The following is a 57,671-nucleotide window of genomic DNA, read 5'->3' on the forward strand; positions in this document are numbered from 1 at the left end:
AAACAATATTAATAATCAATCTAGATGTCTGTTGTTTTGAGCGAAGAATTGGAAAATTCTTACGATAGGCAATCTCTGATAACACTCCAGGACATTCATGATCCTTTGAGATAATTAACAGAGGAGTTTCATCACCAGTCAAGAATTCAAAACTTCTATATTTCTCTTCTTGTGTCATTGTTTTGATGTATTCAACTTCTTTATCTCCCAAAACAACAATTCGTTTTGGTTGTGAATAATCAAAGAATCCTGCAAGTTCCAGACCTGCACGATTGGTATCGGCAATCTGAATTTTACGCTTTAATGATTCTTTATTCCCATGAACAATTTCGAAATTAAAATGTTCAACAAATTCTTTCACTGTGATTGCTCTCATATTATGCCTCCTCTAATACCTTTTTTAAATATTGTCCAGTAAATGATTCTTTGATTGCAGCGATTTCTTCAGGAGTACCAGCTCCCATGATATAACCACCTTCATCTCCACCTTCTGGTCCAATGTCAATTACGTAATCTGCACACTTGATAACATCAAGGTTATGCTCAATAACAACTACTGTATCACCATTGTTTACAATTCTTTGTAGTACCTTCAACAAGGTGTTTACATCACTACTATGTAATCCTGTTGTTGGTTCATCAAGGACAAACATTGTTTTACCAGTTGCCTTACGTTGTAATTCACTAGCAAGTTTTACCCTTTGTGCTTCCCCACCACTTAGTGTAGTCGCACTTTGTCCAAGTTTAATATAACCCAGACCTACATCATATAATGTTTGTAATTTGTGTTTAATCTTATGCACATTCTTAAAGAATTCGATTGCATCTTCTACACTCATCTCTAATACATCATAGATATTCTTACCTTTGTAAGTTACCTGTAATGTTTCTTCATTGTATCGTTTACCACCACATTCTTCACATGGTACATAAACATCTGGCAAGAAGTGCATTGAAATCCTTAAAATTCCATCTCCCTGACAAGCCTCACAACGTCCACCTTTCACATTAAAAGAGAAACGTCCTTTCTCATAACCACGCATTTTAGCTTCTGGTGTTTGCGTAAATAAATCACGAATATCATCAAATACACCTGTATAAGTAGCTGGATTACTTCTTGGAGTACGTCCAATCGGATCTTGAGAAATATTAATAATCTTATCAATATTTTTGATTCCTTTAATCTTCTTACATTTACCAGGTTTAATTCTTACTCTACCTAATTCATGAGAGATTCCTTTTGATAAAATTTCATTTACCAAACTACTCTTACCACTACCACTCACTCCAGTTACAACTGTTAAGGTTCCCAGAGGGAACTTCACATTTACATTTTTCAGGTTGTTTTCACTACCTTCAACAACTTCAACAAATTTCTTGTTACCTTTTTTACGTTCTGTTGGTACATCAATTTTTAAACGACCACTTAAGTAATTAGCAGTCACACTATCTTTGTTGTTGATAATTTCATCATACGTACCATGAGCAACTACTTCACCACCGTGAACCCCTGCTCCTGGTCCAATATCTACAATGTAATCACTTTGACGCATTGTTTCTTCATCATGCTCAACTACAACTAATGTATTACCTAAATCACGCATCTTCTTAAGCGAATCAATCAGGCGATCATTATCTCTTTGGTGAAGTCCAATACTAGGCTCATCCAGTACATAAAGAACTCCTGTTAAGTGAGAACCAATTTGTGTAGCTAAACGAATACGTTGTGCTTCTCCACCACTTAGTGTTCCTGCTAGACGATCCAGTGTCAGATAGTTCAATCCAACATCGCTCAAGAACTGAAGTCTATTTTCAATTTCCTGCAGAATTAATTTCGCAATAGAACGTTGTGTTTCAGTTAAATCCATATTACGAATAAATTGAATTTCCTGTTTAATGCTCATTGTTGTCCATTCATAAATATTAAGACCATTTACTCTAACACTAAGAGCAACTTCATTTAATCTTGTACCATGACATGTTGGACAAGTATCTTCCATCATAAATGATGCATACCATTCTCTTGAGAATGATGACGTTGTTTCCATGTAACGACGTTCAATCAGGGTTACTACACCTTCAATATATTCTTTTTTACTAGTCACATTTCCTGACTTTGAATACATATTGTAAGAGATTGGATCTTTACTTCCATAAAGAACCATATCTAATTCTTTCTTCGTAAAATCTTTGATTGGTTTATCAATATCAATATTATAATAATCACAAAGTGCTTTAAAACGTTGCCACTCCAGATTATCTTTCTTTAAAATATTCTTATAATATACAATACCACCCTTACGAATAGAAAGCTTGCGATCTGGCATTAAAACATCCAAGTCCACACGTTGTGTAAATCCTAAACCTTTACAAGTATCACACGCACCAAAAGGAGCGTTAAACGAAAATAATCTAGGTTCTAACTTTGGAACACTAAATCCACAGTACTTACATGAGTAATTTGAAGAGAATAACAGCTCTTGGTTATCACTACCATAAGTAACAATAACCAATCCATCACTTAGCTTTACTGCACTCTCAAGTGAATCATGAATTCTTCCACGATCATCACCTTTTACAATTCTATCAACTACCACATCAATATCATGGCGTTTGTTTTTTTCCAATGCTTCTACTTCTTCCAGTAGTTTATTTTCACCATCAATACGTGCACGCACATATCCTTCTTTCATAAGTTTTTCTAAAAGATCCTTATGTGTACCTTTTTTATTATGTACAACTGGTGCTAAAATCTGTAGTCTCACCTTATCAGGAAGTTCCATTACTTGATCAACCATCTGTTTGATTGTCTGTGAAGTAATTGGTTCATTATGATTCGGACAATATGGAACCCCAATACGCGCATATAAAAGACGCAAGTAATCATAGATTTCAGTAGCAGTTGCAACTGTTGATCTAGGGTTATTACTTGTTGTCTTCTGGTCGATTGAAATTGCTGGTGAAAGTCCTTCAATACTATCTACATCTGGCTTCTCACTATTTCCTAAAAACTGACGTGCATATGCACTTAATGATTCCATGTAGCGTCGTTGTCCTTCCGCATAAATGGTATCAAATGCAAGTGACGTTTTCCCAGAACCTGAGACTCCAGTCATTATTACTATTTTGTCACGAGGAATATCCAAACTTACGTTCTTTAAGTTATTCTCTCGTGCTCCTTTAATCGATATTATGTCATTTTTCATTTTTTCACCTTACCCTGCACTCTATTATACCATTTTTCAAATGAAATTTTGGTATATATTGTACAATATTTTCTAAACTAAATAACGAAAAGAATAGAGAAATTTCTCTATTCTTCCCAGTTTACTCAGTTGAAATTAATAATACCATCTTTTCATATTTTTTCAACGATTTTGACCAGTTAATCATGTATTGCTTCTGATTTCTTTATTTTATAGTATAATTCTAGAAAAAGGGGATTTACTATGAAACATGTTAACGTATATCAAATCGATGCATTCACTAAAACTCCTGGATTAGGAAATCCTGCAGGAGTTATTCCAAATGGAGATTTGTACACAAGTGAAGAAATGCAGACCATAACAAAAGCAGTAGGATTTAATGAATGTGTATTCATCTGTTCGTCGGATTCTGCTGATGCTTATTTACGATATTTCACTCCAGGATATGAGACACCATTGTGTGGACATGCAACAATTGCTGCTATCTATTATTTAGCTCAAGATTTAAAGTCGGATAAAACTTTTGTAATCAAAACGAATGCAGGTATCCTAACAATGAATTACCGATATGATTCTCAAGAAATAGAAATGCAACAGGCAAAACCTAAAGCCATTGCTTTTGAAGGAGATGTTGAAAAGTTGTGTGCAAGTATTGGTATATCTACAGATGACTTATACCCTAATTTACCAATTACTTATGGAAATACTGGATCTTGGACTCTGCTAGTCCCAGTGAAAGATGAAACAATTTTAGATAAAATGAATGCAGATAACAATCTTTTTCCAGATATACTAACTGAAGTACCCAAAAGTTCTATTCATCCTTTTTCGATTGATGATAAGGAACATATGATATTTCATGCACGTCATTTTTCTTCACCATACTCACAAACCAAAGAAGATTCTGTAACTGGAACGGCTTCTGGGGTAATGGGTGTATATGCATTGGACCATATTTATCCTAACTTAGATAAAATTTTACTCCACATTCACCAAGGAAAACAAATGAATAAAGAAGGTAATCTAAATGTATCAGCTATTCGTAATAATGAAGGTCATGATATTAAGATATACGGAACTGCTGTTTTCAATAAAAAATTATCAATTTCATATTAAATGCCAGCATTTGCTGGCATTTACTTTAATAATAACACTTAATAGACGAATGACTTACTAAACCGGTTTATGTTATAATATTAATATATAAAATGAGGTAAAATATGAAATTTGGAAGTTATAAATATCAAAATAAAGACTATATAGGTGTTCTATCTAAAGATGAACAATCAATGATTGATGTAAGTAAAATTCTACATTGTGATTATGATGCAAATATGAATACTTTCATTCAACAAACAACTGATGCTGAATTACAAGTAATTAAAAATAAGATTGAAACTAGTAATATCGCTGGCCATCCAATTGATTCTATTTCTTTGTATTCACCAATCCGTAAACCAATTCATGATATTTTATGTGTAGGTGTAAACTATGAAGATCACAAAAAAGAAGCAGTGAGTTCACTCAATGATAATACACTTCAAAAACCTAAAAGACCGGTATTGTTTACAAAACGTGCAAATTCAATTATTGGACCAAATGCTTCTTTACATGCATGTTTTGATCTTGATAATGAAGTTGACTATGAGGCAGAACTTGCAATCATTCTTAGAAAAAATGGCAAAAATATTGATTCTAAAAATGCTATTGATTGTATCTTTGGTTATTCAGTATTTAATGACTTCTCGTCTAGAACACTACAACGTGAACATACACAATGGTTAAAAGGAAAAAGTCTTGACGAGTACTCATCAATGGGGCCATTTATTGTTACTGTTGATGAGTTTAATATTAATAATAATTATAAAATTCAATCAACAGTAAATGACGAACTTCGGCAAAATTCTTCACTTGATTACATGATTTATAAAATACCTGAACTTATTTCTGTAATATCTGCAGGTATGACATTAGAAGCTGCAGATATTATTGCAACCGGTACACCAGCTGGAGTTGGTATGGGATTTCAACCTCCTCGATACCTAAAGGAAAATGATTTTGTATCTTGTACAATTGAAGGAATAGGTACATTAACTAATAAGATTGTAAAATAAAACAACATTCGCATGTTGTTTTATTTTGTTGATTCATTCCAATTTACATGACAATTTAATACTTGTTGATGTGGAACATCATTATTTTCTTCGATTTGGTCAATTAGAATAGCTGCTGCTTGTTGACCTTCTTCATAAGCAGGTTGCACTATTGTAGATACCGTTGGTGAAGAAAAGTTTGTCCACTCTGTATTATCAAATCCAAGTAATCCAATATTATCTAAAGAATCTGAATAGTTATTCTTTAGTACCATAAACACTTCTGGTAATGCCCAGCAATTTGGAACAAAAATTAAGTTTTTCTCATTAATATTAATATGTTTTTTTATAAAATCATGAATAACTTTGTAATCTGTTTTATAATCATCAATAACAAGTTTATCCAGTTCTAAATCATGATCTGTTAATGCATCAATAAATCCTTTTGCACGTTCCATTCTTGTTGATAATAAACTTGTATCCGCAGTAATTAAAATATAGTTATCATAGCCTTTATTAATACATTCTTTTGTTGCATCATATGTTGCATCATAATTATTCGTTTTTACCCAACTTGTTTTCAAGTCATAAATTTCACTATCAAAGAAGACTAATGATTTCTTTGCATCCTTTAACTTATTGGTTTGTTTTCTAAATTGAGAAGTGGGCTGAACAATAAATCCATCTACTCCCATTGATAACATGCGATCTATATAAACTTCTTCACGATTAAAATCATAATTACTATTACCCACAATTATTTGATAGCCTTTTTTACTGGCTACATCTTCAATCCCTTTAACAATCTGATTAGAGAAAGTATTAGTAATATCACCAATTACAACACCCAGTAACTTTGAGTTCTTTGAATTGAGACTTCTAGCAACAATACTTGGCTGGTATCCAGTTTCTTCAATTGCCTTTTCTATACGGTCTTTTGTTTTCTTAGACATTTTACCGTTTTTGCCATTTAGATAAAAAGAAACTGTTGTTTTCGACGTACCTGCCATCTGAGCAATTTCTTTAATTGTAACTTTTGATTTATTCACCATATCAGACTCCCTTTACCATTAAATTATATAGAATAATTCTTAATTAGTAAACAGTTTACTAATTTTTCTATCCCTTTCCCCAAACTTCTATCTGACTTAATGCTGGATACTGTGATTCATCATTTGATTTCACTAGATTTTCTAGTATTATCCATTCTATTTTCTTCTCTGAAAATTGAAACATTTGTGCTAATCCTGTTTTATGAAGAGACAACTCCATAGTATCGCCATTAGAGAACGTAAGTGAACACTGTTGCCAATAACTATCATGTGGAAAGTCTGCTCGTAGATATAATTTTATTTTATCGATTGTTACTATTCGTTTAAAATCAATTTTCAAATATGCATCATTTTGTTTATTGATTCCCCAAGAGCCATGAGGCCAACTACCATGATTTACAGTACTAAATGTTCCATTGATTACATTGCATGCATAGAATTGAGGGTTATCAGTTTCTACATTACTACTCGCATGTGGAAATATCGCATCATTATCTATAAAATCATGAGTATTAAGAGCAAGATTACGATAATTCTTCAATTCCTTAAAATTGCAAATTCTAGCACTTCCTAAATGACGGACCCCTTTAAATGACTGTTCTTGATATCTTTTTCTCTCTAGATTTTCGGGAATACAAAACTTTACTTCCTTAGTTAACCACACTATGCATGGATGCAGACAAGAATCTAGACATATCTCAACTAGTTGTGGATAAATACTACTCATTAAGGATATTTGATCTTCTGAACAGTATTCTCCTCGATAGGCTATCTTCACCTCATCTTCTCCACTAGCTTCTTTTTTAACTTTACCTTCCTTATTAATTATTTTCATCACTAACATAGAAATCTAAACCTTTGCTTACCATAATAAAATATCTTTGTCCATAAGCCTAAGTATCGCTTCTATAAAGAAGTAATCTCCATAGATAATTGGCACATGGCGATCATCCTCAGTAAAGTAAGATCCACTTCCCATCTGTACAATAGAATCAAATGTCGGATCCCAATTACAGAATTTTTCATCTATGGCCTTTAATATTTTTAGTGCTAAATCTATATAAAATTTTCTTTCGTCTGCTTCAACATGATTTGATATTTCTAAAAATCCACAGGCAGCACATACACCTGCAGTTGAGTCCCAATATTGTGGACTTTTTGGAGATCGGAAATCAATTACAGTAAGGTAATCATATTGCTCAATTTCTGACAAAAAATAATTCGCTATTTTCTTTGATGTTTCTAAATATTCCATTTTCCCTGTATATTTATAACTTAAAGCAAACCCATAGATTGCCCATGCTTGTCCTCTTGACCAAGATGAACCTGATGCATATCCCTGACCAGCTGGTGTATCTAATAAGTTTCCATTAGTAGGGTCTAATGCAATGATATGATTACATGATCCATCTTTTCTTACGGTTTTATTCATTACCGTATCTGCATGATCCATTGCAATATATTCAAAACGTGGGTCACCAATTTCATCTCTTGCCCAATATAACAATGGAAGGTTCATCATACTATCAACAATCACCCATCCAGCTCGATCGCGGTTCCAAGAACGAATAAATTTTCCTCTTGGATTATATCTGCCTGCCAACAAATGAGCGGCATGTAAGGCACGTGCTTTTGAACGTTCATTTTTTGTCATTCGATAATTTGCTACTGAAGTGTGTAGCCACATAAAACCAACATCATGATGTAATCCAGTATATACCTCTAACGCTCGATCCAATTTATCCTCGATTTCTTCTGCTGTAGTTTTATAGAATTCATTTTTTGTAGCATGATACATTTGCCACAAAATTCCTGGCCAGAATCCATTTGTCCACCAAACAATATCCTGATCACTATCACTCATATCTTTTTTATATTTGCCATTTTCTGCAATATATGGAATATGATTTTTAATTCGATGACACTCGGCTTCTATTTTAGTTTCTATTTTTTTATAAGTATCACTTAACCAAATACTGTCATTCTTACTCAATTTATATTTCATATTAATCTCCTGCACTTTTCAATTTATATTTCCAAAATAAGCGAAAAAGCATCATATTAAAGATGCTTTATTTGCTAAGGTTGTTTTCCAATATATGCTAAAATACCACCATCTACATAAAGAATATGTCCATTTACAAAATTACTTGCATCACTTGCCAAAAAGACTGCTGGTCCCATTAGATCTTCTGGTACCCCCCATCTTGCTGCAGGTGTCTTAGAGATAATGAATTGATCAAATGGATGTCTTGTTCCATCCTCTTGTTTCTCTCTTAATGGTGCAGTTTGTGGTGTTGCTATATATCCTGGACCTATTCCATTACACTGAATATTTGCTTCTCCATACTCACTACAAATATTTTTAGTAAGCATCTTTAATCCACCTTTTGCAGCTGCATAAGCACTAACTGTTTCGCGTCCAAGTTCAGACATCATAGAACAAATATTAATTATTTTTCCACTCCCCTTTTTTATCATAGACGGTAGTACAGCCTTTGATACGATAAAGGGTGCATTCAAATCAACATCAACTACTTGACGGAAATCTTCAACACTCATCTCAAGCATTGGAATCCGTTTGATAATCCCTGCATTGTTCACTAGAATATCAATCGCTCCAATTTCTTTTTCTACTTTTTCAATGAGTTCATTAACAGAATTTTCATCAGTCACATCGCACACATATCCATGTGCAGGAATTTCTTCCTTGTGATAGTTTTCTTTTCCTTGTTGAAGTGTTTCTTCGCTTAGTGTATTATAAACAATCGTACATCCTGCCTCATGAAATGCTTTTGCAATAGCAAAACCAATACCATGAGTCGCACCTGTTATCAAAGCAATTTTTCCATCTAAGCGAAAGCTACTCATACTAAATTCATTCATTTGATTTCCTCCTTAACCTTCTATTACTTCACTTAAATATTCTGATATTTCGTTATCCTTACTATTTTTAAAGAAAAGTTCCTTAAACTCTGGATAATCAATTGTTTCTTTTAAAAACGTCTGATCCATTTCCTTTAATATTTCTAAAAGTGGTTTATAAGTTACTTTTTTTATTTCATCCAATATTTTTTTATTTCTTTGTTCAGGAACAACTCTATCTTTTGGATATCCACCACCAAATTTTTCTGAAAATAGTTTTTCAAAAGTATATCTTAAGTTAATTTCTGCTCCCCATCCAAAGTTTTGAGCAAATGGCATTGCAATGGCATTTCCATCATTTACTTGACCAAATATATATGCATCTACCGCATCCGTCACATGACCACATAAAACATTAGGAAATGAATTACACGCCAACATAGCACCTTGCCCAGTACCACAACCTGTAATTACAAAATCAACTGCCTTAGTAGTTAATAATATCGATGCTAATAGACCACATTTAACATAAGTTAACTGATGTTCTTGTGATGCACAATACATACCATAATTATCTACTGTATGTCCTACCTTTTTCGCTTCACTTTCTAACTCATTAAAAATAAGTTTATTTTTATCTGCTTGTGAATTTTCATTAATTAATGCAATTTTCATAATATTTACCTAGCATATTCTTTATGACTACTTTTGTCCTCAATATGCATTTCCTCTCTTTTAATATAAATTAACGTTGTACCCTTCCTGAACCATCACCTTTTACTAATTGTGATATCTCTTCTATACTTACATGATTAAAGTCTCCCTCAATGGAGTGCTTTAATGCACTTGCTGCTACTGCATACTCAATTGTTTCTTGTGCATCAAATTTATTTAATAATGCATAAATAAGTCCAGCACCAAAGCTATCACCACCACCTACACGATCAACAATTCTAAGTTTATATTGCTTCGAATGATATGCTTTTCTACCATCAAACAAAATTGCGGACCAATTATTATCAGAAGCGCTAATACTTTCACGCAAAGTGATCGCAACCCCACTAAATGAAAATTGATTATGTAGTTGTTTTGCTACATCGATATAACTTTCATGATGAATTTCTCCACTTGTAACATTTGTATAATCTGCGTGAATACCAAATACATCTGCAGCATCCTCTTCATTAGCGATACATACATCTACATATTGGCATAACTTAGACATAGTTTTATTCGCTTCTTCCTTACTCCATAATTTTTTTCGGTAATTAAGATCGCATGAAATCTTAATTCCTTTCTCTTTTGCCTTCTTACAAGCAATTTCACAGATATCTGCTAGTTCACAGCTAAGTGCGGGTGTAATTCCTGTAAAGTGAAACCAATCAACTTCATTAAATATAGAATCCCAATCAAAGTCAGAAATGGTTGCTTCAGCTATAGCTGAATGGGCTCTGTCATAAATAACTTTGCTAGCTCTTTGTGATGCACCTTTTTCTAAATAATAGATTCCAATTCTTTCTCCACCACGAACAATATTACTTGTATCTACTCCATATCTTCTTAGGTTATTTAACGCACATTGTCCAAGTTCATGTTTTGGTAATTTAGAAACAAAAACTGACTCGATTCCATAATTTGCTAAAGATACTGCAACATTTGCTTCACCTCCACCAAAGGTTGCTTCATAATGATCTGCTTGCAGGAATTTTAAATAACCTTCTGGAGCTAGACGCAACATGATTTCTCCAAATGATACTACTTTCATACTAATTCCTTTCTTGGTCTACTGACACTTTTTTTAATGCAGAAACAACAAGTTCTGTAATTTTTTCATACTCTTCAGCATCTACTAATGCTTCTTTCACCATCCAACTACCACCACATGCAATTACTTTCCTATTCTTTAAATACATATTGATGTTGTTTTCATTTATTCCTCCAGTAGGAATAAACTTTAAATTTGGAAATGGTGCTGAAATTGCTTGGATTGCTTCTATGCCTCCACTTGTCTTTGCAGGAAAGAATTTAACTATATCAATGCCTAATGATACTGCTAGCTGTGCTTCTGAAGCAGTCGATATTCCTGGAATAATTACATACTTCTTTTTTTCACAGTAACGTATTAATTCTTCTGAAATACCAGGTGATATCAAGAAGTCTGCTCCTGCCTGTATTGCTTCATCTGCTTGTTTTGTATTAATGATGGTTCCGGCAGCAACCACCATTTCTGGATAAGCCTGCTTTATTTTATATATAGCTGAAGCAGCATACTCACTTCGAAATGTAATTTCTGCTACCTCTAGATTTCCAGCAATTAAGGCATTTGCTAGTGAAACCGCTTTGTTATCATCGTTAATTTTTATTACTGGAAGTATTTTTATATCTTCCAATTTTTTTATCACATCATTAAGATTCATCATATCCTCCTTCTTTATACTCAACTATCTATCTAATAGATAAGCTAATTGTCTGTTATGTATAGTATTTAAATAACTCACTATATTGATTAAAAAATTCATCATCTAAGTCATCTTTTTTCTTTATTTTTTTATATGTATCTATATTTATTTCAATTTCATTTATATTATTATCAAAAAATATCCCATGGAAAAATATAGCTATCTGTCTAGCAACATTCATCATTGATAAATCTCCATTAATCATAAAGTGGTCAGCATCTTTTACTTTTAGAAAAATCGATTTTGGTATTGCATCATGTAATCGTTGAGAATGCTTAATTGGTACAAACAAATCATCCTCACCATGAACAATCATTGTTGGAGGCATAGATGATGTAACATAGTGTAATGGATTGGCTAAATCTACCAAGTCCTTTATCTCATCTATTGTCTCAATTTCTTTTCCAAATAGTCTTGCTGCTGCACCATCACCATCTTTAATTGCTTCATATAAATCAATCGCACCTGCAACAGATGCACAAGCCTGGACAATGCTTGAAGTTTCATTCTCCCATTTTGAATGATTACCACTTAACGCTGCTAACATTGCTAAATGAGCACCTGAACTATGACCCCAAATCGCTATCTTATCCCCATCTATTCCATATTGTTTTCCATTTGTTCGTAAAAATCGAATAGCTTCTTTTATATCGATAATTTGTTGAGGAAAAATTGCTTCTCTTTTTAATGTATAGTTAATACTTACTGCAACCATGCCTAAATCCGCCATAGCCAGATTCCAAACATGACCACCATAGTTGTCTTTACTACCATTCCCCCATCCTCCACCATGAAGATAGATTACAGCGGGACGTAGTTCATTACAGTCTACTGATGAAATAATATCCATCAGTAATGGTTTAACAGACCTTGAGTATTCTACATTCATATAAGAAATATAGTTCTCTTTTATTATTTTCTCGTTCATAGAACCTCCTTAAACACATCTAATAATGCATATCCAACTCCATCTTCATTATTACTTAAACATATCTTATCAGAATGTTTCTTTGTTGATTCAGATGCATTTGCCATCGCTATTCCTAATCCAACTGATTTCAACATCCTGTTGTCATTTTCACCATCTCCAAATGCAATTATATTTTCCATGTTTACTTTGGATAATTCAGATATTCTACTTAATGCAATTTCTTTTCCAATACCTTTCGCCATAATTTCAACCCAATTATCTTTTGTGTGAAACACTTGATAATCTATTAATTGTTCTTTGAGTTCTGATAAAACTTCTTGGAAAACTCTTTTATGATGAAGATAAGCTACCTTATATGCAGTCATTTGACTTAAAGAATCTATTTTCAACTCATGAAGTTCAGAGAGAAATTCCTCTATATCTTCAATTTTATCTTTTGTATAATATGTATTTTCTACATAATTATTTTCTCCTGTGAAAAACACCATTTTCATTCCTTGAGATTTACCAACATCATAAATCTTACATAATTCATTAGCACATAACATTCTCCCTGTATATAGTAATTGCTTTTTTCCACTATATATCTGCAAGCCATTATATGTGATAACATAATTTCCATCATAATCTTGTAATTTCAATTTTCTGATTGCATCAGATGCTCCTTCGTAGTTTCGTCCAGTTGCAATCGCAAAGCGAATTCCTTTTCTTAATAATTCTTGAATTATAGATTTTGTATACTCTGTGATTTCATTGAAGTCATTGTATAATGTACCATCTAAATCCAAAACAACCATCTTATAGTAACTATTGATCATGAAACAAAATCTCTTGATTTGACACAACAATAGAATGTTCTCTTAGTTCTATACCTATACTTTTAAATGAATCAATGTTCTCTGTTTTAATATAAGTTCCAAAAATCTTTGTGTCATTAACTTTTATCCTTGCACACGGTATTAGTGTTTTTTCTGGTGTTAATAAGTTTGCATTTGGTGGATTTTTCACTAATTCTATCTCTGTGTTTTTTAATAAATCATAAATCCCACAAAATCCATTATCCCCCTCCAGCAAAGCTTTATCTGTATCATTTTGAATTTTAATATTATCATTATCAATAATTGGAAATCCGCCATCATATAATGTAAGTGATTTATTTGTAATCACCTTATGAATTCGCATATGTCCATCCTCTTTTGGAATTAGAATACTATATATAGCAGTACCTTCGTATGGCTTCCACACTGATACCATATAATAATCATTTAGATATAAAAGTTTTGGTTTTCTTCGTAATATAAAATTTCCATTTTCATCTTCTATACTTAAGGTAGAATCTAATGCCATTCGTTCTTTTACATAATAATCTCTTGATAAATTGAATGCATACTTTGATGAATATGCAAATTTGCAATACTTATCTGCAACACCACCAGGTTCGAATGATACATATTGCTCTCCAGAAAATGCAATAGCTTCATTTGTTAGTGATTGAACTAACATATATGCATGTGGTAATGCCTTCGATAGAGAACCTTTTGGAAGTGGTTCTTCCTTTACAGTCCAAAACAAGTGATCTTTTGGTAATGCTAAAATCAATAAAGACTTAAATGCCCAATAAGGCGATCCTGGACCGTTATAGTCTTCTGCTAAAACAAGATTTTCATAACCATATCCAATTGTCAGAATCCCTGATTTATCATAGATTTCTTGTTGGAACCACCATCTCAAATTTCTTAAAACAATACCTTTTATTACACCTATTGGATATGGGTATACTTCTGCAAAAGCACAAGCGCTCCAAAATGCACATTGTGCAAAACGATATGTCATACTTCTACCAAATGGAATTGCTCTTCCTTCTCTGTCAAAAAAATTAATAAAGTCTTTTCCAAAAATTAATGCTCGTTGTTTCCACTTTTCACATCGTTTGGGATCTTCTTTATCCATTGTTTTCACATATATTAAGGAATAGAAATGAAATGCGAATGAAATATAGTAATCCCTTTGCTTTGTTTTACCATCTTGATACCATCCATCACCAATATAAAATGATTCAATATAATCTAAACTCTCATTCATTATTTCTATTGGATAACTATGATTATTCTTTAATAGTGCTACACAAATAAGCACACGGAAAAACTGCCAGTTATTTTTTGGATAATCATATTTAATTCCATGTTCCAGCCATCGTAAAAGTTGTTCCTTTTCAGTAGAATCAAAATAATTATCTATTTTATCAGAAGCTAATATGAGCACGCATGCGAGAGCTGCCATTTCTACTAATTTTTGTGATCTATTGCACGATTCACCCCAATATTCTGCATCAGAGATAGTTGTTCCATGTTTAATTCCATCAAGAAAGTGATGTAAATGTTTAACATCTCCATTGCCAGCAAGACAGGGAGCAATCCCCCAAAATAGTCTTGCAAATCCTTCAAATTCTTGAATTTCTCTACTATATTTAGTTCGTGTGTTCCCTATATTTAATCTAGCATTATTAATTGATAAATAAGGATAAACACAGTCCAACATTTCATTTAGTTTATTTTCTAGGTCTTTTCTTGTACTAATCATAGGCACCTCAACTAATAGAGAACGATATTTCAGTTTCTACATTTTTCTTTATCATCACTTTACATCTTCTTGCATACACTCCTGGTACAGGATTATAGATGGTATTTTTATCTATAGACATAACACCATTAGTTTCAGCAACTAAAGTTACTCCATTTCTTTCTATAAACAAATGATTTTCTTTTTGAGATATAGAATCATTAATCTGAACAAATGGAAAAATAAAATCCATATCCTCTTCGCTAAGAATGGATATTTTCAGTTTATCTTCAAAGATAAATCTGATTATTGCACTAGGACCTTTTTCCTGATTTATTGATGTAAGTACTGTTTTTACTGTTATTATTGATTCTTTCTTACTAATCAGCGCATTATAATCATATATTTGTGAATAAACGTTTTGTTTATTAGTAATCTCTAATCTTGGAGTCATACATGTATTGCTACTTTCTCTTAGAGCATACATATTGTTTGATTCTATTGGCTTATAGATGTTCATTGATGATACAAATATAAGTCCGAATGTTTTATGCTTCAGCAGTGATAAACAGCCTCCACTAGTATGACCTTCTTTTACATATTCATAATCATAGCTTGTTAATGTTGCTCTCCAATTACAATAATTAATAATCATTGTATTTAGCGTTTGAAAATAAGAAGTTGTATTGTGTTTATGAATATTTGTAGTTATATTTTTTGCTGAGAGATTCATAACCAATAAATCAGCTAATCCCATCGCTTGAGTAAATGTCATATGAATACATGTTTGATCATATCCATCAGAAAATCCTTCTTGTAGCAATCCATTTACTGTTGCATTCTTCAATAACTTTAAATTTCTCAAAACAAATATTTCATATTCAGGTCTTGTATATTGTCTTGCAATCTTTAACAAAACTGCATTGCATCCTTTAGCAGTTTTACTTCCCCAATAAGTCCATTTATAATTTCTAGATCCAAAACTGTTATCAATACCTCCATCATCTAATAGAAAATATTTGTGATGATTAAACAATTTAACAATCTCTTCTTTCATGTTCTCATCTTCTAAAAGCTCTGCACACATAAATAATGCTGGCAGTGATTCTTCTAAATTGTATCCAATGTCAATTGCATTACAGCCTCTGCTTGTTTGTACTCTTCTTGGGCTTCCTTCTCCAATGATTAATCCTTCTTGATTCACATAAGACATTGCCTCATTATACAAGGACTTGGATTTGTCATAATATTTTTGAGTATGAAATAACTTCCATCCCCATGCCAATGCTTCACTTGCAGTTATTGTGTAATTTACATTACCACCAAGTGTATCTATATTCATATATAGATACTCTAATGCTTTTTCTAATCTTTTCTTCCATTGCTTTTTATATTCTTCTAATATGCTACTTGAGCAATAATGAATAATATGAGCATATCGAATTATTGTAAATACGGTAATTCCTTTCCACATTTTGTCACGGTCATTAAAGTAACTTCCATCTTCATTGGATAGCATTCGCTCTTCCCACTTAGACAAAGCAATTGCTTTATCTAAATACCCTTCATTTGGAAATGATTGTTGCAGTACGAGTAATGGATACATTAAATCAGCAATCCGTCCATGTACTTTTGTACAACAGGGACATAATATTGCACCATCAAAACTTAACATCTTTTCACTATTGTACTGATAGACTAATAAACTATCGCACCATTCTTTTAACAAACAAATCATTTCTTCATGTTTCATAAATTACCTCATTTACATCGAAAATAAGCTTGCTAGTAAGCAAGCTTATAAGATTTTATCCTGCGAATCCTAAGAAACCTACAACTACTGAAAATAGAATAACAAACATTAACGCGAATGATGTACTTTTTCCTTTTTTCATCATCCACAATAAAAGCATTGTAAATGCTAGTGGAACAAAGCCTTTTAATATTGTATCTAAAGTCGATTGAAGATCAATGAATGAACCTTCTAATTCTCCAGATATATTAAAGCGTAAACCTACCGTTTGAAATGTCATCGCTCCAACCATAAACAGTCCTAAGATTGAAAATCCTTTTGTTACACTTTGCAAGATTCCGCTCTCTGTTGCTTTTTGAATAAATGATGCACCTGTAGTCCATCCAATTCTTCCACCATACCAACGAATAATGAACCATGGAACATATAACGTTAATAGGAATAATAACGCTCCAATAGGGCTTCCATCTAAGGCAAATCCCATACCAATACCGGCTGCAATTACACGTAATGTCCCAGTGAATAACGAATCACCAAGTCCAGCTAAAGGACCCATTAATCCAACTTTTATACCTTGAACAGCCTCTTCAATGTTTTCTACCTTGTGCTCAGCATTTTCTTTTTCCATTTGTAAAACAATACTTGAAATAAATGGAGCAAATGCTGGATTTGTATTAAAGTATGTCACATGTCTTTCTAATGCAGCATAGTATTCGTCATCATCTTTATAAAACTCTCGTAAGAACGGCATAATTGACCATCCAAACCCTGGTCCTTGTAAACGAACAAATGTCATTTCACTCATGAATGTCATTTGTCTCCAAAACATTCTATTTAATAGTTTCTTATCACTTTTACTTATTTCCATCTTTTTCATGCTAAGAAATCCTCCGCTTCATCCTCAATTTCTGGTTTCTTGCTTTTATTTTCACTTTTTGCTTTCTTCAGATCTGAGAAAACCGCAAGAATTCCAAGACATGCACCAATAAACGCTATACTCATTGTATCTAACCCTATACTTCCTAGTACTTCTCCAGTTTCTGGCATAGTAATTGTTGTAGTTCCTAAATACGCCATTAGGATAAATCCTAAAAAGTAATAAGGAATAATTTTTGAATCCCACATATTCTTAACTAAAATTGCCATTCCTAATGCTGGCATAGTTGCTGCCATTACATTTAATATTCTATTCACTTGTTCAGGAAGATTTGCCATAAATGACTCTACTGCACCTGATCCAACTGAAATAACTACAAATGCCATTACACCATAAACAAATGGTTTAAAGAACATTGCAAAGTAATGCCAGAATGTAAATGCTTTATCATTACGATTTGCAATTGCCCGATCTTGAAAGTCAATTACAAAGTTAAATACTAATACTACAAGATTAAATAATAAAACTGATAATAATCCTACAGGTATCGCTAATGCAACAGCATTTTCTAAATTACTTGTCGATAAAATACCAAAAGCGACTCCAAATACTGATGCTGAAACCATATCCGTTGGTTGTGATCCTCCTATTGAGAATGTCCCCATAAATACAGCTTCAATCATTCCTCCTAAAATACATCCAGTAGGCAAATCTCCTAAAACTAAACCTACCAATGGACCAATCCAGATTGGTCTAGGTTGTATATGACCAAATCCCCAATCAAGAAAATTTGCAAACGCCATAATTAACGCTACTAATAATCCTTCAACTACCATAATTTTTCTCCTTTTCTAATAAGTTGTTAAATCCACTTCTTCATTATCTGGTAATAATTGAGAAAACACATAAACACCAGCTGCAGCAATTTCATGAATTTGTTTTTTATCAACATCATCAAGAAAAATGTTATTTGTTACTTTCTCTTTTCCTTCCATATTAGAAGTCTTACCATAATTACCAAAATTAACTCTATCAATAAACCCAACACGATTTACTAATTCTAGTGCATCACTTGGATTATCAACCACTACAAATACATTTAAATCCTTACATCTAGGATCATTCAGTGTTTCAATTCCCTTTTCAACAGTTAATACAGCACATTTTATACTACCTGGACATGCCATTTTCAATGTTGCTTTTAGCGTTTCATTATTTGCACTTCTGTCATTAATTACCATTATTCTGTTAATCCCTAAATGTTTAGACCAAACAAGTGCAACCTGTCCATGAATTAATCGATCATCTATTCTTACTAGCTTTATCATAATTTCCTCCTATATTTAAAACTAAATCTTATACTTTTAAAAAAATGATTCATCTTCCTCTTTAATAATTTCAATAACTTTCATTCCTTCTTTAGCTTCCGCAATCATTCGATGAGTATCTTCGGTGCTAATTTCACCACTACTCATTAGAACATTAATAACTAGTAACATATTCATTCCAGCTATCACTTTCACATTAGGATATTCTAGAAGAGTCGTTGCGCCATTACACACACTACCACCAAATATATCCCCAATAATAATTACTTGTCCATCAGTATTAAGAATCAAGTTTTTAAGTTCATTGATTATGTCATCACATACCATTCCTGGTTGTAATCCAAAACTATATAAATTATCTTTTTCTCCAATAATCATCTCAACAGAGTTTTTCATTCCTGCAGCAAGTCCTCCGTGAGAAACCAAAATTATTTTACTATTATTCATATTTACCTCATATGCTCCTTTTTTGGTTAACTGGTTTACCTATTTTCATTGTACTCTCGGCTGTAAGCGTTGTCAATAATTTTTTATTTTTTTATTATCAATAATAAAAAAGCCAATAATAATCGACTATTATTGACTTTGATATTATTATCTTATTTAGTAAAACGGTTTACTCATTAAATGGATCTTATTATAACCATTATGTAGTTTATGATTTCATATCAAAATAATCATTTATTTTGATATAATCCATCAATATATCCCTCTTGAAGGATATGCGACTTCATTGCATCTATTAACTCTGATTTTTTAGCAGTTGGTTCCAATTCTAATACACAGTCTAAAATGTATATATGATAACGATATCGATGCGCACCTCTCAGAAACTTTGGCGGTTTTGGTCCACGATAACGATGTTTTCCATAGCCAACACCTTGTACTGCACCTTTCAATTCCTTAACATACTCCCCATGTGAAATATCTTCTGGAATTACATTTTGTACAGGAATATTCCAAATCAACCAGTGATTATAAGGTCTACCAAACATCAGACTGATTGGGTGGCTTAGATCATCCATAATAATCGCAATAGATTTTGCAGATGATGAAATATTTGTGATTGTTAATTCTGGCGAAATGTCATCACCCCACCCTGTATATTTTACAGGTATCCTTTCATTATGTTTAAAAGCATTACTTTTGATTGCTAATTCCTTTGTCATGGTTTATTCCTCTTCACTCAAATTACTTTGAACTTTTTCTAATACTACTAATGTATCAATCAACTCTTGTTCATCTATATTTTCAAATGCTCTAACAAGAAGTTTCCCTCCCAGTTGTTTATTACGTTTAAAAAATGCTTTTGCTTTCGCAGTTGGTTGAATACACAATGCACGACTATCCTGTTCAGATTTAGAAATTGTAAGATATCCTTCTCTTTCTAATATAGTTGTCATCTTTTTCGCACTCTGTCGAGTTACACCCATCATCTGTGCTATATCTTTTAAAGTAGGATTTTCAATTCCTCCCTGATACAACAAGTATAAGAAAAACCATTGCTTCAATGTTAATTCATCACTTAACTTATCTCCTTCAACTTGCATTCTATTTGCAAGATGAAAAATACTCATAAAAATTCTTTGTTCATTTAGTTTATTCATACAACACCTCTATTTGCATAGGCAACCATCTGCTTATATTATAGGAAGATGGTTGCCTATTGTCAAGTTTATACTTATCTTTCTAAATTATCTATAGAAACTGGTATAATATAACTATGAAACAACAGTTCACTTTAAAGCAGGAATTAAAGCAATCCAACAAGTTTAATACTTCAAAAGCTGCATCATTAAAAATTCTAGAATTAAATAATGATGAGTTGTTTTCTTATATCAAAAGTGAAGTTAATAATTCACCTTTTCTTGGTTTTAACTATGGTAGCCAAGAAGATAGTGATGCTTTCTTAAACTATCAACATGATTCACCTTCTCTATACAATGAGATTATGGATCAGTTGCGTTACAGCAAAGATAAACCAAATATTGAGATATGTGAAGCTATGATTTCCAACTTGGATAGTAATGGATATTTTAAATATCCAAAAGATGAATTATTGAAACAGTTGGAAATCAATGAACGTGAATATAAACATAATCTAACAATTCTTAGAAAATGTGAGCCTTATGGATGTTTTACCTTCTCATTAAAAGAATGTCTGAAACTACAATGTATTTTATCAAAGAAAAAGATATCACAAGCAGCAATGATTCTTTGTGATTATCTGGAAGATGTTGCTTTAGACAATACAGATAATATCATTAATCATACAAAACTAGATATTGAAACCATCAATGATGCAATCAAGTATATTCGAACATTAAATCCTAAACCAGCAGCTAATTACAGTACTGAGGTGCAATATACAAATCCTGAGTTTATTATAAAAGTTGTTGATGATAAGATTGAAATTAAATTATTAAATGATGAGCTTGAGGTCTTTGTAAGTGAAGAAAATAGTGAAGGTATGGGTAAATTATTAAAAGAGCAGCGAGCACAAGTGAATATGTTGATGAACTCTATTAAGCGACGTAATATAACATTGATGCAGATTATGCAATGCATCTGTGATATTCAAAAAGAGTTCTTCTTACACAATGGTGATTTGAAGTACTGTACGCTTGCAATGATAGCAGAAACAATAGGTGTTAATGTGTCCACTGTAAGTCGAGCAATGAACAACAAATCTTGTGAATTCAACAGCAAGTATTACTCTCTCAGTCATTTCTTATCTAGTGGTGGAAGTAGTGAGCATTCTCAGAATCACATCAAAAACAGAGTAAAAGAATTAATTCAGGAAGAAGATAAAACAAAACCACTTAGTGATGAGCAACTTCGTTTACTATTAGAAGATGAAGGAATCTCAATCTCAAGAAGAACTGTCACAAAATATCGTGAAAGTTTATTTATTTTCAGTTCTACAAAACGAAAACACAAATTATAAAACTATAGCATTATAAATTCTTTGTTTATTTAGCTATAGTTTTTTTTATTATACTCTACTATCTACTAATCATATATTCTTCTTTTACTACTTTTTATAATCATGGAAACTTTCAACAATTTGCAAATCACCAAATTTTCCATCAGATATCGGATAGTATACAAATAGTTTTTTGTCTGTATCATAAATGAAATAGTTATCATTAACAACCCCTTGTGAGTATGGTGGATAATCTGTAAACCCTTCTTTTTGATCAAGGATTTTTCCATCTAGGTTTACTAAATACATGAGTCCATGTTCTTCAAGTGACATTCCAACTCCATCTATTAAATAATAATCATCTGTACGATAAACCCAAGTCACTAGATCGTCGATTATTTTTTTATAATCATCATTCTTTATATTATAAATATAGGTTGAGTAATCTTCTCCTATATAAATAATATTGTCTAAATCAATATGATATACTCCTTCTGTATCCATAACAAATTCTTTTTCATTTGTTTTCAAGTCCACTTTATAAACAGCATCAGTATGCAAAACTCCTTCTTCATCTTCATAATCATTTAAACACATATATACAATATCTCCATAAAAGTACATAGCATAACATTTCATATTGACAGCATCATCTACAAATTTTTCTTTTTTAAAATTTGTTAGGTTCACCTTATGAATACCACCATTATCAGTTGCATAATACATATATCCTTTATGCATTTGATAAAAGAATGATTGTGAATTTTCATCATATTCTTTAAATCTATATACTTCTTCATCATTTTTCCCATCTAAATCACAACGATGAAGGGTCTGATAAATACTTTCATTTTCTTCATCCCAGTCACTATATACATAATATAAAGAATTATCATAATAATGAAACTTACTCAAATGACCTGATTTTGCATTAGAGCATTTATTCAGATTCTCAAGAGTACAATCATTCTCTGGATTCTCATTTTCTATCGTCAAATCTTCTCCATTTTTGTCCGAGTACAACATAGTTACAATTACTTTTCCATCATCATTGGTATCCGCAAAATACATTAATTGGTCTTCTAATTCTACCATCATTTTCATTTGTGCTTTTGTATTATTTTGCATATTATAGGATTCTTCATAATGCCACTTATCACCTTCATTGGTTGTTATTGAAGTATTGCATCCTGCTGCAACAAATAATAGAACAACTAAAAACTTCTTCATATTCTTCCTCCTTACATCCTTTGTCACCCTTATTATTTCGTCTATTTCAAAGGGTTGCAAGTGAATCAAAAATTCTTCATAAAGTCTTTAGATTTTCATTAGAGAATTTATATTATATTCCGTATTTTCATTGCTTTTTAGCAAAAAAAAGCAATGAATCATCATCGCTCTCATTTTCATTCAACCACTTTTTTATTAACAAATAAAACTACTCGTTCCATATTTTCTTTTGAACCAAATCCTTCAGTACCATGATCCTCTTCCTCTAATATTTCAAATGTGATATCTGCACCTTCACGTTTTGAAGCATCATAGAAAGATTGAGACTGTTGCCATGGTACAACACGGTCTTTGCGTCCATGTTGAAGTAACATTGGTGGCATCTCCTTGTGTACATAACTTTGAGGTTGTGCGCTTAATACATACCCTTTGTTTAACTTTGTAATCTGTTCACCCATAAAAAGTGATTCTGGTGAATCAACATCATCATGATCATCTTTTCCATAATTATTTGAGCGAATCTGTTCATCCATAGTTGTAAACTGGGTTGGACCAAACCAAGACACACCTACCTGTACTCCGCAAGAAACCTGACGCTCGTTATTATCTACTACATCAAGTGCTGGTGTATCACAGGTCACACAAACCATATCAACGACATATCCTCCAGCACTTCCTCCAACAAGAACAAACTTGCTTTCATCCAATTGATAGTTATCTGCATTCTTGCGAAGATAACGAATTGCTTTCTTTGTATCTATAATGTTTGCAGGAAATATTGCTTCTCCACTTAATCGATAATTAATACTCACAAGTGCATAACCTGCTTCTACAAATGCAAAGTAGGCATCCAATTGATTGTCTTGCTTATCTCCTTTTTTAAATGCACCCCCATGAACATGAATAACAGTTGGATATACTTCTTTATCAGTTTCTGGGTAATAAATATCTAATGTATTAGTCTTATAATCTTCATCATAGTTAATATCAATTAGTTGGTTGTATTGTTTTCTTTCCATCGTTTGTACTCCTTTATATTAATACTGAACTTTGATAGTAATTTTCCAATAATATGTAATTCCATATCTTCAATACTCTCTGGATGATTGTAGTAAGTAAGCATTGGTGGGATGATATGTATATCTTGTAGTTTTGCCAAATAACTTAAATTATCTAAATGAATTGCACTCATAGGCATTTCTCTAGGAACAATCACCAATCTTCTTTTCTCTTTTATTACTACATCCGCAGCTCTTTGAAGCAATGAATCTGCATAGCCATGAGCAAGTGCAGATACTGTTTTCATGCTTGCTGGAATAATAATCATCCCTTCACTTTCATATGATCCGCTGGCAATCGATGCTGCAATATCATTATTGTCATGAACGATATCTGCATAACCAATCAGCTCTTCATATGAAATTGAAAGTTCATATCGCATGGTTTCTTTTGCACCTTCACTTACAATAAGATGAACCTCAAATTCCTTTAATTCCTTTAACACTTTCAACAAACGATATCCCAGTTGTACACCACTGGCTCCACTGATTCCAACAATCAGACGTTTTTTACTTTTCATCTGGCACCCATTTGGTAGCATCTACATCCATAAATTTTGCACGAATGAAGCGGTCTTTTAAATGAAAGGGAACCGTACAGTCAAAGATGGTTTTACAAGCAATCCCATGATCCTTGATTGAAGGTGAATATGCACTATCGTTAGATGGATCAAGAGGATGACATCGTACTCCTGGAATTGTAATGATATCTATGTCACCTTGAAAACGAGTTGTCATTGCCCACATCACATCATTCATATCAAAGATATCAACATCTTCATCAACAATATAAATATGCTTCAGTTCACTAAATGCACTGAATGCCAGTAGAGCTGCTTGTCGCTGTCTTCCTTCATCACTTGGTATACTTTTTTTGAATTGTAGAATTGCCACAAATTTCCCTCCTCCTGGAGTTGCACAATATACATTCAATAATTTACCTGGCATTGCTTCTTCTACCATTGAAAGAATACTAGCTTCCGTTGGAATTCCTGCCATCGATACATGTTCCTCACTAGGTCCAATACATGTCTGCATAATTGGATTCTTACGGTGAGTTACTGCTTTTACTTTAATAACTGGTAAAGCTGGATTTGCAGGTCCTGTATACCCAGGAAATTCTGGCATTGCTTTTCCTGTGTTGCTATTTAAATCTTCACGCATTCTTACATTAGGAAGTAACTCTCCTTCAATTACATACTCTGCATTAGCGATTGCATATTCATCAACACTTACACACTTTGCAAGCTCCACTGGTTTATTTCGAATTCCTCCAGCAATCTCTAACTCATTAAATCCTAGAGGAGTTGTTGGCGGTTCAAAGCAGGCAGCGATTTCAATTGCTGGGTCCACTCCAATACTAATTGATATAGGTAATGCTCTATTTTCCTTTTCTGCAATTTCTCTAAACACATCCAAGTGCCTTACGCCTGGAGTAAAGAACATTGTAATTTCATCTTTGCTTTGAAGACATAATCGATGAATCGTTATATCTGATTCTTTTGTAATTGGATTGGTTGCATAACACATCCCAAGAGTAATATATGGCCCTGCATCTTCTTGCGTATTTGTGGGTGCTGGTACTAGTTTACGAATATCAAAATCTGGATTACTAGCTAAATGAACAACTTCCTGACATTTCGCTTTTTCTTTACCTACTTTCACTGGTGGTTGTTTTCTCTTAATAGCATCATTCAACAAGAACCCTAATCGCTCTGGTTTTTCATCCAACAACACTCCGACTCGTTTTCTGCTTGATAGCAAACCAATTAACACCTTTGCATCTGGGTGCCCATTAATACGATTGAACATCATTGCTGGACCTTCCTTTGTAGGTCGCTTGACAGTACCTCCTGCACCAATATGACGATACACTCCTGCAAGTTGAGCGTGTGGATCTACAGCTACATCAGTTTCAATATATTCACCCTCATATTGTTTTAAACATTCAATTGCACTTCTTAAATCATCTACCATGTTGTACCTCCAAGTCTTTCAATATCTTTTTCAACAATTTCTTATTTTCTTCTATAAATTCTATTAATTGATCTTTACTAAGATCATCATAATGTACTCCACAAACACAATGAACGCTGCAGTGTAACTGCTTTGCAATGGGTTCTACATACATCTGAGCAAGTACCTCATCCTTGTGATGAGGCAAAGCATTACTCTCTATATTCCACTTATCTTCAACGCAATAAGCTGTACTGTATCCTCCAATATGTGACAAGTCACCACCATGAATCACTAGTAAAAGATCATTTCCTAGGAAATATAGGTTATAGTATACTTTTTTATTTCGATAGTTTAATTCGTAATCCATAGTAATCTCCTACTTTAACTATATATCTGTAAGTATCCCTAAACAATTCAATTTATGGTACAATGTATTCCAGAAAGGAATAGGTCATGAACTTTGAACAATTACACCAGTTTATAACGATTGTTGATAAAGAAACATACTCAGAAGCAGCAGACACATTAAACATTTCACAATCTTCGCTTTCTAAAAGTATTCAAAGATTGGAATACGAATTAGGTGTTGTTCTTTTTAATCGCTCCAAACGTAGAATCTCATTAACTAATGAAGGAGAGATTTTCTATAAAGAAGCAACGAAACTGTATGCTGATTACAATAACATGATTAATCGGTTGAATAAACATCAGGAAGTAATTCAGATTGCTTCACTGCCGTTTGTAAACCAGTATCATATTTTAAAAACACTTCGTGATTTTAGTACATCTAGTGGTATTCAATTTCATCTGATCGAATTAGAAGAAGATGAGATTCTTAAAACATTAGATAAAGGTGTAGATATTGTGATTGTTCGTAAAGCCATTGTTGATGAAAAACTTTATACTACAATTCCTTATACAGAAGATGAACTTGTAGCAATCATCAACACTGAAAATCCTTTCGCTAAACATAAATCCCTGTCAATTGTCGACTTACGACAGGAACCTTGTATATTGATGCATAAAAATACAAGCATTTATAAAACTTGTATGGATATGTTTGCGGCTAACAATATCACACCAAATATAATTCGAACGGCACGCATTGATTCAATTATTAGTGGTGTACAAGGTAATGAAGGTGTCTCTTATTTAATGCGTAAAAGTTTAGAACCGTTTATTCTAAACGACATAAAAATAGTAAAACTGAAAGAAAATATCGAAAGTGAAATTTGTTTTGCATACAAAAAGAGCAACAGAAAAGTTGCTATGCTTAACGATTTTCTAAATAAGAGGAGAACTTATGGAAATTAGAAAATATCAAATAGAAGACTTACCTGCCATCTTTCAGATGATGCAGAGAGAAGAAGATGATTGGTCAGACTACTGTGATGCAGATAATCAGGAGAAGTACAAAAAGGCTATGAATCATTCTATTGCTTATGTAATTCTTGAGGATGATACAGTATGTGGCTATATTCGCTGTAAAGATGATGATGGATATGGTATTTATATTCTAGATTTATTGGTTAGTAATACATGCAGAGGAAAATCATACGGTCGCTATCTAATGAAAGCTGTTTGTGATGATTACAAAAATATGCCTGTTTATGTGACAAGTGATGTAGATCCTTATTACGAAAAACAAGGTTGTGAAAAAGTAGGTACTGTATTTGCAGTTGAATTATAATAACTATGCTATAATTTAATTGATAGATAAATTTAAAGGGGTATATATTGTACATATTATCCCTTTTTATGTTGATAAAAATGCTATTTGAAACAAAAAATCTTATTATTTACAAAAGATTTGAATTACGTTATGGTAATAATATATCATCACCAATCAATAAAAATTAAGAAAGCAGGAAACGTTATGGAAGACAAATTATTAGCGTTAGTAAAAGAAAACACTATCAATAAGACATACACAAAAAATAACGCTACTGAACTAGGACACCATCTTAACCTCAGTAGAAACTGGATATCACAGCATTTAAATGAATTCTATAGCAACGAAACATTTATAAAAATTAATACTCGTCCTGTTATCTTTTTAGACAGGAAAACATTAGAACAAGAATATCGAATACAATTATCTGCTAACTTATTCTCATCTTATCAGGATTTGATGCTTGAACTTAAAAGGAATGAGAAAAAAGATTTTCAAAAATTAATTGGACATTGTGAGAGTCTTCAAGATTTAGTTGATAAATGTAAAGCATCTATTTCTTATCCACCAATTGGTCTTCCAACACTTCTACATGGACCAACGGGTAGTGGGAAAAGTTTTATTGTTTATTTAATGTATGAATATGGAGTTAACAACCATCACATTGAAAAAGATGCGAAATTTATTCATGTAAATTGTAGTGAATATGCGAATAACCCAGAATTGCTAAGTGCAAATTTATTTGGTTATAAAAAAGGTGCGTTCACTGGAGCTGAAAGTGATAATATTGGATTAATTAAAGCAGCTGAAGGTGGTGTATTATTTTTAGATGAAGTACATTGCCTAAAACCAGAATGCCAGGAAAAATTATTTTTATTTATGGATAACGGTTATTATCGTATGTTAGGTGATAATGAAAATCTCTATCATAGTGATGTTCGTTTGATTTTTGCGACAACAGAAGATCCACAAAAAGTATTATTAAAAACATTATATCGACGTATTCCGATTCGTTTGCTTGTGCCTTCAATTGCTGAAAGAGGTATTAATGAAAAAGCTCAATTAATCATTCATTGTTTGGATAGTGAAGCTCACAAAATGAAACGGGAAATAAAAATAACAAATATAGCATATAGTATTTTATTAAATGCCACTTACAACGGTAATGTTGGTGAATTAAAAAATACAATCCAAGCTACATGTATGAATGCTTTATATCATCATCGACATGAGGATAATGAATTACAGATTCATACCCTTGATTTACCAGAAACGATAATTTCAAATTCAAAAATTGAACAATCTGTAAGCCTTATTGATCGACAGCAAATCCTTTCAATACAAGATTTAGAAGAACGTGTTCTGAGTAAAACCTTACAAAACTCTCTGATAGATGATTTACTTCAAAATATGATGAAACTGCAAAACAATCAGATATCAATGAATGTATTCCTTCAAAATAATATTACAGATATTGAGAATTATTATAATCATCTATTATTCAACCAAAACGCTAATGACAATATGCGTGATGGGTTAATTTTAAATATGATGAAAAAAATTATAGAAATGATTGGAATCAAATATGGGCTTGATTTCAAATCAAATGAAATTTTGGCATTGTCTATGTTAGTTAAAGATTTTTCAAAACATAGTTTGGCAATCATTGATTCTTTTGAAACCCATAGGCAAGAATCTATAGATTTTTCTAAGATTATTGAAAAAAAGTATATGCGTGAATATTCAATTGCTTCGGAAATGGCGCAAAATATCCATGTATCATTGGATCTGGAGTTAAATATTTTCCAGATTGCTATACTTACATTAAGTATGGTCATATATCATAGTGAACGTGAAATCAATAAACGAATAGGAGTAATTCTTGCTCATGGTTATGCTACTGCAAGTAGTATTGCTAATGCAGCCAATCAATTACTTGATGCATATATTTTTGATGCCATTGATATGCCTATTGATACTTCTACAGAAGTCATCATTGAAAAACTGAATGAGTATTTAAATAAGCATGGGGATTATCAGGATTTAGTATTGTTAGTGGATATGGGTTCTTTGGAAGAAATACATCAAGGAATTGCACACAAAACAAGTGCAAACATTGCAATTGCAAATAATGTAAGCACAAAACAAGCAGTTTATATAGGAGATGGTCTGCGTAATGACATACCATTATCTAAATTGTTTGATGAATGTATGAAAGAAAATATCAATCATTATAAAATTATTGAAAAGACTGAAAAAGAAAAAATAATTCTCTGCTCATGTGCAACTGGAATTGGTACAGCTGAAAAGCTAAAATCTATCTTAGAAGATTCCTTACCAAAAGCCTTACCAGTGAAAGTAGTAACATATGACTACTCTACTCTTTTAGAGTATAAACTAGAAAATGATTTCTTTAATAACTATGAAGTTATTTGTATTGTTGGAACATTAAATCCAAAAATAGAAAATATTAAATTTATTCCAGTAGAAGAATTAATTATGAATAACTCATTTGAAATATTAACAGTTTATTTTAAGGACATGATAAATGAAAATGATATGGAATTATTTAGAAGAAATATTTTGAAGAACTTTTCTTTATCTAATATTATTGGTAATTTAACTATTTTAAATCCTGATAAATTATTGGAACATGTAGCAGATGCAATTGACAAATTGCAAAGTGAAATGAATACTATATTCAGCTATAATGCTTGTTTCGGTCTTTATGTTCATATCTGTTGTCTGATTGAACGACTAGTTACTCATGAAGGGGAGGAAGAATATCAAAAAACTGCTGATGAATGTACAGATGATATGCAAGAATTTATAAAGCATATTAAAACTTCATTTTCTAAAGTAGAAAAATATTATAGTGTAAACATTCCCATTGAAGAAATGGAATACATTAATATTTATATCAAAAATATACAATAGAAACTAAGGGTGCCATATGCATCCTTTCTTTTCTAAAGTTATGACACCATTAGTGTTAATTCATTATCACTTAGTGTCTGTATGATAAAAAAACAAGCATAAAATAAGGATTATTTAAATTGGCATGGTTTTTGCTATATAAAGGGTGTACGTAAGAATATACCCTACTTACAAAGTGAAAGGAGGAATAGAATGAGTATTATTTTAGGAAGAATAGATTATCGTTTATTACATGGTATTGTTTCAACAATGTGGGCTCCACAATCAGGGGCACAGCGAATTATGGTGATTGATGACCGTACAGCAAATGATCCTATTATAAAGGAGAGTATGAGACTTGGAAAGCCTGCAGGAATGGCTTGCTCAATCATCACTGAAGAAACTGCTATTAATAATTTCAAGAATGGGAAATATGATGATCACAAAGTTTTTGTAGTTTGTGAAAATCCCGAAACTATTTTGAAATTACAAGAAGAAGGAAATCAGAAAATACCAAATCTTGTAATTGGTATTACAAGAGATCGTGTAACTGGAACGAAAGTTAGTTCAAGAGCAGCGATTAAAGATGAAGACAAAAGTATTTACAAAAAAATCATTGCGAATGGAACGAAGGTTGATGTGCGCTTCACTACAACTGATAAGGCTGTTCCATTAGCTAATATTATGGATTTATAGGAGGAATGAAACAATGGAATTAACAGTAATTCAAATTATACTTATTACATTAGTAGCGTATCTAAAAATGACCGATACAGTTACTACACAATTTTTTGCTTTTAATACAATTATTTGTGGTTGGTTAGTTGGACTAATCTTAGGAGATTCAGCTACTGGATTATATATTGGTGCTACAATGCAACTTATGTCAATGGGAGTTGTAGCAGTTGGTGGTTCATCAATGCCAGATTATCCAGTCGCTGCAATTATCGCAACTACAATTGCCATAACTACTGGAAAAGGAATGGAAGCAGGTTTAACAATAGGGATTCCAGTAGCAATGCTTGGTGTTAACTTTGATGTTATTTATAAAATATTCAATGGATTCTTAATGAGAAAAGAAGTTGCTTTAATTGAAAACGGAAAATTTCAATCTGCGTTAAATGTAATTAAAATATCACCTCTTTTCTATGGTTTATGTTCTGCAATTCCTGTATTAGTATGTATTACCGCAGGACCAACTGTTGTTAATACAATTTTAGATTTTATGCCAACTTGGTTTACAAGTGGATTAACAATTGCAGGTGGTTTATTACCAGGAGTAGGGATGGCTATGCTATTAATGTATATGCCTCTAAATAAATATTGGTCATTCTTGTTAGTAGGTTTTGTTTTATCAGCATATATCGGAGTTCCTGTGTTAGGAGTTGCTGCAGTTGGTTTAGCAGCTGCATATGAAGTTTATAAAGGCCAAATGAAAGTTGCGTCAACAACTGGAGCAATGGCGGGAGGATTAGAAGATGAGTAAAGAAAAAGTATTAACAAAAAAAGATTTACGTAAAGCTGCATGGCGCTGGCTAATTAGTATTTCAACCTTTAATTATGAAACTCAATTAGCTCCTTCCACTTTATTTTCCGTATATCCATGTTTAAGAAAAATGTATCCTAATGATGATGATTTGAAAAAATCAGCACTTAACTATATGAAGTATTATAATACAATGCCTTGGATTTCACCTTTCATTATTGGTGCTGCTCTTGGTATTGAAGATGAAGGTGGAATTGCTTCATTAGATGCTGTTAACGATTTTAAAGTTGGATTAATGGGTCCTATTGCAGGAATTGGTGATACGATTGGTTGGGCAATGATTCCTACTATCTTTGGATCTATCGCAGCTAGTATGGGAATGGAAGGTAATCCTTTAGGAATATTCCTTTGGCTTTCATTTACCGTTGCTTTTCTAGCAGTACGTATCCTTCAATATGAATGGGGATATGGAATGGGAGTAAACGTAATTACTAAATTTGGTAAACAAATTACGGTATTTACTGAAGCATGTTCGGTTCTGGGATTAACTGTTGTAGGTTCCCTAATAGCAACTGTTGTCAATTTAAAAACAGGATTATCATTTCAAAATGGCGATGTTGTCATGGAAGTTCAATCATTAATTGATGGAGTTATGCCAGCATTACTACCTGTTGCAGCTGTTGCCGTTATTTATTATTTTATGAAAGTAAGAAAAGTAAAAATGACTTGGATGATTTTATTTATTATTATTGCATCAATGGTTGGTGCAGCTACTGGAATCTTTGCAGCATAATAAAAATGAAAGAAGAAGTATATAGTAATAAAAACCAAGGAGTTATGATAACTCCTTGGTCACTCTTTTTAAAAGATATAGAAGACTTTCGTAATACAATTCATCCAATTGTTAGAAAGATAGGAGACTGATTATGAGAAGATTTATTTTTGCATCCCATCATCGAATGGCATATGGGCTCAAAGAAACCGTTGCATTTTTAACAAACGGATCAAAGAAAATTCACGATATCAATGCATATACTGCCAATGAAGAACCTGACCTTGAAGTTACAATTAATAACTTGTTTTCTAATTTCAACCCAGAAGATGAAGTAATTGTTCTTACTGATTTAATGGGGGGCAGCGTTTATCAAAAGTTTTATCCATATATGAATGATCGAGTACATATTATTTGTGGAATGAATTTACCTTTGGCAATGAGTCTTTTACTTGTTCCTGAAAAAGAAACCCTAGATAAAGAACGTATTTCAAATATCGTAGAAGAATGCAGAAAGCAAATCATTTACGTTAATCAACTAGATACTGCAGTAGATTATGATGATGAATAAACTTACATTTATTGAAAGGAGACTTTAAATGAAAATTATAGAAGCGATTGAAAAAGTTAAAAATTACCATAAAGGAATCTTTGAAGGAAAGAAAATAGATGACCAAACTACAAGAGATAAAATACTTTATGGGGATGCAAACCAAGAATGTACAGGTATCGTTACCACTTGCTGGGCATCAGTTGATGTAATAAGAAAAGCTCATGCACAAGGTGCAAACTTAATTATCTGTCATGAAGCTTTATTTTGGAATCATGGAGATCATACAGATTGGCTGATTGAAAGTGAAAATACTACATTTCTTGCTAAGAAGAAATTACTTGATGAAACAGGTATTGTTGTTTGGCGAGATCATGACTATATTCATTCAGGAATTCCAAAAGGTGATGGCACTTATATAGATGGAATCTTTTATGGTTTATCAGAAAAACTAGGTTGGTCTGATTATATTATTGGAGATAAAGAAAATCCTTTATTTTTTGACTTACCAGAAACAACAGCAAAAGATCTAGCAGAAGATATCATTAATAAGCTTAATCTAAATGGAATCAAAATACTTGGCGATACTAGCACAAAAGTAAAAAAAGTAAAAATTCCATTCCATGTGCTTGGTGATGCTAGAGATTCAATAGAAGAAGCAAACAAAAAAGATATAGATTGCTTCTTAACTTTGGAATTAGTTGACTTCACTTTAGCTGAATACATCCGTGATAGTAGTATGTTAAACATGAATAAAGTAGCAATTAATATGGGACACTTTAATTTAGAAGAACCAGGTATGGAGTATATGATTCATTATCTACCTGACGCTTTAAACGAAGACATTCCTTGTACATATATCCAATCTGGTGATATGTATTCTTATGTTACTAAAGATTAATTGTTAATTGCGATGCAATTCAATAAACGTGCTATAATTTAGTAAAGAGGTGATGCTATATGAGTACTAATAAATGGTCAAACCTTAAACTAATAAGTACTATTTGTGCACTAGCATTCATTGCTCTAGCATATATCATTACACAATTTTTCAATTTAGGAGAATTAGTTTTTCTTACTGCATTTGTTATAATTGGTACAATATATGCTATTTATACAACTTACTTATGGAAGAATGTTAGACATAAATTAATCGATTAAACATAAAAGTGGTGCGACAAGAGTCGCACCACTTTTCTTATATCCATTTAAAATGTTTACAGGCATGAAGGATTCCACCTTCATCACTTGCATCTGTTACATAATCAGCTACTTCTTTTACCTCATCCACTGCATTGCCCATCGCAATTCCAAGTGGTGCTTCCTTTAGCATCGTAATATCATTGTGGCCATCACCAAAACAAACAACTTCTTCAAATGGTTCATTAAGATGCTTCATCAGGCGTTTGATACCACCGATTTTATCATCTGGTTCCACAATCATAAACGGTGCATGATAATACATTAGAATAATTTTAGTATAAGTATTACGTTCTTTAATATCAAAATATGATTTATCCACTAGCATTCGTGTAACCTTTTCAAAATCTTTACCATGCATGTTTTCGTCAACTTCCATTTTAGCCCAAAAATTAAAGTCATCAACTTTCTCTTTCAACTCCTTAGAATTACATAAAAAGTAATCATCACCTTCAACAGATACTCCATAAGGAATGTTGTTCTCTTCACACTCATCAATTAGTTGAAACAACTCCTCTTGATCCATTCCCTCAGCGAAGATTTCTTGACCATTTACATAAGCACCATATCCACCATTGCATACTATATTATCAATCCCAGCTAGTTCACCCATGTTCTTAGCATGAAACGCTGGTCTACCAGTAGCTAATGACAGAAAATGTCCTGCTTCTTTTAATTTCTTAATTGTTTCCAATGTATCATCTGGAATAACATTTCCATGTTTTAATCCTGTTGTCAGGGTACCATCCACATCAAAAAATATATACTTCTTCTCCATCATTAGTCCTCCACCTTACTTAAACTTACAGACTTTATTATAACATAAAAGAAGTATATAAATTATACATCTCCAACTCAATCTATCTAAACTATATTTCGAGTAATTCATTACAATGAAAAAGAAAAGATGTCATATGAAACATCTTCGTCCTATCTATAATTGCTTTAAAGTAATATCTAGATGACTGTACTTCTCTTTCATAAAGTCACTTAAAATCCGCTCCATCTCATCGTATGAATCGCCATAATAATAAATAACCGTAACATTATCATTTAGTCGATTGGATGTATATAAAACTTTCTTACCCAATATCGCAAAACTATCATTAAGGATATTCTGTAATTCTTCTACATTTACCTTATCAGGTTCGACATTAAAGTACATTCCTAGCCCTTCGTATTCACCAAGTTCAATCTTCTTATCTTCAAGTATCCATTTGGAACCTTTTGGAACTCCAACCTCTTGACTTAGAAATTCTGTCATTTCATCGATTACTTTTGATACATCAACTCCATCATTCAAATATAATTCCACATCAACCGTATCAATTTCACCATTTGCCTGAAGTGCAGAACCACCACCATCAACAATTCCATATTCTTTTGCTTGAAGAAATTCATGTAGTGGATCTTCAAACATATCTCCACGATCAATTGGCATAAACTTTCCTGTTAAATTCAGTGTTATATGTGTCATGATATAATACCCTCCTTGGTTTGTTGCTATGTTTATTATATAGTAACAACATTAGATAGAAAAGTTAAAAACATTATAATCATCAAGTTACTGATACTAATAATAACGGTACTCTGATTTATGACGAATAATAAAGTAAATTGAAATTATAAGTGTAAACATCTCAGCTATAGGAACTGCTAACCATATCCCAATTTCATTTAGAAAGATGGGTAATATTAATATACCAATTGTAAGAAATACAAATGTTCTTAAAAAAGAAATAATTGCTGATACTTTACCATTTGATAATGCAGTAAATAAAGATGATGAAAATATATTAATTCCACAAAATAAGAAACTAAATGGAAAGATTAAAAATCCTACCTTAGCTATATCATAGACCTGTGTACCTTTCTCAGAAAATAAACCTACCAGATATGGTCCACCAATCATTGAAATAGCAAATACAATAACTGAAACTGCAGTAATAAATAAAATGCATATTTGAAATATCCGTTTCAGTTCTTTTGTATTTTCGCTGCCATAGTTATAGCTAAAAATTGGAGCTACTCCCATAGAAAAACCAATATAGAAAGTTGTAAGTAAAAACTGAGAGTAAATTATGATTGTGATTGCAGCAACCCCATCCTCACCTAACAGTCGCATCATTGCCAGGTTAAATAAAAAGGTAGTAACGGCCATTGACAGTTGGCTTACCATTTCTGATAAACCATTAAAACTACTCTCTTTTATTACCTTTATATCAAAGTGTGGCTTAACAAAGTATAAAGTTCCTTTTCTATTTTTTAGAAAAAAGATAACCCCAACAGTCGCCTGTAATAAATACCCCATACTTGTTGCCAGTGCTGCACCCGCAATTCCCATTTGTAGTAGCACAATAAGAATATAATCAAATACTGCATTGGTAATCCCTGAAGCTAAACCTAATCCCATTCCTAATCCAGGTTTTCCAGCAGTTACAAATAGATTTGCAAAGACAACTTGAAGAATATTTGCAGGTGCGAAAATTAATAAAATTGTCAGATAATCTTTTGCATATGGAAACAATAAATCGCTGGCACCCAGCATTTTTATCATCTGGTTTATAAATAACAATCCAAACATAGAGATAAACACGCCAATAACGATTGCTGTTATTACAATCATTGTGAAATTGCTTCTTGCTTCCTTATTATTTCCATCTCCCATTTTTCGTGCTACGATTGCACTTCCTCCAGTCGCAAACATGGCACCTATCCCTACAATTACATTAATCACTGGTGTAACTATATTAATGGATGATAAAGCATCGGTGTTCACAAACCTCGCCACAAACATCGTATCTACCATGGTATATAACCCTGAGAACACCATCATAAAGATAGTTGGAAAGGTAAATTTTAATAAGTCTTTGATTGTGAAATGTCTTGCTAATGGATTTTCATTACTATATTCATTTATAATATCTGTATCGTTCATTGAACCCCCTATTTTTTCTTCATAATAAACTTTTGTGTTGGATAGCCAAACTCTGTTAATAGTTCTGCTTCTGCGAATCCCAACTCTTTTAGTTCTTCACGATACCCTGTATCTGCCTTATCACCATCTCGATATGTTGTAATACTTATAACTTCCTTATCTTTAAAAAATTCATTCCAGACTTTATCCAAAAATAATTCTGTAATTCCTTTGCTTCGATATAATGGATGCACACCTAAAAATTCAATACTTCCACTTTTACTTGAAAACAACATGATACCTATTGCGATATCTTCTTCCTTTAATATTAAGGCTTCTTTTTGTTTTATACATCGCTTAAGAGTTATAAGATAATCCTCTTCATTAAGATAAGGAAATCCATCAATTACCAATCGTGTAAGTTCTATCCAACTTGGTATATCTTTTTCAGTTGCAAACGTGATGGCTGATACATTACCAGTATCTCCAAAATGAATAGCACTTGTGTGTCCTTCCAGTTTGTACTTTAATTGTAATGGATAATATACATTGTTCTCTCTAAACTGATTTGGTGATTGCTTATACATGGCTTTGAACATTGTCGCAAACGCTTGTTGACTACTATAGCCAGATAGAAGTGCAATATCTACTATTGATTTATTAGAAAATACTAATAATTTCGCTGCTTCACTTAACTGTCTTCTTCTACTATATTCATATATAGTAAGTCCAACTGTTTTTGTGAATGAGCGATGAAGATGAAACTTAGAATAATGAGTTGCCTGTGCAATCTTGTCTAAATCTAATTTTTCCATTAAATGAGTTTCAATGTAGTCAATTGCTATTAATACTTTTTCTAAATCATTCATATATTGCCTCCAATCCATCAGATATTATATCTAAATATGTTAGATTTGTTTTCATTTATCTTGCGTACTTTAAATATACAAGAAAAAGATGTCTACAGTAAAGTAAACATCTCTCAATTTATATTATTTCAATATTACAATTGCTTGTGGCTCTTTAATTCTTAAAGCAATTGTTTCTAAGATTCTAAAGTGATGATTCATATTGTCTGCCAATTCAACATATGCAGTACTAATATCTACACCAACCTGCAAATCCATGTATGGTTGTTCATTACATACGACGATTGCTGTTTTAGGCTTCAACGCAGTAGACTTGATTAGTTTTCCACTTAAGACATTCTTAATACGGTCAACTTCTAATAAACCAGTTCCTGGTTGAATTCTTTCAAGTTCCAGATATAAATCTGGACTAACAATTAATGAGTGAGTACCTGAGAAACCATTTGTTTCCAACATTGTTACTGCTTTCGCAATATCCTGGAATGAGTTTTCTCCAGTTGTCCAATCTCCACGTTTCAATGACTGGCTGCCTTTTACAGTTAACAGTCCATCTAATCCTAAGTCATTGTTACCATAGAAGATTAATTCATCTTCACGTCTTGCCAATTGTTTTGCAGCATATGTAGTTGCTGATAAATCAACGGAATAACCTTGTGTCTTTGCGTGTTCAATATCACGCCAGTATAACCAGAAATCTGAATATAGCTGTGGGAGTGAGATTACTTTACGATTCTCATCAACTACAATTCCATCCTTAAAGTTTTCTGTACGTTCATGTCCATCAACATAAGCCACATTGCTTCCACTTCCTGAATGGAATATTGGTAAAAATCTTCTACCTTTTAAATGCTTTTTTGAAGTTTCAACTACTTCGTTATCAATACGATCCCAAAGTGTTTCATCTAATGGCATATCATCTCTAGATAAAAAGTCCATAATGTACCTCCTACCTATTCTTCATCATCTAACAGGCTACCTACAGAAGCAATACTGTCAATTGATGGTTCTACAATTCCTAAATCTGCCATCATTTCTTTTACTTCTTCTTCTCCACTCATTAGATGTTTCGTTAATTCTGGATCTAAATAACGCATTAACGTCATTAATTCTCCTACGTGTTCTTTTTCTTCATCACGTATATCCATTAATACTTTCTTAGCTAATGGATCATCTGTTGCATGAGCGTGAGCATCATATAAATAAATCGCTTCTAATTCTGAAGCAATATCTACTCGAAGGGCTTGAATTAATTCTACTTTTGAAATCTTTCTTTTTATATTCCCTGAAAATGGGTCGGCCATTGTTGGCATAAACATCATCCTTTCTCTTCTAATTTTACTTACTTTTCAACCTTACCTTTGTTAAATCTTGCGATCCCTTCTGATAGTCAATATACTTTACACTTCCTCATGCAATAAATAAGAGTATTAGATCCTCCTCTATTATTATCATCTTTTACTAAGTGAAATACAATTTAGACGAACGAAATAAATTAACACGTAGGAAACAAAATATATTTATGATAAAATTAATTCATAGTTTAGGGGGAATTGAATGCACGTTTGGTTAGAAGCATTTATTATATCTGCAACGTTTGGGGCGTCATGGATATACAGTGCAATGAAACTTTTATCACCTGTCTGTCATAAAAAAGGCTTGTTTTTGAGTACGATTGTATTTATTGTTATACAGATCGGTTTTAACTATATCTTTTTCTTGACAGATTTATATGACATTCTTTATGTTAAATATCCCTTTACCTTTGCATTAATCACCTATTCCATACAATTCATCTTTATAACAATTGTTTTATATCGTTATTACCATAATGCATGGAAGATTCTTTCCAGCCTTGGTTTTACCCTATATTGTCTAAATACATTCCATACAATGGTAAACTACTCAGGTATTTTATTTGTAATGCAATTTTCTTTAGAAGTAGAAGGATTTTTAGTATCGATATACAATATAATTATTCATGCTATCTCGTCATTATTTGGATTGGCATTAGCGCACATCTTTACTAAATATTCACTATCAACTTATATTAATGTATTATTTGAGACAAAACGCAGAAAAGTTATTACAACTATTATTTGTGTAAGTTGCTGGAATCTACATGCAATGATATTTGTTTTCTATCCAATTCTTCCGCTGTCACCTGAGGCAAATCTGATAATTGGCTTTGTGTTCCTACTACTGCTTACAATTATTTTTATCATTGTAATTATTATGCAGAACAATCGCAAGAAATTAGAATTACAAAAAACTATTATTGATCAGCGAGAATTTCATATCAATGAAGTTAGTGAGATGCAGTTAGAATTACGTTCTTTAAAACATGATATTAAGAATTTAATCACTTCCTTCTTGTTGGAATATAAAAATACAAATACTGAACAATTACACGATGTTGTAGAAAGTGCACTATCAAAATCACAGTCTTTTGATGTAGATGATAACTCAGAACATTTGAATCCTAACCATTCTACCATCCGTTCATTCCTAACTAAAGAAAATCTAAAAACTGCAATTCACAGTTTTTTTAAAAATCATCGCTTCTTTATTGTCATCTTCTGTTGTATTTTAGGAATGGTAACTGCACAAATGATTTATCATAATATAGAGAAGAATCCACTTCAATTTATTATCTTTATCATTATTATTTTATTATTGTTGGCTCCAGTTTTTGTTTGTGGTATTTCAACTATTATTATCAACTTACAAAACGAACAGTTGCAACAAGAATTATTACTTTCTCAACAATATTATTTTGAAACGACAACAACTGCAAAACGTTCAATTTCGACAATGCGTGAATACTATCAAACATTATTAAACTATCTATCCAGTGAAGTAGATGATGAAATAATTAAAAAAATTGAATTATTTATTGATAAACCAATTACTACAATAACTGATGATTCAAATTACCATTCAAGTTTAGAAGCACTTCATAATATTAAAGTCCCTGAACTAAAGAATTTACTTTTGATGAAATGCTCCTTGATGATTCAAATGAAGATTCCATTTAAACTGGAAGTAATATATCCAATTCAATCTGCAATTATACCAAATGTTGATTTGATTCGTTCCCTTGGTATCTTATTAGATAATGCAATTGAAGAATCAATAAATAAAGATAATGCTATGATTTCTATTATCTTCTTAGATGAAGGTGATTCTATTTATATCAATATCAACAATGTATTATGCAGTATTGATACAAATGTAAATAGTATTTATGAATATGGATATTCCAGTAAAGGGGAAGGCCGTGGAATTGGGTTATCCAACTATAAGAAAATTATAGGTACTTATAGTAATGTAATTACTCGTACCAAGATAAGTAATAATTTATTTATACAAGAACTAACCATTCAGAAATAGGAGGTGTATGATGATATCTGTTTATATATGTGAAGATGAACCAAAGATGTGTTCCTTTATTGAAACAACAATTGCTAACTATATAACAATTAATAATCTGGATATGCAGATTGGTCTGGCAACAAGTAAACCAACCGAAATTGTGAATGAGATTGCTGGTAATCATGCATCTAGTATTTATTTCCTTGATGTTGATTTAAATGATGATACTTATACTGGTTTTACCTTAGCGAAGAAGATTCGTGAACTCGATCCAAGAGGGTTTATTATCTTTATAACTTCTCATGAAGAGTTGTCATTTGAGACCTTCCGCCATCGCATTGAAGCAATGGATTATATTGTGAAGGGTAATCTAGATACCATCAAAGAGCGTATTGCTGTATGTCTGGAAAGCATTCAGGAGCGATTATCAAATGAAAACGATAGTTATAATCCTTATTACCAGATTAAAATATTGGATCGTATCTATCATATTCCAATTAAAGAAATTATGTTCTTTGAAACATCTGCATCTAAACATAAAATTATCTTGCATGCAGAACATGAAACTTTAGAGTTCTTTGGAAAGTTATCTGAAATTGAAGAAACGATTGGCGGTACTCAATTCTTACGAATTCATCGCTCATTTCTAATTAATACAGATAATATACAAACCATCTATCTTGCAGATAATAAGGTAGAAATGAAAAATAATGCATTCTGCTTATTATCAAGAAAAGGAAAGAAACTACTTAAAGAATTATCATTATAGAAGTAATTTAGGAATACAAATCTACCATTTAGGACAGATTTGTATTCTTTTTATATAGAACTGATAAACTAGGAGTATATTGAAGGAGAGAAATTATGATAGAGGTAAAGAATCTTACAAAAGACTATGGAAAAGTAATTGGAGCAAATGATGTATCACTAGTTGCAAAACCAGGAGAAATAACGATTTTACTAGGATCAAATGGAGCTGGTAAAAGTACAACAATAAAAAGTATCATTGGATTATTAAAATTCAAAGGTAGTATTAAAATATGTGGTTTCGACAATATGAGTGTAGAAGCAAAAAAACGTTTTGGATATATCCCAGAAACACCAGTATTATATGATTTACTAACAATACAGGAACATGTTGATTTCATAGGTAATGCTTATCAGATTGATAACTACCAACAAATTGCCGATAAATATCTTTCATTATTTAAACTAATGGAAAAGAAAAAGACCATCGCAAAAGAATTATCGAAAGGAATGCGTCAGAAGTTGTCAATGATTTTAGCTCTTATGACAAAGCCTCAGGCACTACTAGTCGATGAACCTATGATGGGATTAGATCCAAATAGTATTCAAGATACCTTACAAATATTAAGTACATTAAGAGACGAAGGTGTTAGTATTCTTATGAGTACACATATCATTGATATGGTGGATGATGTATGGGATCATGCAATCATTATGAAGCAGGGACATATATTGGCTGATATTGAACGTGATGAACTAAAAAACAAATCACTAAAGGAATTATATTTTGAATTAAACGGTGAGGATGAAGAACATGAAGAACTTAATTAAACTGTTTTTCACCAAGAAAAAAGCGAAAGTAAGAAGTGTATTTGCAAAACCTTCTTCAGCAATAGCAACAGTACTTGCATTGCTGGTATTTGCAAGCATGTTTTTTCCTATATTTGATACAGCGGATAAACCTGCTGTGGACCTTCTGACATATTCCTTATTTACATTATTTGTAATTGGATTTTCCACTTTTTTAAATCTGATTACCTTATTTCAAAAAAAGAAAGCATTGTTTTTTGAGGAAGACTCTTACTATTTATTTGTAGGTCCTTTCTCAAATCGTCAGATATTATCTTATTTATCAGTTGAAACAATGTTTGATTCAATTATATTAAGTTTAATGAGTGTAGCAATTCCAATGATGATTGTATCAATGACAGCAGTTATGCCAATTACTTATATTCTATTTGCCTTTCTAATTTCTACTCTTTATACTTTTATTGTTTTAGTATTACTACAATACTTCTACATCAAAGATATGATTAGAGGAAAAAAAGGAAATACGCAACGTTGGATTGGTTTATGTATTTTTATTGTTTTAGTAGCGTATGCAGTATATAGTTACTTCCAAAGTAGTTTTGACTTCACTGAAATTTTTGTGAACTTTACTTATACTACTGATTTTGATCTTATTCCAATATTAGGTTGGATTAAAGCATCAATGTTTGCTTTGTATCAAAACGATACACTTCTTGTTTTGATTGTTGTAGCAGTATTTATTGCTATTGATATTATATTAGTAGCTTTGCTAACACATGTTAAAGGTTACTTCTATGAGCAAGCAATGATTGATGCTGTAGACTTTAGTGACTACTATAAGAAAGCGATGTCTGGTGTTGAGACGAAAGAAGAAAAAGTACACGATGCCACTATTAACTATAAGCAATTGAGCGGTGCTATTCTATCTAAGAACTTTTTGATTATGAAAAAAACTCGTTCTTTTATTGGCAGACAAGATTTATATAGTTTTATTGCATTGGCAGTATTTGCATTGTTAATTAATCCAAATGCTTATTTATTCTTTGGATTATTAATATTTTATCTGATGAACTCTGTAGGAAATTCCACTTTAACTGATGACCTTAAAAATAATTATATTTACCTTATTCCTGATAAACCAATCAAGAAAATGTTTTATTCATTGTTGATTCCAGCACTAAAATCGGTACTATTTGCAGTTGCAATGATACTAATTGGTTTTATCTTTGTTGATTTGGATTTAATGGAAACACTAATTGGTATTCTAATTACTCTATCATTTATTCCTGTTTTCTATGCAGGAGTAGTATTATCAATACGCTTACTAAAGAGTAGAGGAAATAAACTTATTGAATCTATGTTGCATATGCTTGTAATGGTTGTTATTTGTTTACCTAGTGGTGGTATTGCTTACTTAGTATTTCAAATGACAGGTGATTTTAATCAAACCATTACCGTATTAATTCCAACACTTGTGGTATTTAATCTTGCACTAAGTATACTTATATTCTATATCTGTTCACCTATGATGAATGGAAATGCATACGCAGCAGAATAATTTTATAATAGTCCAATGAATTTGGACTTTTTTCTTTATCTGCAATGAAATTATGATATAGTTAAATCAATAAAAGTAACATTAACAGGAGGGTTTTATGTCACTAGATATACATTTAAAACAAACGAAATTACTAAAAAAGAAATTCACATTTGATGATATCACAAATGCACTTGATGGTTATGCATATGGCATTAGTGATGTAGGATTTATACTAACTGATTTAGATGGTGATTTTGAAGATAAATATATTATTTTCTATGATCCAAAGAAAATTGGCAGAGGATTTACATTACAGTATATAAGTAGTGAAAGAGCGATCGATTTAAATCTAAATGTACCTTGTACTTATCATGATATTGAAGATTTCTATGAATGTACAAAACGGTTATGTAAGATGATGGGTATTCAAAAATTTGAGCATGATGGTGAAACACTCACTCTTGAAGATATTCCTGAGAAAGTAAAGTATACAATGAACTGGGTTGGTAATGTGTTGGATTCTTTTGTGAAGGATGAAAAATTTGGATATACCTTTGGTGCTATTTATCCACTTCATGTAGAAGAAAAATTTATGCAAAGCATTATGGATTTAGATGAAGAGAATAAAGTAATCGCATTTGAGGAGTATTTGCACGAGAAACAGAACCAGGATTTGTATTATGCAAAGGCCAGAGTTTACAAAATAAATGACGAAAGACTAGTTGGATTTTTCACTTTATCAGAAGGTGTTGATTCAATCTTCCCTGATGAACCAGCACTTCCAATTATGTCAGATGATTTAGATATAAGTGATTGGTACATTGGAATTGTATCGTTTGATGGTGAACCTCATTTAGAAGGCAATATAGCATTCAACACTTTAAAAGAAGTACTAGATTTATCTAGCTTACCTAGATTTGATGAATCACATTTTATCATTACATTAGATCAGAAACAAATCGAACAACTAAGACCACATTTTGTAGAGATATAAAAAAAGGAAACTTCAATTCATTTTGGAGTTTCTTTTCTAATTAAACATCATTCTTCATTTTCAAATAAATATCTGAGCATTCTTTCTGGATTGTCTAAAAATGATTTTGTTATTTGATAATGTTCAGTATCTTTATAATTCATTTCATTTACTTCATCTTCACTTATATACAAAAACTGTGCATCAGGCATCGCCATTAATATTGGAGAATGGGTGGATATGATAAATTGCGCATTACCACTTTTAGCCAACTCTTTCATTATTACCATAAATGACAGTATTCTTTGTGGTGATAATGCAGCTTCTGGTTCATCTAATATATAGATTCCCTGATTTGTAAATCGATTCTGGAATAACGATAAAAATGACTCTCCATGTGACTGTTCATTTAATGATTTACCACCATAATATGAGAATGCGCTACTTCCATAATCACTTGACTGCTGATCAATGTAATTTGCGAAATGTGCAAAACTGTCAGCTCTCATAAAGAAGCCATCGTTTATTTTTATTTTCCATGAAAATACTAAATAATCTATAATTCCATCTACGTCATTATCTTGCCCTTCATAAAGATGATTCTTATTTCCACCATTAATATTAAAACCACAATTGCATGCAATACTTTCTAATAATGTTGCTTTTCCAGTTCCATTATCTCCAGATATAATAAGAATTGGTTTTTTTATTTAAATATTGAAATTCTTTTTTCTGAAAATTGGGACATTATACGGATATAATGACGGATTAGAATAATCAGTATCTTTTCTTTTAATATTTCTAAAAAAAGGTGATGTAATCATAATTATATCCTTTCCTTAAACTAACTGCTTATTATTTAATAACGATATTTGTATTGTAGATATTGTTGATGTAGAGCTTTACCAGCACTATTAAGTAACCCAACTTCTATACTTGTATATTGAATAGCAGTTGAATAGTACTTCATAATGTATGAAAAGTTTGAGATATTTTCATCTGTTTTTACTGTTGGATCACTTCCATCAGCAAGTCGAATGTGTTGAATATACCCATCATCTGCATAAGTAATAATCATACCTTTTTCAGGTGTTGGTAAATCATCAATCTTATCAGTGTTTGGAACTTTCAGTTCTGCTCCTGATATAATTATATATTCATCCTCATTTATAAATTCAATAATTGAACCAGGTTCCATTTGTGTAGGTATTGGATTTTCTTTTTCATTTCCCATCATAGGTGTTATTAAAGTAATAAATGTAAATAGTGTTAATATCGTAAGTATAATTCTCTTTCCTTTCATATTACTTCTCCTCATGAATAATTATTCTTTCTAATTTCATTATATAATGAATCATTAAAACCACAAGAAAAAAAGATGACCTAAGCCATCTTTCATATGTTACTCTTTAACGCTAATACGGTTAATTGCTTTACGTAATGCAATTTCTGCACGACGCATATTCATATCACTTTCATGAGCTTGAAGACGTTTCTCCGCTCTTGCCTTAGCAGCCATTGCACGTTCAATATCAATTTCATCTTCACCTTCTACTGAGTCGGTAAGAATCGTAGCGATATTATCTTTGAACTGCAACATACCACCTGATACAGCATATTCTTTTGAACTATCTGCTTTTACAATATCTAGTTTACTAATTTCCAGCATTGCAACCATTGGCATGTGATCACTTAACAGACCAAATTCACCTTCTAAACTACAGGCATTGATTTGAACTGCTTCTGTATCCAGATATAATCCATCAGGAGTTATTATTCTGACTTTCAGCATAATTATTCTCCCAACGTTTTCGCTTTTTCTACAACATCTTCGATTGTTCCAGCAAACATAAATGCTTGTTCTGGAAGATGGTCATATTTACCATCAAGTACTTCTTTGAAACTGCGGATTGTATCTTCTCTAGATACATAAACACCTTTCATACCAGTGAATTGTTCACCAACATTGAATGGCTGTGATAAGAAGTTACGTACACGACGTGCACGGTTAACGACTGTTTTGTCTTCTTCGCTTAATTCATCCATACCTAGGATGGCAATAATATCTTGAAGTTCTTTATAACGTTGCAATAAGATTTGAACATCCCTAGCAATTTTATAATGTTCCTCACCAACTACTAGTGGATCAAGAATACGTGAGTTTGATTCAAGTGGATCTACCGCAGGGTAGATTCCTAATGAAGCAATTCCACGGTCCAATACCGTTTTTGCATCTAAGTGTGTAAATGCTGTCGCTGGTGCTGGATCGGTCAAGTCATCCGCTGGTACATATACTGCCTGTACAGAAGTGATTGATCCATCTTTTGTCGATGTAATACGTTCTTGTAATGCACCCATTTCGGTTGCAAGTGTTGGTTGGTATCCAACCGCACTTGGCATACGACCCAACAGGGCACTAACTTCACTACCTGCTTGAGTAAAACGGAAGATGTTATCAATAAATAATAATACATCCTGACGATCTACATCACGGTAATGTTCTGCCATTGTAAGACCAGTTAAGGCTACACGCATTCTGGCACCTGGACTCTCATTCATCTGTCCATATACCAATACGGTTTTGTCTAATACTCCAGAATCTTTCATTTCATGGTACATGTCATTACCTTCACGAGTACGTTCTCCTACTCCAGTAACAACACTCTTACCACCATGTTCCTTCGCAATATTGTGAATCAACTCTTGGATAAGAACCGTTTTACCTACTCCGGCTCCACCAAACAACCCAATCTTTCCTCCTCTTGAATAAGGACAAAGAAGGTCAATAACTTTGATTCCTGTTTCTAACATCTCTGCAGATGTTTGTTGTTGATCAAAGCTAGGTGCTTCACGGTGAATTGGCATTCTTTTCACTGTGTTAGGTAGTGCATCCATTTCATCGATTTCACGACCCAATACATTAAACATTCTTCCTAGTACTTCATTTCCTACTGGAACCATAATTGGTTTTCCTGTATCAATTGCATCCATTCCACGTACTAATCCATCCGTAGAACCCATTGCAATACAACGTACTCTTGCGTCTCCAACATGTTGAGCAACCTCAACAACCAGAGATTCTTGTCCATCCAGAGGAATGTCAATCGCATTTAATAAACTTGGTAAGTGTTCTTCACTGAACAAGATATCCACGACTGGCCCGATAACCTGTACAATTTTCCCTTTATTCTGACTCATATCTGTTTCCTCCTTCTTATAACGCATTCGCTCCACCAACAATTTCCGTAATTTCTTGCGTAATTGCTGCCTGACGCGCCTGGTTGAATTTCAATTCTAATGCATCTCTTAATTCTTGTGCATTGTCGGTAGCATTCTCCATCGCTGACTGACGAGAAGCTTGTTCACTGTTTTTTGTTTCTAACCAGTAACTGTATAATAATGATTTTAAATACAATGGGATTAACTCATCTAAGATGGCTTCTCCATCAGGTTCAAAGATTGTATCTTGAGGAAGAACCTCTTTTTCCAATTCCATATTACGTTCTACTGGCAACAACTGTACCAGTGTTGGTTCAAACGATAAAGAATTGATGAACTGGGTATATAAAATCTGGATCTTTCCAATTTCTTTCTTTTCATACATTTCAAGTGCCATAGTAGCTACATCCACAATATCTTCATAACCTTCTTCATCGACATTTGTAAGTGACTTCATCACATTGTAATCACGACGAGACAGCCATGCACTACCTCTGCTACCAAGAATGATAACTGGGTCTTCTGGGTTTAACCATTCAACAATCTTCTTAAATGTATTTCCATTGTATCCACCACACAATCCCATATCAGATGTATAGATAATCGTTAATACTTTTTCTGATTGGTTTCTTACCGTGTAATGGTGATCCGTTGCTTTGATCGATGACAGAATTGTATCAACACTTTCTTTCAGATAGTGTGCATACTCTCTGTTGTTTTCCATACGATCTTTTGATTTTCTTAACTTACTAGCGGCAACCAACTGCATTGCTTTCGTAATTTTTTTAGTGGAGTCAACAGAACGGATTCTACTTTTGATCTCTAATTTACTAGCCATAAACTACTCTTTCATAGCTACAAAACTATTTGTAAATTCTTCAACAGCATCCTTTAAACGACTTTCTAAATCATCACTGATACTGTTTTCCACTGTTAATTCTTCCACTAAATCTGCATATTTATCTTTCATGAATACATGTAAGTCTGCTTCATATGCTTTAATATCTTCTACTGCAACTTTTACTAAGAAACGATGTTTCGCTGCAAACAATGATAATACTTGTTCAACCACTGTAAGTGGTGAATATTGATCTTGTTTCAGTAATTCTGTTAAACGTTCCCCATGATCCAATGTTGCTTTTGTTGCTGGATCTAAATCACTACCAAATTGTGAGAATGCCTGTAATTCACGATATTGAGCAAGTTCTAGTTTTAATGAACCAGATACTTGTTTCATCGATTTTACTTGCGCTGCACTACCAACACGTGATACTGATAATCCACTATCTACTGCAGGACGAACCCCTGCATTGAATAATTCAGTTTGAAGGAAAATTTGTCCATCCGTAATTGAAATAACATTTGTAGGAATATATGCTGCGATATCTCCTGCTTGTGTTTCAATAATTGGAAGAGCCGTTAATGATCCTAACCCATATTCTTCGTTTAATTTTGCACTACGTTCCAATAATCTTGAATGTAGATAGAATACATCACCAGGATATGCTTCACGTCCTGGAGGACGTTTTAGTAGTAAAGACATTGTACGATAAGCTACCGCATGTTTACTTAAATCATCATAGATAATAAGTACATCTTCACCTTGTTCCATCCACTCTTCACCAATTGTACACCCTGCATAAGGTGCAATATATTGAAGTGGTGCTGCTTCACTAGCTGTTGATGATACAATCGTTGTATATTTAAGGGCATCATGCGCTCTTAACTTTTCTACAATTTGGGCAACAGTACTAGCTTTTTGTCCAATCGCTACATAGATACATTTTACGTTTTGTCCCTTTTGGTTCAAAATTGTATCAATTGCAATTGCCGTCTTACCTGTCTGACGATCCCCAATGATCAACTCACGTTGACCTTTACCGACAGGGATCATTGAGTCAATACACTTTAGTCCGGTCTGTAAAGGTTGATGTACAGATTTACGTGTCATAACTCCAGGAGCAACACGTTCAACTGGACGATGCTTATCGGAAACGATAGGCTCTCCACCATCAATTGCTTGTCCTAGGGCATTTACTACACGTCCTAACATCATATCACCAACTGGTACTTCAATAATACGACCAATTCTTTTTACTTCATCACCTTCCTTGATTCCAGCATCTGAACCCATTAATACGGCTCCAACATGCTCTTCTTCAAGGTTTAATACCATTCCATATACATCGCCTGGGAATAGCAGTAATTCTCCTGCCATTGCTTTCTCTAAACCATAGATCAGCGCAATTCCATCCCCTACGGTAATAACAGTACCTGTTTCACTAATTTCCAACGTATCATCATAACGTTTGATCTGTTCTTTTATAATATCACTTATTTCTTCAGGTCTTATATCCATTAGTCTCCACCTCGCTTTTCTATAGTACTTTTTTTGCGACTTTGTCTTTCATTCTATTCAATTGGTTTTCAATTGTATTATCCAATACTTCATCAGCCACTTTTATACGGATTCCCGCAATCAAAGAAGCATCGATTCTTGTTTCGTATTCGATTTTCTTTTGACGCTTGGTTTCAAGCATCTTTACAATTGCATCCAAGTCTTCATTACTTAACTTTGTTGCACTATAAATATAGGCAACTTCAATTCCGTTATATTCATTATACAAACGCGTAAAATAACGTTTTATATCATGAATACTCTGAAATCTGTTTCGATCTACAAGCAGTTTTAAAAAGTTCATCACAAGTGGATCAATTCCTTTAAAAATCTCATCCAATAAACGTTTACGTTCATCTTTATCCACTTTAGGATGTTTTAAAACTTTTGCAAGATCCTTGTTTTCTACGATTACTCGATCGATATCCACCAAGTTACTTTTAAAAATATCTAATTTTTTTTCATCTACTCCGAGTTCAAACAGAGCCTGTGAGTAACGAGTGGCTGCTAAGCTTGCCATGATTCATCATCCTCAGCTTTTTCAATGAAATCTTTTACATATTTTTTATGAACATCTTCGTCCAGTTCTTTTTCCACAACTTTTTTCGCTGCCATAAATGCAACTTCACTGATCTCTTCTTTGATTTGTTCGCGAACATTTGCCTTTTCACGTTCAATATCATGCAGTGCTTTTTCTTTCATGATTGCAGCATTGTTTCTTGCATCACCAACGATAGCACTCGCTTCCGTTGTCGCACGTTGTTTTGCGCTTGAAACAATTTCTGTTGCTTCCGCACGTGCTCCTGCAAGTTTTTCTTCATATTGCTGCTTCATTTCTTCACTCGCCTGTAAATTACTTTGTGATTCATCTAACTCACTTTGAATGTGAGCAGCTCTGCCATCAAGATAGTCTTTAGCATAACGCCAGAAGAATTTTCTAGCGATTACGATAATCAAAAAAGTAGAGATTAAAACTAACCCCATATCCACCAAGTTAATGCGTAGATAATTGTCAATGTTTATACCCATAGGATTGCTCCCTCCTCTACTTTAATTAAGCTTTTAAGAAAATTAATAATAATGCAATTACAAGTGCATAGATACCTGTTGTTTCCGCTAACGCGATTCCAAGTACCATGATTGAACGAATCTTACCAGCTGCTTCTGGGTTACGTCCTACTGCTTCCGCACCTTTACCTGCTGCGATTCCTTGTCCAATACCTGAACCTAAACCACCAATCATTGCAATTCCTGCTCCTAATACTGCCATACCTGCTACAAAAGCTTCATTAAATTCCATTTTATTTTCCTCCTCTTTTGTATTTATCCAAATCTTTCATTTTTTTAATCTTCATTACTTCCAATAGCATCTGCCAAATAGAAAGATACTAATGTAAAGAATATATACGTCTGCATAAATGCTGTAAATATATCAAAGTACATATGTAGGAATGGGGTTGCCACGTACATCAATGCACCAGCTGGTATAAACAGCTTCAACAACGTTTCCAACAACATATACAACAGACCAATAATAATCGTACCACCAAGTATATTACCAAATAAACGAAGTGTCAGTGACACTGGAGTCGCTAAGTCTCCAATTACATTTAATGGCATTAAGAATGGGGTTGGATCACACCATGCTTTTAATTTACCTTTTAAACCATTCTTCTTAATATCACTTCCATGAATTAAGATAATGGCAAGTAACGTAAGTGTGATTGTCACACTCATATTACCAGTTGGGGGTTGTAGTCCAATTAATCCCATCAGGTTACTGATAACCATAACAATCATAATTGTACCCATCGCTGGTAAGTACTTCCATGTCTGCTCATTCAGATTTCCTTTAAGCACCATCGAACACATGTTAACGAGTTGCTCAAATACTAACACTACTCCTTTTGGAGCTTTGGTTGGATCTGCCTTCTTAATTTTGCTTCCAGCCCAAACTAACAGGACGGTTACAAATATACAGATTACTATCCAAATCAGAATACTCTGATGGATAAAAAGCTCATGTTCACCAAAATGAATCAATAATCCTTCCAATCTATATCTCCTCCTTTCGTGTTCTTAGGGTATGAATCTTAATTGCCAGATTGACACTTAAGAATCCCAATAACATAAATACTATACTTAAACCTACCTGCATTCCCAAGTAAATAAGAATACCGTAGAGAATAAAGCGAATCATATACTGAATTGTTGCATTTCTTGATGCGTGAGGACTGTGAAGTAAGTTTTTAGAAGATACGACAATATTACGAAATCCAATAATATTTAATATTCCTCCATACACTACACTTAACCCATTCATTACATCCATGCTGACAATTCCACATACCAGTGCAATCACTGCCATAATAAGAAGTGCAAGTTTTTCAATTTCTTTATACATCTTATCGTCATTCATGATCATCACCTGCGTCTTTTATTAACTTATACAGACTTCCGATTATTACATACAGTAGTAATACCATCATCACAATCGGTGTCGTGTGTAAGTATTCATCAATATAATTTCCTAACAGTACCGCAATAATAACTCCCGCTATCATCCGTCCAATAAAACGCATGACAGACATTTGTTTCACTATTTTGTACCGAAGATACGATCTCCTGCATCTCCTAATCCAGGAACGATATATCCTTTTTCATTTAATTTTTCATCAAGTGCTGCTAAATAGATATCAACGTCTGGATGTAATTCTTCAATTACTTTCACTCCTTCAGGAGCTCCAACCAGACATACAAGACGAATATCTTTTGCACCTTGTTTTTTCACCATGTCGATTGCTGCACTAGCACTACCACCAGTTGCTAACATCGGATCTACAATCATTACTACAGCATCATCAATATTTGGTGGGTATTTTTCAAAATATACATGTGGTTGTAATGTTTCTTCATCACGATATAAACCAACATGTGCCACCTTAACTGTAGGGATAAGATTTGATATTCCATCAACCATTCCTAGCCCTGCTCTTAAGATTGGAACCAGAATGATATCTTTTTCTAATTCATATGTTTTCATTTCTTGAATTGGTGTCTCAATTGTAACTTCCTTAACTGGTAAATTACGCGTAATTTCATACGCCATCAGACCTCCAATTTCGTCTAGATTTTCGCGGAAATCTTTCGTTTTTGTTTCCACTTTTCTCATCTGCGTTAACTTGTGTGTAATCAGTGGGTGTTCTAGTACTTTCAACATAGATATTTTCTCCTTATTATAAAAATTCTCAGTACGTTAATTATACTATCTTCAAATAGCACATTCAATAAATTCCTTAGAAAATATCGGATAATTCTTAATCTACTACAGGGATCTCACAGTGGTCTTTGTTTTTCAGACGTTCTGCCAAAGGATCTTCAGCATATACAGTCGTATGACCTCTATCCTTATATACTATTTTTAATAGAATTGGAGTTACGATTGTGGTAATAATTACCATCAGAATAATTGGAGTAAAGAACTCTTCTTTCATTAACCCGGCACTTACACCTTTTGTGGCAATAATAAGTGCTACTTCACCACGACAGATCATTCCAACACCAATACGTAATGCACTGATATTTGGTAACTTACAGATCTTCGCTCCAAGTCCACAACCAATAACTTTACTTAATATTGAAACTACTACAATTAATATACTAAACCAGATAATTTCACTGCTCATTGCAGGTATTACTGCCTTTAATCCAATACTTGCAAAGAAGACTGGAGTAAAGAACATATATCCAAGTGTATCTGTTCGATGCGTTACATATGTACAACGTGCGGTTTTCGCAATCATAAGTCCTGCTACGAATGCTCCTGTAATATCAGCAACACCGAATACTTCTTCAGCTATGAAAGCATAGATCAAACAGAAGGCAAACGCAATAATTGAGAAACGACGACGATCAATGTGTGATTTACGCATCCATTTATCAAATTGTTTGTGGAAGAAATAACCGATTACCCCACTCATCGCAAAGAATGCAACAATCTTAACAATTACCATTAATAAGTCAACATCACCTTGTGCCATTCCCATAACAACGGTTAAGGCAATAATACCTAATACATCATCAATTAATGCAGCTCCAAGAATAATGTTTCCACTTCTACTCGATAATTTTCCTAACTCTTTTAATGTTTCAACAGTAATACTTACGGATGTTGCCGTTAAGATAACACCGATAAATACGTTTTGAAGCATTGTATCCGTTCCTGTATTGAACATTGATGCCACTACAAATCCACCAATTAATGGAATGATAACTCCCAGTATCGCTACCAAGAAAGATGCAACACCTGTTTTCTTCAATTCCGATATATCTGTTTCCAGTCCTGCTGAGAACATTAGGATAATAACTCCTACCTCACTTACCTGAACTAAAAAGTCGGTTTCATGTAATACATTGAAGCCTGCTGGTCCTAAAACCAAACCTGCTAATAAGGCCCCTACGACCTGTGGCATTGCAATCTGTCTTGTGAACAAACCAAGCAGTTTTGTTGATAATAAAATCAATGCAATATCCAATAAAAAGTAATAAGACATTTTGTCTACCTCCGCTTAACATAAACGAGTAATATTGTACTCCTATTTTTCTAAAAGTAAAGCACTTTTCAAAGTGTTTTTATTTTGCCATCATTGACATCTCTTCTGTTGCCATTTCTGGCTTATAATCCATAAGATAATTAATCTCTTTCATTTCTCTAACCACAAAAATAATTGCTAGAATTGCTGCTGCCCCATCGGCGATAGGACCAGCATAAATAACTCCTTCAAGTCCAAAGAATATTGGGAATATTACAACTAATGGTAATAAGAATATTACCTGACGTGTTAGTGACATAAAGACACCACGACTCGCCTTCCCAATTGATGTAAAGAAGTTTGATGTAACTGGCTGTATTCCATTTACAAATGTACAGAACATAAAGACTCGTAAATACTGCTCTCCAAATTGGAAATATTCCGCACTACCATCTCCAAATACACGAATGATACTATCTGGGAACAATTGGAAACAAGCAAATGCAATTACCGCAACAACCGTAGCTGCTGTAGCTGCAATCTTATAGGTCTGCTTCACTCTATCATAATTCTTCGCTCCATAGTTGAACCCAACAATCGGCTGACACCCTTGTGCAATTCCAATTACAATTGACAGGAATACGATATTTACCTTCGAGACAATCCCAACAACTGCCAGTGGTATTTCACTTCCATAGATGGATAGTTCACCATAATGGGTCAATACCTGATTCATCGTAATCTGAACTGCAGTAATTGCAAGTTGATTAAAACTTGCGGCAGTTCCTAAAGATGTAATCATCTTTGTATATTCTAATTTAGGTACGTAATCTTCTTTTTCTATTTTCACTGATTTATAGTGTAATAAATACCATAATACCAGAATTCCTGATACTACCTGACCAATCACTGTTGCCCAAGCTCCTCCAGCAATTCCCATATCAAAGGTAAAGATAAATAATGGGTCTAAAATTGTGTTGATAATCGCTCCAATTAATACAAAAATCATTGCCGTCATTGGACTGCGATCAGCACGAACCAGATGACCTCCAGCTGTTGAAACAATTAGGAATGGTATCCCAATTGCAGTAATTCCTGTATAGGTAAGTGCATAAGGCATTACCTTTTCTGTTGCCCCAAACAACGACATTAATGGTTCTAAAAATAATAATACAATTACCATTAATACAACCCCTGATATAACCATTAAGGAAATACTATTTCCAATAATATGTTTTGCTCTTTCTTCTTTCTTAGCCCCCATTGCCAAGTTGAAGTTTGATGCTCCTCCAATTCCAATTAGTAATGCAATTGCAGTACAAATCGTACTTAGTGGAAATGCGACATTGGTTGCGGCATTCCCCAAAATACCAACACCTTGTCCAATAAAAATCTGGTCTAC

The 57,671-nt window shown here is 32.7% G+C and carries 62 protein-coding genes (2 of these 62 cut by a window edge); 17 read left to right on the forward strand and 45 right to left on the reverse strand.

All coding sequences use genetic code 11. The features are described 5' to 3' along the window. Both hprK and uvrA read right to left on the reverse strand, forming a co-directional pair. A protein-coding gene (gene hprK / locus J2S15_RS06310) for an HPr(Ser) kinase/phosphatase (protein ID WP_307406522.1) crosses the window boundary here: on the reverse strand, positions 1-376 show its beginning. 563 nt of this gene lie to the left of the window's left edge; only the first 376 of its 939 coding nucleotides appear in the window; it begins with the start codon at positions 374-376; its stop codon lies off the left edge, out of view. Position 377: 1 nt separating this feature from the next. Beyond that, positions 378-3,206: an excinuclease ABC subunit UvrA gene (uvrA, locus tag J2S15_RS06315; RefSeq protein ID WP_307406524.1), complete on the reverse strand. Its 2,829-nt coding sequence runs from the start codon at positions 3,204-3,206 to the stop codon at positions 378-380. 243 nt (positions 3,207-3,449) lie between these two features. Between uvrA and J2S15_RS06320 the strand changes: the two genes are divergently transcribed. Further along, on the forward strand, positions 3,450-4,322 hold the full coding sequence (locus tag J2S15_RS06320; protein WP_307406526.1) for a PhzF family phenazine biosynthesis isomerase: 873 nt from the start codon (positions 3,450-3,452) through the stop codon (positions 4,320-4,322). A gap of 104 nt (positions 4,323-4,426) precedes the next feature. Continuing rightward, a complete protein-coding gene (locus tag J2S15_RS06325) occupies positions 4,427-5,320 on the forward strand; it encodes a fumarylacetoacetate hydrolase family protein (RefSeq protein ID WP_307406528.1) in 894 nt (297 codons plus the stop codon). A gap of 20 nt (positions 5,321-5,340) precedes the next feature. On the opposite strand, the gene J2S15_RS06330 is transcribed toward J2S15_RS06325, so the two are convergent. From J2S15_RS06330 to J2S15_RS06410, 17 genes are all read right to left on the reverse strand, one after another. Then, a complete protein-coding gene (locus J2S15_RS06330) occupies positions 5,341-6,351 on the reverse strand; it encodes a LacI family DNA-binding transcriptional regulator (RefSeq protein ID WP_307406530.1) in 1,011 nt (336 codons plus the stop codon). A gap of 67 nt (positions 6,352-6,418) precedes the next feature. Next, a complete protein-coding gene (locus tag J2S15_RS06335; RefSeq protein WP_307406533.1) occupies positions 6,419-7,195 on the reverse strand; it encodes a hypothetical protein in 777 nt (258 codons plus the stop codon). Between the two features lie 18 nt (positions 7,196-7,213). Next, on the reverse strand, positions 7,214-8,356 hold the full coding sequence (locus J2S15_RS06340) for a glycoside hydrolase family 88 protein (protein ID WP_307406535.1): 1,143 nt from the start codon (positions 8,354-8,356) through the stop codon (positions 7,214-7,216). Between the two features lie 74 nt (positions 8,357-8,430). Continuing rightward, positions 8,431-9,237 carry a gluconate 5-dehydrogenase gene (locus J2S15_RS06345; RefSeq protein WP_307406537.1) on the reverse strand — a complete coding sequence of 269 codons (807 nt, stop codon included), beginning with the start codon at positions 9,235-9,237 and terminating at the stop codon, positions 8,431-8,433. A gap of 12 nt (positions 9,238-9,249) precedes the next feature. Continuing rightward, positions 9,250-9,891, reverse strand: coding sequence for an RpiB/LacA/LacB family sugar-phosphate isomerase (locus J2S15_RS06350; RefSeq protein WP_307406539.1), 642 nt, complete (start codon positions 9,889-9,891; stop codon positions 9,250-9,252). Between the two features lie 70 nt (positions 9,892-9,961). Beyond that, positions 9,962-10,981, reverse strand: a complete 1,020-nt coding sequence (locus J2S15_RS06355) for a sugar kinase (RefSeq protein WP_307406541.1) — start codon at positions 10,979-10,981, stop codon at positions 9,962-9,964. Between the two features lies 1 nt (position 10,982). After that, positions 10,983-11,633: a bifunctional 4-hydroxy-2-oxoglutarate aldolase/2-dehydro-3-deoxy-phosphogluconate aldolase gene (eda, locus tag J2S15_RS06360; protein ID WP_307406543.1), complete on the reverse strand. Its 651-nt coding sequence runs from the start codon at positions 11,631-11,633 to the stop codon at positions 10,983-10,985. 55 nt (positions 11,634-11,688) lie between these two features. Then, positions 11,689-12,603 carry an alpha/beta hydrolase gene (locus tag J2S15_RS06365; protein WP_307406544.1) on the reverse strand — a complete coding sequence of 305 codons (915 nt, stop codon included), beginning with the start codon at positions 12,601-12,603 and terminating at the stop codon, positions 11,689-11,691. After that, positions 12,600-13,424, reverse strand: a complete 825-nt coding sequence (locus J2S15_RS06370) for a Cof-type HAD-IIB family hydrolase (RefSeq protein WP_307406546.1) — start codon at positions 13,422-13,424, stop codon at positions 12,600-12,602. Before J2S15_RS06370 ends, J2S15_RS06365 begins: the two co-directional genes overlap by 4 nt. Next, positions 13,414-15,186 (reverse strand): DUF2264 domain-containing protein, encoded by a 1,773-nt coding sequence (locus tag J2S15_RS06375; protein WP_307406548.1) that lies wholly within the window; start codon positions 15,184-15,186, stop codon positions 13,414-13,416. The genes J2S15_RS06370 and J2S15_RS06375 overlap by 11 nt, the downstream gene beginning before the upstream one ends. A 7-nt stretch (positions 15,187-15,193) precedes the next feature. Further along, entirely contained in the window at positions 15,194-16,918 is a 1,725-nt protein-coding gene (locus J2S15_RS06380; RefSeq protein WP_307406549.1) for an ulvan lysase-like protein, read from the reverse strand. A gap of 55 nt (positions 16,919-16,973) precedes the next feature. Beyond that, positions 16,974-17,795, reverse strand: coding sequence for a PTS system mannose/fructose/sorbose family transporter subunit IID (locus J2S15_RS06385; RefSeq protein WP_307406550.1), 822 nt, complete (start codon positions 17,793-17,795; stop codon positions 16,974-16,976). Continuing rightward, positions 17,792-18,631, reverse strand: a complete 840-nt coding sequence (locus J2S15_RS06390) for a PTS mannose/fructose/sorbose/N-acetylgalactosamine transporter subunit IIC (RefSeq protein ID WP_307406552.1) — start codon at positions 18,629-18,631, stop codon at positions 17,792-17,794. The genes J2S15_RS06385 and J2S15_RS06390 overlap by 4 nt, the downstream gene beginning before the upstream one ends. Positions 18,632-18,646: 15 nt before the next feature. Continuing rightward, the gene (locus J2S15_RS06395; protein ID WP_307406554.1) at positions 18,647-19,123 is read right to left on the reverse strand and encodes a PTS sugar transporter subunit IIB; all 477 of its coding nucleotides are present in this window, start codon (positions 19,121-19,123) and stop codon (positions 18,647-18,649) included. A gap of 36 nt (positions 19,124-19,159) precedes the next feature. Beyond that, entirely contained in the window at positions 19,160-19,570 is a 411-nt protein-coding gene (locus tag J2S15_RS06400) for a PTS sugar transporter subunit IIA (RefSeq protein ID WP_307406556.1), read from the reverse strand. 230 nt (positions 19,571-19,800) lie between these two features. Continuing rightward, entirely contained in the window at positions 19,801-20,292 is a 492-nt protein-coding gene (locus J2S15_RS06405) for a YbhB/YbcL family Raf kinase inhibitor-like protein (RefSeq protein WP_307406558.1), read from the reverse strand. A gap of 3 nt (positions 20,293-20,295) precedes the next feature. Continuing rightward, on the reverse strand, positions 20,296-20,730 hold the full coding sequence (locus J2S15_RS06410; protein ID WP_307406560.1) for a MarR family winged helix-turn-helix transcriptional regulator: 435 nt from the start codon (positions 20,728-20,730) through the stop codon (positions 20,296-20,298). A 116-nt stretch (positions 20,731-20,846) separates the two neighbouring features. On the opposite strand from J2S15_RS06410, the gene rpoN reads away from it, so the two are divergent. Further along, positions 20,847-22,070 carry an RNA polymerase factor sigma-54 gene (gene rpoN, locus J2S15_RS06415; RefSeq protein ID WP_307406561.1) on the forward strand — a complete coding sequence of 408 codons (1,224 nt, stop codon included), beginning with the start codon at positions 20,847-20,849 and terminating at the stop codon, positions 22,068-22,070. Positions 22,071-22,157: 87 nt separating this feature from the next. Here rpoN and J2S15_RS06420 read toward each other — a convergent pair whose 3' ends face one another. From J2S15_RS06420 to lpdD, 5 genes are all read right to left on the reverse strand, one after another. Beyond that, positions 22,158-23,279 carry a hypothetical protein gene (locus J2S15_RS06420; protein ID WP_307406563.1) on the reverse strand — a complete coding sequence of 374 codons (1,122 nt, stop codon included), beginning with the start codon at positions 23,277-23,279 and terminating at the stop codon, positions 22,158-22,160. Between the two features lie 176 nt (positions 23,280-23,455). After that, complete coding sequence (locus tag J2S15_RS06425) at positions 23,456-24,298, reverse strand: alpha/beta hydrolase (protein WP_307406565.1); 843 nt, start codon at positions 24,296-24,298, stop codon at positions 23,456-23,458. Continuing rightward, on the reverse strand, positions 24,271-24,858 hold the full coding sequence (locus tag J2S15_RS06430; RefSeq protein WP_307406567.1) for a UbiX family flavin prenyltransferase: 588 nt from the start codon (positions 24,856-24,858) through the stop codon (positions 24,271-24,273). The genes J2S15_RS06425 and J2S15_RS06430 overlap by 28 nt, the downstream gene beginning before the upstream one ends. Further along, positions 24,848-26,314 carry a UbiD family decarboxylase gene (locus J2S15_RS06435; protein ID WP_307406569.1) on the reverse strand — a complete coding sequence of 489 codons (1,467 nt, stop codon included), beginning with the start codon at positions 26,312-26,314 and terminating at the stop codon, positions 24,848-24,850. The genes J2S15_RS06430 and J2S15_RS06435 overlap by 11 nt, the downstream gene beginning before the upstream one ends. Then, the gene (lpdD, locus tag J2S15_RS06440) at positions 26,304-26,663 is read right to left on the reverse strand and encodes a prenylated flavin chaperone LpdD (protein WP_307406572.1); all 360 of its coding nucleotides are present in this window, start codon (positions 26,661-26,663) and stop codon (positions 26,304-26,306) included. Before lpdD ends, J2S15_RS06435 begins: the two co-directional genes overlap by 11 nt. A gap of 86 nt (positions 26,664-26,749) precedes the next feature. On the opposite strand from lpdD, the gene J2S15_RS06445 reads away from it, so the two are divergent. From J2S15_RS06445 to J2S15_RS06485, 9 genes are all read left to right on the forward strand, one after another. Continuing rightward, a complete protein-coding gene (locus J2S15_RS06445) occupies positions 26,750-27,610 on the forward strand; it encodes a LysR family transcriptional regulator (protein WP_307406574.1) in 861 nt (286 codons plus the stop codon). Further along, entirely contained in the window at positions 27,600-27,986 is a 387-nt protein-coding gene (locus J2S15_RS06450; RefSeq protein WP_307406576.1) for a GNAT family N-acetyltransferase, read from the forward strand. Before J2S15_RS06445 ends, J2S15_RS06450 begins: the two co-directional genes overlap by 11 nt. Positions 27,987-28,172: 186 nt before the next feature. Beyond that, positions 28,173-30,905, forward strand: a complete 2,733-nt coding sequence (locus J2S15_RS06455; RefSeq protein ID WP_307406578.1) for a sigma 54-interacting transcriptional regulator — start codon at positions 28,173-28,175, stop codon at positions 30,903-30,905. 192 nt (positions 30,906-31,097) lie between these two features. Further along, a complete protein-coding gene (locus J2S15_RS06460; protein WP_307406580.1) occupies positions 31,098-31,580 on the forward strand; it encodes a PTS sugar transporter subunit IIB in 483 nt (160 codons plus the stop codon). A 13-nt stretch (positions 31,581-31,593) separates the two neighbouring features. Continuing rightward, positions 31,594-32,370 (forward strand): PTS mannose/fructose/sorbose/N-acetylgalactosamine transporter subunit IIC, encoded by a 777-nt coding sequence (locus J2S15_RS06465; protein WP_307406582.1) that lies wholly within the window; start codon positions 31,594-31,596, stop codon positions 32,368-32,370. Continuing rightward, positions 32,363-33,163 carry a PTS system mannose/fructose/sorbose family transporter subunit IID gene (locus tag J2S15_RS06470; protein ID WP_307406584.1) on the forward strand — a complete coding sequence of 267 codons (801 nt, stop codon included), beginning with the start codon at positions 32,363-32,365 and terminating at the stop codon, positions 33,161-33,163. Before J2S15_RS06465 ends, J2S15_RS06470 begins: the two co-directional genes overlap by 8 nt. Positions 33,164-33,296: 133 nt before the next feature. Beyond that, positions 33,297-33,713 (forward strand): PTS sugar transporter subunit IIA, encoded by a 417-nt coding sequence (locus tag J2S15_RS06475; protein ID WP_307406586.1) that lies wholly within the window; start codon positions 33,297-33,299, stop codon positions 33,711-33,713. Positions 33,714-33,741: 28 nt separating this feature from the next. Then, entirely contained in the window at positions 33,742-34,593 is an 852-nt protein-coding gene (locus tag J2S15_RS06480; protein ID WP_307406588.1) for a Nif3-like dinuclear metal center hexameric protein, read from the forward strand. A 59-nt stretch (positions 34,594-34,652) separates the two neighbouring features. Then, positions 34,653-34,853: a hypothetical protein gene (locus J2S15_RS06485; RefSeq protein ID WP_307406590.1), complete on the forward strand. Its 201-nt coding sequence runs from the start codon at positions 34,653-34,655 to the stop codon at positions 34,851-34,853. A 37-nt stretch (positions 34,854-34,890) separates the two neighbouring features. Here the strand turns inward: J2S15_RS06485 and J2S15_RS06490 are convergent, their stop codons facing one another. The 6 genes from J2S15_RS06490 to J2S15_RS06515 form a co-directional block, all read right to left on the reverse strand. Next, complete coding sequence (locus J2S15_RS06490; protein ID WP_307406591.1) at positions 34,891-35,670, reverse strand: HAD family hydrolase; 780 nt, start codon at positions 35,668-35,670, stop codon at positions 34,891-34,893. Positions 35,671-35,826: 156 nt separating this feature from the next. Beyond that, a complete protein-coding gene (locus J2S15_RS06495; RefSeq protein ID WP_307406593.1) occupies positions 35,827-36,369 on the reverse strand; it encodes a hypothetical protein in 543 nt (180 codons plus the stop codon). 96 nt (positions 36,370-36,465) lie between these two features. After that, on the reverse strand, positions 36,466-37,830 hold the full coding sequence (locus J2S15_RS06500) for an MATE family efflux transporter (RefSeq protein WP_307406595.1): 1,365 nt from the start codon (positions 37,828-37,830) through the stop codon (positions 36,466-36,468). Positions 37,831-37,838: 8 nt separating this feature from the next. Next, entirely contained in the window at positions 37,839-38,678 is an 840-nt protein-coding gene (locus tag J2S15_RS06505) for a helix-turn-helix domain-containing protein (protein WP_307406597.1), read from the reverse strand. A 123-nt stretch (positions 38,679-38,801) separates the two neighbouring features. Further along, positions 38,802-39,614 (reverse strand): family 1 encapsulin nanocompartment shell protein, encoded by an 813-nt coding sequence (locus tag J2S15_RS06510; protein ID WP_307406599.1) that lies wholly within the window; start codon positions 39,612-39,614, stop codon positions 38,802-38,804. Positions 39,615-39,628: 14 nt separating this feature from the next. Further along, entirely contained in the window at positions 39,629-39,988 is a 360-nt protein-coding gene (locus J2S15_RS06515; protein ID WP_307406601.1) for a demethoxyubiquinone hydroxylase family protein, read from the reverse strand. Between the two features lie 244 nt (positions 39,989-40,232). Here J2S15_RS06515 and J2S15_RS06520 point away from each other — a divergent pair, with 244 nt between their 5' ends. The 5 genes from J2S15_RS06520 to J2S15_RS06540 all read left to right on the forward strand — a co-directional run bounded on the left by J2S15_RS06520 (position 40,233) and on the right by J2S15_RS06540 (position 46,141). Continuing rightward, positions 40,233-42,068, forward strand: coding sequence for a GHKL domain-containing protein (locus J2S15_RS06520; protein ID WP_307406603.1), 1,836 nt, complete (start codon positions 40,233-40,235; stop codon positions 42,066-42,068). Between the two features lie 10 nt (positions 42,069-42,078). Then, complete coding sequence (locus J2S15_RS06525; protein WP_307406604.1) at positions 42,079-42,819, forward strand: LytR/AlgR family response regulator transcription factor; 741 nt, start codon at positions 42,079-42,081, stop codon at positions 42,817-42,819. A 95-nt stretch (positions 42,820-42,914) separates the two neighbouring features. After that, positions 42,915-43,628, forward strand: coding sequence for an ABC transporter ATP-binding protein (locus J2S15_RS06530; RefSeq protein ID WP_307406606.1), 714 nt, complete (start codon positions 42,915-42,917; stop codon positions 43,626-43,628). Further along, on the forward strand, positions 43,612-45,165 hold the full coding sequence (locus J2S15_RS06535) for a putative ABC exporter domain-containing protein (protein ID WP_307406608.1): 1,554 nt from the start codon (positions 43,612-43,614) through the stop codon (positions 45,163-45,165). The genes J2S15_RS06530 and J2S15_RS06535 overlap by 17 nt, the downstream gene beginning before the upstream one ends. A 97-nt stretch (positions 45,166-45,262) precedes the next feature. After that, entirely contained in the window at positions 45,263-46,141 is an 879-nt protein-coding gene (locus J2S15_RS06540; protein ID WP_307406611.1) for a DUF4299 family protein, read from the forward strand. Between the two features lie 47 nt (positions 46,142-46,188). On the opposite strand, the gene J2S15_RS06545 is transcribed toward J2S15_RS06540, so the two are convergent. The 15 genes from J2S15_RS06545 to J2S15_RS06615 all read right to left on the reverse strand — a co-directional run. After that, entirely contained in the window at positions 46,189-46,629 is a 441-nt protein-coding gene (locus J2S15_RS06545) for an AAA family ATPase (RefSeq protein WP_307406612.1), read from the reverse strand. 350 nt (positions 46,630-46,979) lie between these two features. Beyond that, entirely contained in the window at positions 46,980-47,423 is a 444-nt protein-coding gene (locus tag J2S15_RS06550) for a hypothetical protein (RefSeq protein WP_307406614.1), read from the reverse strand. Between the two features lie 99 nt (positions 47,424-47,522). Beyond that, positions 47,523-47,912: a F0F1 ATP synthase subunit epsilon gene (locus J2S15_RS06555; protein WP_307406615.1), complete on the reverse strand. Its 390-nt coding sequence runs from the start codon at positions 47,910-47,912 to the stop codon at positions 47,523-47,525. 2 nt (positions 47,913-47,914) lie between these two features. Then, positions 47,915-49,318 carry a F0F1 ATP synthase subunit beta gene (gene atpD / locus J2S15_RS06560; protein WP_307406617.1) on the reverse strand — a complete coding sequence of 468 codons (1,404 nt, stop codon included), beginning with the start codon at positions 49,316-49,318 and terminating at the stop codon, positions 47,915-47,917. Positions 49,319-49,334: 16 nt separating this feature from the next. Continuing rightward, positions 49,335-50,177, reverse strand: coding sequence for an ATP synthase F1 subunit gamma (atpG, locus tag J2S15_RS06565; protein WP_307406618.1), 843 nt, complete (start codon positions 50,175-50,177; stop codon positions 49,335-49,337). Between the two features lie 3 nt (positions 50,178-50,180). Continuing rightward, positions 50,181-51,698, reverse strand: coding sequence for a F0F1 ATP synthase subunit alpha (atpA, locus tag J2S15_RS06570; RefSeq protein ID WP_307406619.1), 1,518 nt, complete (start codon positions 51,696-51,698; stop codon positions 50,181-50,183). Positions 51,699-51,717: 19 nt separating this feature from the next. Then, positions 51,718-52,257: a F0F1 ATP synthase subunit delta gene (locus tag J2S15_RS06575; protein ID WP_307406621.1), complete on the reverse strand. Its 540-nt coding sequence runs from the start codon at positions 52,255-52,257 to the stop codon at positions 51,718-51,720. Further along, on the reverse strand, positions 52,245-52,766 hold the full coding sequence (gene atpF / locus J2S15_RS06580) for a F0F1 ATP synthase subunit B (RefSeq protein WP_307406622.1): 522 nt from the start codon (positions 52,764-52,766) through the stop codon (positions 52,245-52,247). The genes J2S15_RS06575 and atpF overlap by 13 nt, the downstream gene beginning before the upstream one ends. A gap of 25 nt (positions 52,767-52,791) precedes the next feature. Continuing rightward, positions 52,792-53,037 (reverse strand): ATP synthase F0 subunit C, encoded by a 246-nt coding sequence (gene atpE / locus J2S15_RS06585; protein WP_307406624.1) that lies wholly within the window; start codon positions 53,035-53,037, stop codon positions 52,792-52,794. A 44-nt stretch (positions 53,038-53,081) separates the two neighbouring features. Next, a complete protein-coding gene (gene atpB, locus J2S15_RS06590; RefSeq protein ID WP_307406626.1) occupies positions 53,082-53,792 on the reverse strand; it encodes a F0F1 ATP synthase subunit A in 711 nt (236 codons plus the stop codon). 1 nt (position 53,793) lies between these two features. Next, positions 53,794-54,156 carry an ATP synthase subunit I gene (locus J2S15_RS06595; RefSeq protein WP_307406628.1) on the reverse strand — a complete coding sequence of 121 codons (363 nt, stop codon included), beginning with the start codon at positions 54,154-54,156 and terminating at the stop codon, positions 53,794-53,796. Continuing rightward, complete coding sequence (locus tag J2S15_RS06600; protein ID WP_307406630.1) at positions 54,149-54,328, reverse strand: AtpZ/AtpI family protein; 180 nt, start codon at positions 54,326-54,328, stop codon at positions 54,149-54,151. The genes J2S15_RS06595 and J2S15_RS06600 overlap by 8 nt, the downstream gene beginning before the upstream one ends. Before the next feature lie 8 nt (positions 54,329-54,336). After that, positions 54,337-54,957 (reverse strand): uracil phosphoribosyltransferase, encoded by a 621-nt coding sequence (upp, locus tag J2S15_RS06605; RefSeq protein ID WP_307406632.1) that lies wholly within the window; start codon positions 54,955-54,957, stop codon positions 54,337-54,339. A 97-nt stretch (positions 54,958-55,054) separates the two neighbouring features. Further along, on the reverse strand, positions 55,055-56,290 hold the full coding sequence (locus J2S15_RS06610) for a cation:proton antiporter (protein WP_307406634.1): 1,236 nt from the start codon (positions 56,288-56,290) through the stop codon (positions 55,055-55,057). Between the two features lie 79 nt (positions 56,291-56,369). Continuing rightward, on the reverse strand, positions 56,370-57,671 hold the 3' portion of the coding sequence (locus J2S15_RS06615) for an MATE family efflux transporter (protein ID WP_307406636.1). It continues 111 nt past the right edge of the window; 1,302 of the gene's 1,413 nt are visible here — the last part of the coding sequence; the start codon falls outside the window, past its right edge; it ends in the stop codon at positions 56,370-56,372.

Origin of the sequence: Breznakia pachnodae, from assembly GCF_030814225.1 — a bacterium.
In the GTDB taxonomy this organism is placed as follows: Bacteria; Bacillota_I; Bacilli_A; order Erysipelotrichales; family Erysipelotrichaceae; genus Breznakia; species Breznakia pachnodae.

Excerpts from the sequence above, each read along its gene's own strand:
- uvrA (WP_307406524.1), bottom strand. The coding sequence starts at position 3,206 with ATGAAAAATGACATAATATCGATTAAAGGAGCACGAGAGAATAACTTA.
- J2S15_RS06320 (WP_307406526.1), top strand. The coding sequence starts at position 3,450 with ATGAAACATGTTAACGTATATCAAATCGATGCATTCACTAAAACTCCT.
- J2S15_RS06325 (WP_307406528.1), top strand. The coding sequence starts at position 4,427 with ATGAAATTTGGAAGTTATAAATATCAAAATAAAGACTATATAGGTGTT.
- J2S15_RS06330 (WP_307406530.1), bottom strand. The coding sequence starts at position 6,351 with ATGGTGAATAAATCAAAAGTTACAATTAAAGAAATTGCTCAGATGGCA.
- J2S15_RS06335 (WP_307406533.1), bottom strand. The coding sequence starts at position 7,195 with ATGTTAGTGATGAAAATAATTAATAAGGAAGGTAAAGTTAAAAAAGAA.
- J2S15_RS06340 (WP_307406535.1), bottom strand. The coding sequence starts at position 8,356 with ATGAAATATAAATTGAGTAAGAATGACAGTATTTGGTTAAGTGATACT.
- J2S15_RS06345 (WP_307406537.1), bottom strand. The coding sequence starts at position 9,237 with ATGAATGAATTTAGTATGAGTAGCTTTCGCTTAGATGGAAAAATTGCT.
- J2S15_RS06350 (WP_307406539.1), bottom strand. The coding sequence starts at position 9,891 with ATGAAAATTGCATTAATTAATGAAAATTCACAAGCAGATAAAAATAAA.
- J2S15_RS06355 (WP_307406541.1), bottom strand. The coding sequence starts at position 10,981 with ATGAAAGTAGTATCATTTGGAGAAATCATGTTGCGTCTAGCTCCAGAA.
- eda (WP_307406543.1), bottom strand. The coding sequence starts at position 11,633 with ATGAATCTTAATGATGTGATAAAAAAATTGGAAGATATAAAAATACTT.
- J2S15_RS06365 (WP_307406544.1), bottom strand. The coding sequence starts at position 12,603 with ATGAACGAGAAAATAATAAAAGAGAACTATATTTCTTATATGAATGTA.
- J2S15_RS06370 (WP_307406546.1), bottom strand. The coding sequence starts at position 13,424 with ATGATCAATAGTTACTATAAGATGGTTGTTTTGGATTTAGATGGTACA.
- J2S15_RS06375 (WP_307406548.1), bottom strand. The coding sequence starts at position 15,186 with ATGATTAGTACAAGAAAAGACCTAGAAAATAAACTAAATGAAATGTTG.
- J2S15_RS06380 (WP_307406549.1), bottom strand. The coding sequence starts at position 16,918 with ATGAAACATGAAGAAATGATTTGTTTGTTAAAAGAATGGTGCGATAGT.
- J2S15_RS06385 (WP_307406550.1), bottom strand. The coding sequence starts at position 17,795 with ATGAAAAAGATGGAAATAAGTAAAAGTGATAAGAAACTATTAAATAGA.
- J2S15_RS06390 (WP_307406552.1), bottom strand. The coding sequence starts at position 18,631 with ATGGTAGTTGAAGGATTATTAGTAGCGTTAATTATGGCGTTTGCAAAT.
- J2S15_RS06395 (WP_307406554.1), bottom strand. The coding sequence starts at position 19,123 with ATGATAAAGCTAGTAAGAATAGATGATCGATTAATTCATGGACAGGTT.
- J2S15_RS06400 (WP_307406556.1), bottom strand. The coding sequence starts at position 19,570 with ATGAATAATAGTAAAATAATTTTGGTTTCTCACGGAGGACTTGCTGCA.
- J2S15_RS06405 (WP_307406558.1), bottom strand. The coding sequence starts at position 20,292 with ATGACAAAGGAATTAGCAATCAAAAGTAATGCTTTTAAACATAATGAA.
- J2S15_RS06410 (WP_307406560.1), bottom strand. The coding sequence starts at position 20,730 with ATGAATAAACTAAATGAACAAAGAATTTTTATGAGTATTTTTCATCTT.
- rpoN (WP_307406561.1), top strand. The coding sequence starts at position 20,847 with ATGAAACAACAGTTCACTTTAAAGCAGGAATTAAAGCAATCCAACAAG.
- J2S15_RS06420 (WP_307406563.1), bottom strand. The coding sequence starts at position 23,279 with ATGAAGAAGTTTTTAGTTGTTCTATTATTTGTTGCAGCAGGATGCAAT.
- J2S15_RS06425 (WP_307406565.1), bottom strand. The coding sequence starts at position 24,298 with ATGGAAAGAAAACAATACAACCAACTAATTGATATTAACTATGATGAA.
- J2S15_RS06430 (WP_307406567.1), bottom strand. The coding sequence starts at position 24,858 with ATGAAAAGTAAAAAACGTCTGATTGTTGGAATCAGTGGAGCCAGTGGT.
- J2S15_RS06435 (WP_307406569.1), bottom strand. The coding sequence starts at position 26,314 with ATGGTAGATGATTTAAGAAGTGCAATTGAATGTTTAAAACAATATGAG.
- lpdD (WP_307406572.1), bottom strand. The coding sequence starts at position 26,663 with ATGGATTACGAATTAAACTATCGAAATAAAAAAGTATACTATAACCTA.
- J2S15_RS06445 (WP_307406574.1), top strand. The coding sequence starts at position 26,750 with ATGAACTTTGAACAATTACACCAGTTTATAACGATTGTTGATAAAGAA.
- J2S15_RS06450 (WP_307406576.1), top strand. The coding sequence starts at position 27,600 with ATGGAAATTAGAAAATATCAAATAGAAGACTTACCTGCCATCTTTCAG.
- J2S15_RS06455 (WP_307406578.1), top strand. The coding sequence starts at position 28,173 with ATGGAAGACAAATTATTAGCGTTAGTAAAAGAAAACACTATCAATAAG.
- J2S15_RS06460 (WP_307406580.1), top strand. The coding sequence starts at position 31,098 with ATGAGTATTATTTTAGGAAGAATAGATTATCGTTTATTACATGGTATT.
- J2S15_RS06465 (WP_307406582.1), top strand. The coding sequence starts at position 31,594 with ATGGAATTAACAGTAATTCAAATTATACTTATTACATTAGTAGCGTAT.
- J2S15_RS06470 (WP_307406584.1), top strand. The coding sequence starts at position 32,363 with ATGAGTAAAGAAAAAGTATTAACAAAAAAAGATTTACGTAAAGCTGCA.
- J2S15_RS06475 (WP_307406586.1), top strand. The coding sequence starts at position 33,297 with ATGAGAAGATTTATTTTTGCATCCCATCATCGAATGGCATATGGGCTC.
- J2S15_RS06480 (WP_307406588.1), top strand. The coding sequence starts at position 33,742 with ATGAAAATTATAGAAGCGATTGAAAAAGTTAAAAATTACCATAAAGGA.
- J2S15_RS06485 (WP_307406590.1), top strand. The coding sequence starts at position 34,653 with ATGAGTACTAATAAATGGTCAAACCTTAAACTAATAAGTACTATTTGT.
- J2S15_RS06490 (WP_307406591.1), bottom strand. The coding sequence starts at position 35,670 with ATGGAGAAGAAGTATATATTTTTTGATGTGGATGGTACCCTGACAACA.
- J2S15_RS06495 (WP_307406593.1), bottom strand. The coding sequence starts at position 36,369 with ATGACACATATAACACTGAATTTAACAGGAAAGTTTATGCCAATTGAT.
- J2S15_RS06500 (WP_307406595.1), bottom strand. The coding sequence starts at position 37,830 with ATGAACGATACAGATATTATAAATGAATATAGTAATGAAAATCCATTA.
- J2S15_RS06505 (WP_307406597.1), bottom strand. The coding sequence starts at position 38,678 with ATGAATGATTTAGAAAAAGTATTAATAGCAATTGACTACATTGAAACT.
- J2S15_RS06510 (WP_307406599.1), bottom strand. The coding sequence starts at position 39,614 with ATGGACTTTTTATCTAGAGATGATATGCCATTAGATGAAACACTTTGG.
- J2S15_RS06515 (WP_307406601.1), bottom strand. The coding sequence starts at position 39,988 with ATGCCAACAATGGCCGACCCATTTTCAGGGAATATAAAAAGAAAGATT.
- J2S15_RS06520 (WP_307406603.1), top strand. The coding sequence starts at position 40,233 with ATGCACGTTTGGTTAGAAGCATTTATTATATCTGCAACGTTTGGGGCG.
- J2S15_RS06525 (WP_307406604.1), top strand. The coding sequence starts at position 42,079 with ATGATATCTGTTTATATATGTGAAGATGAACCAAAGATGTGTTCCTTT.
- J2S15_RS06530 (WP_307406606.1), top strand. The coding sequence starts at position 42,915 with ATGATAGAGGTAAAGAATCTTACAAAAGACTATGGAAAAGTAATTGGA.
- J2S15_RS06535 (WP_307406608.1), top strand. The coding sequence starts at position 43,612 with ATGAAGAACTTAATTAAACTGTTTTTCACCAAGAAAAAAGCGAAAGTA.
- J2S15_RS06540 (WP_307406611.1), top strand. The coding sequence starts at position 45,263 with ATGTCACTAGATATACATTTAAAACAAACGAAATTACTAAAAAAGAAA.
- J2S15_RS06545 (WP_307406612.1), bottom strand. The coding sequence starts at position 46,629 with ATGAGAGCTGACAGTTTTGCACATTTCGCAAATTACATTGATCAGCAG.
- J2S15_RS06550 (WP_307406614.1), bottom strand. The coding sequence starts at position 47,423 with ATGAAAGGAAAGAGAATTATACTTACGATATTAACACTATTTACATTT.
- J2S15_RS06555 (WP_307406615.1), bottom strand. The coding sequence starts at position 47,912 with ATGCTGAAAGTCAGAATAATAACTCCTGATGGATTATATCTGGATACA.
- atpD (WP_307406617.1), bottom strand. The coding sequence starts at position 49,318 with ATGAGTCAGAATAAAGGGAAAATTGTACAGGTTATCGGGCCAGTCGTG.
- atpG (WP_307406618.1), bottom strand. The coding sequence starts at position 50,177 with ATGGCTAGTAAATTAGAGATCAAAAGTAGAATCCGTTCTGTTGACTCC.
- atpA (WP_307406619.1), bottom strand. The coding sequence starts at position 51,698 with ATGGATATAAGACCTGAAGAAATAAGTGATATTATAAAAGAACAGATC.
- J2S15_RS06575 (WP_307406621.1), bottom strand. The coding sequence starts at position 52,257 with ATGGCAAGCTTAGCAGCCACTCGTTACTCACAGGCTCTGTTTGAACTC.
- atpF (WP_307406622.1), bottom strand. The coding sequence starts at position 52,766 with ATGGGTATAAACATTGACAATTATCTACGCATTAACTTGGTGGATATG.
- atpE (WP_307406624.1), bottom strand. The coding sequence starts at position 53,037 with ATGGAATTTAATGAAGCTTTTGTAGCAGGTATGGCAGTATTAGGAGCA.
- J2S15_RS06595 (WP_307406628.1), bottom strand. The coding sequence starts at position 54,156 with ATGAATGACGATAAGATGTATAAAGAAATTGAAAAACTTGCACTTCTT.
- J2S15_RS06600 (WP_307406630.1), bottom strand. The coding sequence starts at position 54,328 with ATGTCTGTCATGCGTTTTATTGGACGGATGATAGCGGGAGTTATTATT.
- upp (WP_307406632.1), bottom strand. The coding sequence starts at position 54,957 with ATGTTGAAAGTACTAGAACACCCACTGATTACACACAAGTTAACGCAG.
- J2S15_RS06610 (WP_307406634.1), bottom strand. The coding sequence starts at position 56,290 with ATGTCTTATTACTTTTTATTGGATATTGCATTGATTTTATTATCAACA.